This window comes from Sphaerisporangium sp. NBC_01403 (assembly GCF_045040145.1).
Classification (GTDB): domain Bacteria; phylum Actinomycetota; class Actinomycetes; order Streptosporangiales; family Streptosporangiaceae; genus Sphaerisporangium; species Sphaerisporangium viridialbum.
The window spans coordinates 4,570,901-4,627,463 of the sequence record NZ_CP109534.1 but is presented as its reverse complement, the minus strand read 5'-3'; the positions used below and the strand labels follow the sequence as shown (position 1 = coordinate 4,627,463).

Here is a 56,563-nt window from a genome sequence, read left to right as displayed (position 1 = left end):
TCGGCCCAGCCTCTGAACCAGATCGGTCCGCCCGCGCTCGCGATGATGCGCTGGCGCAACGCCGCGAAGTGAGCGCCGCCCTCAGAGTCGAAGAGCCGGTCGAGCTTTTCGGCGTCGGATTTCGACGGTGTCCGGGTGGCGGCTTCCAGGCGGCTGACCTGGGTCTGGGTGCATCCGAGGCGGGAGGCCACGGCGGCCTGTGACAGTTGCGCGGCTTCGCGCAGGCGGCGCATCTCGGCGCCGAAGCGCAGACGGGGTGATCCCTGGCCGGGGAAGGGTTCGACGCTCATGGCGTTCCTCCCGAAATAGAGAAAAACGGACCTTTCGGCTTGGGTAGCAATACCAGAACCCAGGTATCGATAAACCAGCGCCTGTCATTACCGGTCATCTTCTGGGGTGCCGATCTGGCCATGTATTCATCGGTCACGAAGGCAATCTAAGCACACGCCTTCTTTCTCCGGCAGGACGAGAAGAGAAAGCGTTTCATCGTCCATAAACCAGGGGCAGGACAAGTGATGCGTGATCGAAAGGGTGGTCTCCGGCGCTCCGGCGGTCTTCACTCGGAGGCCGGGTGGGGGGTGATCGCATGAGGTCGGACGAGCAGGTCGTCCAGCACGGAGGCGAGGTGCCGGCGCGTGGGTGGCGCGGAGACTTCCCCGGGGAAGAGGCGTCCGTACCGGCGGCGCGGGCCTGGGTGCGAGGGCTGCTGGGCCTGCGGATCGCCACTCCGGCGCTGGACGACGTCCTGCTCCTGCTGAGCGAGGTGGTCACCAACGCGGTGGCCCACTCGGCGTCCGGGTGGACGGCGGACGGGCGGGTGACGGTGCGGGTGGCCCTGGTCTCGCAGGTGGTCCATGTTGAGGTGACCGACGCCGGTTCGGCCACGAGCGCCCCGGTCGCGCGAGCGGCTGAGACGGACAGCGACGGCGGGCGCGGCCTGTGGATGGTCAACGCGATCGCGACCGCATGGGGATCACATCACGACGGTGATCTGGGCCGGACCGTGTGGTTCCAGGTAACGGCGTAGCCTCCGCGTGCGTTGTCCTGTCCAGGACATGCTTGACACATCAGTCCCAGGACATTTTGACCGGTGCCGGTGTCGGCCGATCTTTCGTGCGTCGTCTGCGGGTGGCGCGCGTCGGGAGGCCGGGATTGGCCCTGGTCGATTTGTCTGTTATCGAGCAGCTTTATCGGGCGGTCCTGGCGGTCCTCGCCGGCGCGAGTGTGAGCGAGGCTGCCGCCCAAGGTGGGACATCAACGGTGTTGTGGAGGTAGTCACCAACCCCTGTGTCCGAGCGCTATGACACTGTCGGCGGTTCAGGCCGGATGGCGGTGCTGCGGCACGGTGCGTTCAGCACGGGTCGGTCGCGGCAGCTTGCAGATCCACGGTCATCACCCGAGGGTGAACCGGCCAAGGGGTAACTTGCAGTGGCTAAGTTAGCATGTTAATTTACTGCCATGGAACGCAATCTAAGTCTCAACCTGCACGTGCTTACCGCCCGGCTGGACCGGGCGGCCGACCGGATCCTGCGGGCGGAGCACAACGTCTCCTACAGCCGTTTCGTGGCGCTGACTCTGGTGGGAGAGCTGGGGGCCTCGACACAGCGGACCCTTGCCGAATACCTCGGTGTGACCGAGCCGTCGGTAAGCCGCATGACCGCCGTCCTCGCCGCCGACGGGCTTCTCGACGTCCAGCCCGACCCGGCCGGGGGGAACCGCCGGCGACTGAGCCTCACCAATGAGGGAAAGCAGCTGGTGGCCTCGATCCAGCAGGGGCTCGAAGGACGGCTGGCCGCACTCGTCGCACACAGCGGCGTGCCGTACACCGAGTACGCCCAGCACACCGCGCGGCTGCTGGCAACGTTCGAGCGACTGGAGCAGGAGGCGGCCAAGTGAGCCGGAACATCCAGACCCCGCCGTTACGCCAGCACACCGTCTTCTCGGCCGACGGTACGGCGATCAGCTATCAGACGATGGGCGCCGGACCGGGTCTCATCGTGCTCGGCGGCACGCTGAAAACCTCGGAGGACTACCTGCCGCTGGCCTCCACGCTGGCCCGCTCCTTCACGGTGCACATCGTCGACCGGCGAGGACGCGGCGCCAGCGGCCCTCAGGGAACCCAGTACTCGCTGCAGAAGGAAGTGGAAGACCTCCACGCCGTCCAGGCGGAGACCGGGGCGCGGCTGGCGTTCGGACACAGCTACGGCGGGCTCGTCATCCTTGAGACCGCACGCTCGTTCCACCTGTTCGATCGCATCGCGGTCTTTGAGCCCGGACTGCCCTATGCCCCTGTGCCCACCGGCTGGATGGCCCCGTTCCGGGAGCGGCTGGCCGCAGGCGACCACTATGACGCGTTCATCCACTTCGTCAAGGGTTCGGGCGGTGCGCCGGCCTTCATGACCAAACTGCCGCACTGGTATCTGCGCATGGCGTTTCGTGTGGGATTCCGCGGGCCGACCTGGCAGCGAATGCGGCCCCTTCTGGGGGCCTGTCTGGCCGAGCACGAGCAGCTCGCAGCCCAACAGGGCAGGCTCCCCGAGTTCGCGGACGTCACCGCCCCGGTGCTGCTCCTGGTGGGCGGCCGCTCGTCGCGCGAGCACCAGGAGGGGTTCGCCGTGCACCGCGACACCCTTCCCCACGCCACACTCGAAACCATGGACGGCCTCAACCATTTGAGCCCATCGGAACGGAAATCAGGCCCGGTTGTGGCCGAGCGGGCTCTGGCGTTCTTCCTGTGATGGTTCAGCGAAGCGGTCTCGTGGTTGTTCCGGAGTCGGCGTTGCCCCCGACGACACCCCCTGGTCCGTCGCACCACACTCAACCTGTCCGCCGTAACAGAGCGGCCCACCCCGCAAGACCGGTCATGTTTCCTAAAGCGGCGTGGCTCGTACGACCACACCGCTTTCGATTTCCTCGGTTTCACGTTCCGTGGCCGCGGAGCACGGCGGAAGGACGGGGCGATGTTCACGAACTTCCTGTCCTGGTAGCGGGCTGTGATGGACGCGCGCCGGTTCTGCGGCAATGACAGCAGGCGGAGCAGCCGGGCGGGCAGGCGAACAGTGTGCTTTGTGGTCTGTCGGTGGAGGTCACTAGGGTCCCCACCATGCGAAGCAGCTATCTATCCTGGGCCGCTGCAGTGGAGCTGTTCGAGCGGCGCGGCCTTCCCAGAGAGACCTACAGGAACCTGTACGAAGAGGAGTACATCCTGTACCCCGGTAGCGCCTCGATCACTGGGGAGCTCTCCCTCAACGGCGACCCGCGCTCTCCGTGGCGCGACGGCACACCGGAGATGGCGACGGGCTACATCGTGGACGGTGACCTGACCGTCGACGGCAACATCGTCAATGACGACGACGGAGCCGCCGCGCTGGTCGTCCTGGGGAATCTGCGCGCCGCCAACATCAGCTTGGAGGGGGACGCCAAGCTCCTAGTGCAAGGCGACGTCGAGGTCGAGGCCTTCATGGGCAACTGGACCGACAAACTCGTGATGATCCATGGTGATCTGCGCGCGGCGGTGACGATCTTCTGGAACGGGTTTTGCCCCGATCTGATCGCCGGCGGCCTCCGCGGCAGGGCACTCGCCCCCCGCTACCTGGACTTCGCCGACCTGGACATCGGCCGGTTGGAGGACCCTGCCCCCGACACCCCGCTCGCCGACCTCATGGTCCCGGAGGTCCTCGTGGGCGACGATCCCCAGCCGGACGATTTCACCGAGATCGGCATTCGCTCCGGACCGCTGCGCGCGCGTCTGCGTGGGGGTCTTCCCCTCATCCGGCACGGACGCACCGTCCCGACGCTGTCGCCCTGATCCGCACCCCTGTTGGAGGTCCGCGTGCCCCGGCCCAGGCTGCCTGGAGCGGCCCCTGGCCGCTGTCAGGGGCGTAGTAGTGCCTTGACGTGCGCGGCAAGGCAAAGGAAGAGGTGGGCGGGGCCGGTGGTTGCCGGCCCCGCCTGTTGGGTTACTGGACGGTGATCTTGTCTACTTCGATGGTGATGCCCTTCACCTCAGGGGTCGAGGTGGCCGTGGTGATCGAGCCGACTCCGGAGCTGACGCCCTTCACCTTCATGGTGTAGGTCAGCTTGCCGCCGGGCGCGCCGGGCGTGCTGCTGATGCGGTAGTCCTCGGTCGGAGGCCCGGAGATCTGGCCGCCGGCCGTGCCTTCGGAGTTCTCCGCTCCCACGGTCAGCCCGAACGAGGCTCCGGGGTCACCGGGCAGGTTGGACGGGTCGTAGGCGTAGGTGATGTCCTCGGTGCCGTTGAGGCCGATCCACTGCTGGAACACCTTCAGCCCGGTCTCGCCCCACAGGTGGACGCGCCACTCGAGGACGAGCCAGGTGGAGACGCCGTCGGTGAGCGTGCCCGCGTAGATGCCGGGCGCGCCCGTGCCGTCCAGGTCGGTCCAGTAGCTGGCGAGCACGTTGTTGGGCGGTGTCGGGTTGGGCAGGTTCTGCGGCAGGAACGAGACGTCCGCCGTCCCGGACGTACCGCCCACGACGCTGTAGCCGTCGGAGACGATCCCGATGCGGGTGTAGCTCTTGCCCGCGTAGGTGAAGGCGGGGACGTTGAAGTTGACGGACTCCTCGTCGCCGATCGGGGTCGGCGCGATGCCGAACGCGTCCAGCGGGAGGTAGCCCGCGGGGCCGGTGCCCGGGGCGATGGACGGCTTGTCCGGCTGGCGCGCGGCCAGCGTGGTCTTGGTCGTCGCGATCTGGGTGCCCACCTTGGTGGCCCCGGTCACGCTGTTGAGCCGCAGCTTGGCGTCCAGCGTGCTGAGCGCGGTGACCTCGGCGTCCTTCATGGTGGTGTTCTCGACCGTGACCGTGCAGGTGGACTCGCCGGTGTTCTTGGCGATGGTGCTCGGCGCGCAGGTCTGGTCGATCGGTACGGCGCCCTCCTGGCGGTAGAACGCCACCGGCAGGTGCAGGTTACGGGTGCCGCCGGTCTGCTTCAGGTTGACCTGGCCGAAGTACTGGCCGTCGGGCAGGTCCGGAGCGGTGATGATGATGGTGAGGTTGACGCTCTTGCCCGGCTTGACGGTGAACAGCGGCGGCAGCACCGTCACGCTCGCTCCGCTCGGAGCGGTGCCCGAGGCGGTGTAGACGAGCGTCTTGTCGGTGACGTTGGTGACCTTGCGCTTGGCGGTGATGATGCCCGGCATGACCGGCGCGTTCACCGACGGCACGTTCAGGTCGATCCGGTTGAGCGGGTCGGCCGCCGAGGCCGCGTAGTTCGCCGCGGTCTCGTCGAGCGTCAGGCCCGGGTCGCCGGCCTTGGTGAGGTCGATGCGGCCGCCGCCGTAGTCGAACGGGTCGGCGGGGGTGACCCGGTCCTGCTTGGTGACCGCGGTCTTGGCCGTGGTCTCAAGGGCGGACTTGACCTGGCCGGGCGTCCAGTCCGGGTGCAGCGCGAACAGCAGGGCGCCGGCCCCGGCCACGTGCGGGGAGGACATCGACGTACCGGCGATCACCTGGTAGAGGTTGCCCGGGGGGCCCTCAAGGGGCGACTCGGGCGTCGGGGTCTGCCCGGCGAGGATGTGCAGGCCGGGCGCGGTGACGTCCGGCTTGAGGAAGTCGCCGCCCGGTCCCCGCGAGGAGAACGTGGTCATGGCGTCGCCCTGCCAGGTCGTCTTGGTGCCCTGGGTGAACTGCGCCTTCGCGCCTGGGTTGGCGGTGAGGAAGTTCAGCAGCGTCGTGCTGTCCGGCTGGTCGATGTGGACGGTCGGCAGCCAGTGGTTGTCGGTCATCACGTCGAGCGGGGTGGCGTTGTACAGGATCATGCCCGCCGCGCCGCCCTGCTTGACGTTGAAGCCCTTGAGCACGCGGTTGGGGCCACGCTGGCAGGCGACGATCTTGCCGGCGAACAGGCCCGGCGGGGGCGTGTTCTCGCACAGCGCGTTGGAGTACGGCGGAGCGGCGGCCGAGACGATCGGGAGCGGCGAGGAGACCCCCGCCGTGATCGAGGCGCCGGACACGGTGGCCGTGGCCCCGCCCGTCCCGGTGAGCGTCACGGTCGACCGGAAGGTACGGGTCTGCGTGGACGCGGCGACGGTCGTCACCCACGGGCTGCGGTGGTCGGTGGTGTTCGCGCCGGGGCCGGAGTTACCCGCAGAGGCGGACACGAAGACGCCCGCCGCGTACGCGTCCAGGAACGCAAGCTCGACCGGGTCGCTGTACGGGTCGCTGCCGCCCGAGATCGAGAAGTTGATGGCGCGGACGCCGTCGAGGATCGCGCGGCCGACGGCGGCGGCGGAGTCGGAGGGGAAACAGCCCTCGGCGCCGCAGACCTTGTAGACCGACACGGCCGCGGCCGGGGCGATGCCGTGGATGGGGCCGCGGCTGATGCCGAGCGGGTTGGCGTCCGCCACGGGACCGCCGGCCGAGGTGGTGGCGGTGTGGGTGCCGTGCCCGTTGGAGTCGCGGGCGCTGTTCGGGTACACCTCGCCGCCGAAGACGGCGTTGTAGGTGGCCAGGAACGGCTGGCCGCCGATCAGCTTGTGGTTGCAGACGAACGGGTCGTTCGCGGGGGTCAGCGGGTTGTCCCCGAAGTTGCAGACCCGGGGCGTGCCGTCCTTGGTCGGCGGGGCGGGGGGCAGGTTGCCCGGGTCCGCGAAGGACGGGTGCTCGGGCCAGACGCCGGAGTCGAGGCTGCCGTAGACGACGCCCTTGCCGGAGGAGGAGCTGCCGCCCAGCTTGTTGTAGATCGTGGGCGCGCCGATGAAGTCGGAGCTGGAATCCGTGAGGGGCTGCTGGAGCTTGTCCTCCTGCACGGCCGCCACGCCGGGCAGCTTCAGCAGCTCGGCCGCCTTGTTGGCGGGCACGGTCAGCGCGATGCCTCCGTAGACCGTGCGGAGCCTCTGCCCGGGCTTGGCGCCGGGGATCCGCTTGCTCAGCTCGCCGAGGAAGCTGGCCTCGATGCCCTCGATGTGCTGCTCGTACTGCTTGGCGGGTGCGCTCTTGATGTCGAGGCTCTTGCCGGTGACCTGCGGGCTGGTGCCCGGGAGCCCCTTCAGGCCGCCCTTGTACGCCGCCAGCGAGTCGTAGTCGAGCTTGACGACCACGCTGACCGGATTGCTCGTCGTCGCCTTGAACAGGGACGTGTCACTCTTCGCCAGCTTGCCGCTCGGAGACTTCGCCCCCTGGACGCGGTCGGCCGCGGTGAGCGGGGTCGCCTTCCACTTGCTGGTCGAACCTGTCGCGGGAGAGGGGGTCGGTTCCGCTGACGCCGGGCCGGCCGGGCACATCACGCCGACGATCGCGAGACTCGCGCCGACGGCCGCGATGCGGCGCGCACGGGATAAGAGGGTGGGCAGGGGCTTGCTGAGCACGACACCTCCTGGAGAACCACTGGGACCGCCGCCCAGCGGGCATGGAGGAGCCGCGTCGCCCGTGAGAGAGCACGGGAAGGACCCCACCCTCCCCGTTGGGCGACAAGTGGTCGGCCGCCCGTCTCCGGGTGACCAAACACAGACGGAGTCTAGATGCGGACTACATTCACGCCTAGATCACGCCAGCTACAGATGTGCAGCAATATCTGACCAAATATGGACACGATCCGGTTAATTGGTGTGATAGACGCAGTTAGCAGAACGTTCCAAAGCACAGGGACGTACAATCATCGGCGTGAAGCTGAAACTGGATCTCCACGACATCTACAACAGGGGCGGCGAGATCGACCGGGCGCTGCGCGGGATCATCCAGGAGGCGGTGCAGAAGAAGGCCACCGAGGTCGAGATCATCCCTGGCAAGGGCTCTGGCCAGCTCAAGAAGAAGGTGCTGCGCTTCCTCGACCAGAAGGAAATCAAGGCCCTCTACCACCGCATCGACAAGGACGCCAAGAACCACGGCCGCCTGTTCGTGTACTTCCGCTGGAAGTAGGCCGGTGGGGCGTCGCCCGCGGTCAAGAACGCGTCAAGTATGCTGGCGGTGGTCATGATCTTTGACGGCGTGAGGAGACGCGGTGACGGGGAACGCCGACTTCGTGGAGATCACCTCCAAGACCGAGCTGCGTGAGCTGCTCGGCGAGCCGATGCCGAGGGCCGTCGCCAAGGAGCGCGTGGCGCTGCACGAGCGCGACAGGGAGTGGCTCGCGGCCTCCCCGTTCTGCCTGATCGCGACGGCCGGCGCGGACGGCACCTGCGACGTCTCGCCCAAGGGCGATCCGCCCGGATTCACCCACGTCATCGACGACGTCACGATCGCGATCCCCGATCGCCCGGGCAACCGCCGGGTGGACGGCTTCGTCAACGTCCTGGAGAACCCCCACGTCGGCCTGGTCTACGTCGTTCCCGGGCGCACCGAGACGCTGCGCGTCAACGGCAGGGCGCGGCTGGTGCGCGAGGCGCCGTTCTTCGACCAGATGATCGTCAAGGGGCACCGGCCCTCGCTGGCCCTCGTCGTGGAGGTCGAGCAGATCTTCTTCCACTGCGGCAAGTCGTTCCTGCGGTCCTCGCTGTGGAAGCCCGAGACGTGGAACCCCGAGGCGCTGCCGACGCACGCGCGCATAGTCAAGAGCGTCCAGCCGACCGAGGAGACCCTGGAGCAGCTCGAGCGCTACTACGGCCCGGAGTACGCCACCCGCCTCTACGGCTCCTGACGGGCGCGCGCCAAATCCTGACGTTCCTGACGGGCGTGCGCTGAATCGGTCCTGAGGCTCCTGACGGGCGTGCGCTGAATCGGTCCTGAGGTTCCTGACGGCCGCGCGCTGAATCGGTCCTGAACCACTTCTGAACGGCCGCACCCCTACTCGAATCGCCTTCTCCCGTGCGCACTTTCGGCTCTTCTGACAACCCCGTGCCGCGTCCGCGCGCGATCGCATCGCGCTGCGCCAATCGCCTTCGAGCATGCTGACGTGCCGCCCGTCAGGCAAAGGGGTCCTCCTCACCGAGATGCCGTCCGGTGGGCGCGGGAGCGGAAAGACTACCACCGCGACGACCCCCGCAGACGATTTAAATAATGAGCGCAATATCGAATAAATAGCGGTTGACAGCCTTTAAGGGGGTCTGGGTAACCTTCAATTGGTAACGCGATCTACACAAAGTAGGTCGGCCTAGAGAAGGAGAACCATTATGGCACTTCGTGACACCGTGAAGTCCCTCGCCGGCCAGGAGGACGGTGCCGCCGAGCGTAATGTCGGTGAGGCTGAGGACGCTTTCGACGCCCCCATGATGATCATGAACCAGATCCACGAGGCCTAAGCCTCATGGTGGTTCGGGGTCCGGGAGGCGCGGCCTCCCGGATCCCCTTTCTCAAAGGGAATGATTCAATTGGGTCATAAACTTGTCGAGCTCCTTCGCGCCGAGGGAATCTTCGGCGACCTGTGGGCGAAGGACCACAGAGTCGTTCGCGGCGCGGCGAACCCGGCCGACTACATTTCGACGGGCCTCATCACGGAGAAGCTGGAGGCGAGCCTTCTCCGCTGGCCGTACTTCTCGGTGCTCCGTGACGGCCAGGTGCCGCAGGTCGGCACCTTCACGCGCACGCGGAACGTCATCGGCCACCCCCGCGACGGGTTCGCCGACCTGGCGAAGATCCGCCGCCTCATGGACGCCGGCGCGACGCTGAAGCTCAACCAGCTCTCGGACTGGCACCGGCCGACACGGGAGATCGTCCGGGCGATCGAGGAAACGGCCCCCGTGAGCGTGTCCACCTACGTCTTCTGGACGCCGGAGGAGAAGCGGGGGATGCTTCCCCACCGTGACGCCTCCCACGTGGTGGTGGTCCAGCTCGAAGGCCGCAAGGAGTGGCACCTCTACGCGCAGAGGGGCCAGGTCAGGTCGGACGCGGGGCTCGACGTGGACAACGCCGAGCCGAGCCACAGGTTCGTGCTGGAGCCGGGGGACGTCCTGTACCTGCCCCACGGCTGGCCGCACGACGCCGTGGCGCACGGCGGGCCGTCGATGCACCTGACGTTCACGCTCACGGAGCCGACCCCGGAGGACCTGCTGGAGGCCCTCCGGCAGCACATCGAGGACGCCAACCCCGACCTGGTCGGGCGGTTCCACGCGCGGACCCTGGAGCAGCGCTCCTCCGACGTGCAGGCGGCGCTCGTCCGAGGGCTGGACGAGCTCGACGCCGAGACCTGGACACGGCTCGCGCTTTCGACGATGAGGAGGAAGACAGGATGAGCGACCTGGCGGTGGAACAACGCGAAGAGACCGTCCTGCCGACCCGGCTGGAACACCTGGTGGGCGACGTCGACGACTTCTTCGGAAATCACTGGGGGAACCAGCCCACGGTCTTCCGCGCCTCCGCGGACCTGTCGGGCCTCATCTCCGAGCAGGAGATCTGGGACGAGGTCGACTGCGGACTGCTGATCCGGCCCTACTTCACCGCCTTCAACGAGGGGGTGCGGTCGGCGCTCACGGACATGACGAAGAAGCGGAGCATCGTCGGCCACGAGGTTCCCGGTTACATCAACAAGGAACAGATCCTGAAGGACTTCGCGGCCGGGGGGACGTTCAAGTTCAACCAGCCGGAGCACTGGCATCCCCGCATCCGCGCGCTGGTAGAGAGCCTGGAGCCGGAGTTCCGCGCCGAGCTGGAGGCGTACGTCTTCCTGAGCCCTCCCGGCAAGACCGCGATCCAGGCGCACATGGACGGCTCGCACGTGCTGGTGCTTCAGGTCGCCGGTGTCAAGGACTGGCATGTCGGGCTGCTCGACGAGACCTCGATCAGCGGATCGGACCGGTATCACCAGCCCGATATCCCGAAGGACAGGCGCATCGACGTCACCCTCACGCCGGGAGACGTTCTCTACATGCCGCACGGCGCCCCGCACTACGCCACGGCCCGCGTCGGCAACTCGATTCACATCGCTATCACCATCGAGGAGCCGACGACCGGTGACCTGGCCGACGTGTATCTCGCGCAGTTCATGAGCGAGCCGCTGTTCGACAATTTGATGATCGACCACCACCGGCTGAGCCCCAATGCGAAGGTGGACCTTCTCCGTGAACTGCTCGGGGCCCATCTCTCCACCGCCGACCCGATCAGAACGCTGGAATCGACAATCAAAATGAGAAAGGCGCACCAGCGCTAGGAAACAGGGATGTAGAAGCGGTGGAACCGGTCGACCTCGCCAATTGGATCGAATATCTCGGCAGCGAGCCCCGTATGAGGAGCGTGGTGGCGGTAGGGGGTGCCTATTTCGCCCTTATCGTGGAGGTGCCCGAGGGCCGCCGGGCCGTCACCAACGCCATCGTCTATGAACGCGGGCTCACCGGGTGGGCTCCCCAGCGGGTGATCCGGGGCGCCGGCCGTGTGGTCCCCGTCCGGAAGTCCGAGATCGTGTTCGCCAGAGCGGCGGGCCGGGCTCAGAGCATCTCGTACCTGGACCTGGCCCGGCCGGACATGCCCGAGACCGAGATCCGCCGCGTGCCCGGCCGCGTCGGCTCGCTGCTGTGGCGGCCGGACGAGGAGGCGCTGCTGCTGACCTTCCAGCCGCCCGCCGGCACTTCCACCGAGATGCCCGGCGCGCTGCGCACCACGAAGGCCAACTTCTCGCTCGCGGACACCGGGGAGCCGTGGCGGGTCGCCACGCTCTCCCTCGACGGCTCGCTGCGCGAGGAGCGGTGCCCGCCGGCGCTCACGGGCGAGATCACCTGGGCCGAGGGCGGCCGGATGGCCGGGGGCATCGCCCGCGAGGAGCGCGGCGGCGTCCAGAGATACGGGCTCGCCGTCTGGGGGCCGGGGGAGGGGCCGGTCGAAGAGGTGTGGCTGGAAGGGTGCGACCTGTCCGGTCCGCTCACCTCGCCCGGCGGGCGCTCGGTGGCGCTGGTCGCCTCCAGCGGCGGCTTCGGCCCCGACCACCTGGAGCACCACCCGTACGTCCTCGACGCCGCGAACCTGAGCCTCCGGCCCGTTCCCACCGACCGCGAGGTCTGGGCGGTCCCGCAGTGCTGGCTCTCGGAGAGCAGGCTCCTGGCGACCGCCGAGCGAGACAGCGCGCGGACGCTCCAGGTCTGCGACCTGTCCGGCGGCACCTGGTCGGAGAGGGACACCGGGACCTCCGTGCTTTCGGTGTCGGCGGCCGGGGAGGACCGCATCGTCGCGATCCACTCGGGGATCGACACCCCTCCGTATCTCACGGCCGGCGACCTGGACGGGCCGTACGAGGAGCGCGTGGAGTCCTCCGCGCCCGTGACCGGGCTGACCGGCCCCCTGGAGCGGCACCGGGTCGTGCTGGACGAGGTTCCCATGGGGTACGCGCTGTGCCTTCCCCCGCCGGGCGTACCGGTGCGGGGGCTGGTCGCGATGTTCCACGGCGGCCCCACCATGAGCTGGTGCGACTGGTCGTGGAGGTGGAACCCCTGGCCCTTCACGCGGCTCGGCTTCGCGGTGGCCCTGCTGGAGCCGCCCATGTCCAGCGGCTACGGCACCGCCAACATGGCCGCGGGCTGGCGCGCCTGGCGGTCGGGCATCGGGGCCGGCGCGGTCGCGCTGGTCGAGGAGGTCAGGACGCGGCACGGCCTCGACGGCGTCCCCCTCATCGCGATGGGAGGCAGCTTCGGCGGCTACCTCGCCCTGCACGCCGCCTGCGAGCTGGACGTCCGCCTCGCCGTCGCGCACGCGAGCCCGGCGGGCCTGTCGTCCGTGGCCTACGGCTCCGCGGTCCTGTGGTCGTGGGTGCGCGAGTACGGCCACCCCCTGGACGAGGCCCGCCTCTACGACGAGGAGTCGGTCAGCCCCCGGCTGGTGCGGCCGGGGACGCGCGTCCTGCTGTCGCACGGGATGGCCGACCACCTCGTCCCGTACACCGAGTCGGTGCGCGCCCACCGGATCCTGGTGCGCGAGGGCGTCGACAGCGAGCTTGTGCTGTTCCGCGACGAGGGCCATGCTCTCCGGCAGCCCGGAGTCGTCGCCGACTGGTACCGCTGGACCGCGCGAGCGTGTCTGGAGGCCGCCGCGACGACTCCGGGCCAGGACAGGTTCAGTTCCGTCGACATGGGGAGCGATTGATATGCCGGGAACCCTGGAGCTTCGGCCCGTCGTGGAGGCCGACCTCCACGCCTTCGACGCGGCCTTCCAGAGCGAGGAGGGCGCGAGCACGTACCAGTGGTTCGGATTCACCCCGACCGTCGGCCAGTACGAGGCGCTGCGCGCGCGGCGGCTGCTCGGGGGGCCGGACAACATGCTCTCCGTCATCGTGGACGGCGAGCTGGCCGGCCGGGTCGAGTGGCTGGAGCGGCGCTGGGGGCGCAGGGACACCTCGCTGTGCTGGGAGATCGCCATCGGCCTGCTGCCGGGCCGGCGCGGGCGGGGCATCGGCACCCGGGCACAGCGCGAGCTGGTGCGCTACCTGTTCACCCACACCCGGGTCGAGCGCGTGCAGGCCACCACCGACCCGGAGAACCGCGCCGAGGTCAGGTGCCTGGAGAAGGTCGGGTTCCGGCTCGAAGGCACCGTACGCCGCGCGCAGTGGCGCGGCGGGCGCTGGCACGACCAGCTTCTGTTCTCCGTCCTGCGAGACGAGTTCGACCTGACGGCGCCGGACACCCCGGCCGATCGAGAAGGCGGGCCCAATGGCTGATTCCACACTGAGCCTCGCCCGCGCCTGGCGGGCCACGCGGGGACACACCGACGCGCGCAGGCTGGTCGCCGTGCACGTCGTCGACTGCGTGGGCAACGGCGTGCAGTTCTCCACCCTGGTCCTCTACCTGAACCGGCAGTCGGGGCTGAGCGTCTGGCACATCGGGCTCGGGCTGGCCGTCGGCGGCGCGTTCGGCCTGGTGTCCAACCTCGTCGCCGGGCGGCTGTCGGACAGGTGGGGAGGGCGGCGCCTGCTCGCCGGACTGCTCATCGGCCTCGGCGCGGTCTTCTGCCTGCTGCCGCTGGTGCGGAGCCTGGGAGCGTTCATCCTGTTCGCCACCGTCTACTCGCTGCTCCACTTCTCGTGCGGAGCCCCGTTCATATCGCTGATCGGAGACGCGTTCGGGGCGCAGGACCGCGCGCGGGGCCGTGCCATGATCCGGTCGTTCGGCAACGCCGGCATGGCCCTCGGCGCCGGGGCGTCGGCGATCCTGCTCGCCGCCGCACCCGGCTCCTTCCTGGCCGCCTCGCCGTTCGTCAACGCGGGCAGCTTCCTGCTCGCCGGGCTGATGGTGGCGCGCCTGCGCGGCGGAGCGGTCAAGCGCCGGCCGGACGCCGCGCCGAGGACCTCCGGCTGGCACGCCGCCTTCGAGCGCGGCATGCCGTCGATGATCGTCACGACGTCCGTGCTGGGCCTGCACTCCTCGCTGCTCGCGGTCGGGATCCCCCTGTGGATCTCGGTCACCGGGGTCGTCCCGCCATGGAGCATCCCGGTGCTGATCGGCCTGAACACCGTGCTCGTCGTGGCCTTCCAGGTCGCGGCCGCCGAGCGTTCCGGGGTGTCCTTCCCCACGGCGGTGCGGGGGTCGCGCGTGGCGGGAGTCGTGGGCGCGGCCGGCTGCGCGGTCATGGCGGTGTCGCTGTGGCCGGGCTCCACGGCTGTGGCCGCCGTCATCCTCGTCGCGGGCTTCGGGCTGCTGACCGTCACCGAGCTGCTGCAGAACGGCGCGGCGTTCTATCTGGGCCTGAACCTCGGCCCCGACGACCGCCGGGGCGAGTACGCCTCGGCGTTCCACCTCACGCAGATCATCGAAGGGGTCCTCGGCCCGCTGGTGATCGGCGCGGTGTTCGCCGGAGGGGACGGGGCGGCGTGGCTGGTCTTCACGGCGGCGCTGCTCGCCGCCGCGGCCCTCTACCGGCGGGTGGCGGGGAAGGTGGCGCACCTGGATCCCGCGCCCAGGGAGCTCGCCGGGGTGGGCGGAGATGCTGCATAGCGCCGCCGACGAGAGCGTGCCCGGGCCGTTCACGCGGGAGGGCCTGGCCGGGGACCTGGGCGCGCTCGGGCTCACGCGCGGTGACGTCGTCGTCGTCCACGCCTCCATCAGGGCGATCGGATGGGTCGTCGGCGGCGGCGTCGGGCTCCAGCAGGCCCTGCGGGACGCCGTGGGGGAGGAGGGCACGCTGGTCGTCCCCTCGTTCACCACGTACCTGAGCGACCCCGGCACGTGGGTGAACCGGCCCGTCCCGCCGCGGTGGTGGGAGACCGTGCGCGCGACGCTCCCGCCGTTCGACCCGCACCTGCACCCCGCCCAGCCGGGCCTCGGCCGGTTCCCCGAGATCGTCAGAACGGCCGGGGGCGCGCGAAGGTCGTCGCACCCGCTGTACTCCTTCGTCGCCGACGGCCCGCACGCCGAACGCGTCGTCGCCGGCCACCCGCTGTCGTACGGCCTGGGCGCCGCCGGTCCCCTCGGGCGGCTGTACGACCTCGGGGCCAAGGCGCTGCTCCTCGGGGTCGGCTGGGACAAGTGCACGATGCTGCACCTCAGCGAGCATCTGACGCCATTCAGGGGGCGTAGGACGCATCGGGTGGCCGTCCCCGCCGGCCGGGCGGACGGCCTGACCACCTGGCGTGAGACGCGGCAGCTCGTCATGTACGAGGGCGACTTCGACCGGGCCGGGGAGTACATCGGCTCGCGGGGCGCGGGCCGTACGGGGGCCGTGGGGAACGCGCGGTCGGTGCTCTGCCCGGTACGCCCGCTGGTCGACGCGGCGAACGACTACTTCCTGCGGCACAGGGACCTGACCCGGGCCCTCGCCCCGCCGTACCTCCGCGACGTCCGCGAGTCGGACCCGGCGGCGTACTAGGCGTTCCCGGCTCGGCCGGGGCTTCGCGGCGGGATCGCCGTGCCGTGGATCAGGGGGCGTGACGGTGGAGGTCACATTTCGGAGAGGATCTTCGCTTTCGCCTGCTCGAACTCGGCGGGGGACAGGGTGCCCGCGTCGAGCAGCTCGCGGAGTTTCTGGAGCCGGACGATCGGATCCTGGGCGTCCGTGGGCCCGCCGGTTGCCCCTGCTGGGGGAGGAACCTGCCCGGGGGTGAACATCTGCCAGGAATCGGGCGTCTCGCCACGGGTGAACACCTGGCCCCTCGTCACGATGACCCGGCCGCCCATGCGGGTGGCCGGGTCCAACGCGTCATTAATACGGTCGATCGGGGCGGGCCCGAAGCCCTTGAAGGTGCCCAGGAAGAAGCTCAGCAGGCCGCCGATGATGGCGCCGGGGAGGATCCAGGCCCACTTCTCCGTGCCCGGCGGGCATTCGCGCGCGGAGACGTAGTTGCCGCCCGACGCGCAGCTACCGCCACGGATCAGCTGATACAGCGCGTAGAACGCGAACCCCAGGCAGACCAGGGAGATCAGCGAACCGATGCAGACACGAATTCGGTACATCACAGCGCGAACCGTACATGAGTGGACCGAACTTCCGCGCCTACCAGGCCGAAGGCTTTCCCTTCTGGTTGAGCCACACGTCGAAGAAGTTCGTCAGATTCATGCCCGACACCTCTTGCGCCTGACGGACGAAGTCGGCGGTGCTCGCGTTGCCGTACCGGTGCTCGGTGGCCCAGTCCTTGAGCAGGCGGAAGAACGCCGTGTCGCCGATCTTGCCGCGCAGCGCGTGCAGGGTCATGGCGCCCCGGTTGTAGGGCACGTTGCCGAACATGTCCACCGGGCCGGGGTCGGTCGTGACGGTCTGCCAGAACGACGAGGTCGCGGCGCGCCCGTAGTTGCTCGACGAGCTGAACGTCTGCTGCGCGGTGGCGCCGCCGTTGTGCTCGGTCCAGAGCCACTGGGCGTACGTCGCGAAGCCCTCGTTGAGCCAGATGTCGGACCACCGGCTGAGCGACACGCTGTCGCCGTACCACTGGTGGGCGATCTCGTGGGCCATCGTGCCGAGGCTCGGGGAGCTGGAGAAGATGGGCTTGGTCTGGCTCTCCAGGGCGTAGCCGACGTTGGGCGCGCGATCGACGATCGCCCCCGCCGAGGCGAACGGGTACGGCCCGAAGATCGTGCTGAAGTACTCGATGATGTCCGGGATCCTGGCGACGGTGGCCGCCGACTGGGTGGCCAGCTGGGGGTCCACGGCGGTGTAGATGGGGATGCCGCTCGGCGTCGCCGACCGGGTCACCTGGAAGTTCCCGATCGTCATCGTCGCGAGATAGGTCGCCATCGGCTCGGTCGAGTCCCAGACGAACGTCGTCCGGCCGTTCTTGGTCGTCTGCGAGAGCAGCTGGCCGTTGCCGACCGCGGTGATCCCCTCGGGCACGGTCACGTGGAAGGTGAACGTCGCCTTGTCCGTGGGGTGGTCGCTGCCGGGGTACCACGCCGTGGAGCCCTGCGGCTCGCCCGGCACGAACACGCCGTCATCGGTGGGGACCCAGCCCTCGATGGACTCGTCCGGGTCGGTGATGACCGGCGGCGTCCCCGCGTACTTCACGACGACCGTGAAGGGCTTGCCCTCCTTGAGCTTGGGGCGCGGCGTCACGACGAGCTCCTGCCCGTCCCGCCGGAAGTCCGCCTGGTGCCCGTTCACCGTCAGGGAGGTGATCTCGGGGCCGCGGAAGTCGAGGTCGAACTGGTCCAGGTCCTCGGTCGCGACCGCGGTGATCGTCGTCACGGCGTCGATGCGGCGGCCGGCCGTCTCGTAGGAGAAGGTGATGTCGTAGTGCTGGACATCGAAGCCGCCGTTGCCCTGGCCGGGGAAGTACGAGTCGCCGATGCTCGGCGCGCCGGCCGAGTAGCGCGGCTTGCCGGGCTCCCCTGGGGCGGCGAGTGCGGGGTGTGCCAGCGGGACGCTGACCAGGAGGCTCAGCGCGGCGGCGGTGACGGCCGTACCGCCCAGACGGCGAAATCTCATGCGATCCCTTTCAGCGGTTCAAGCCGTGGAAGCTGAAGCGGATCGTACAAAGGGGCGACAAATAGGTCAAGATCGGGCTATTTCACCCACTTACGGATATTGACGTTTATGCGGCTTCGTGGCGACAATGTGGCCCAGTATCCGTGCGTGACACCGGTCGGCACACCGGCGAGCGCGACGGCTCATCCCCAATACGACGTGGTCGGCGCACGCGTACGGTACCCGGAAGGATCGACGCTGCGCTCTTCACGCCGCACACGGCTCTGGCGGGTCACCCCTGCGCATCTCGGGAGGGTGGCACGGTGGGCAGGCCGGTTGCTCCTCCTCGCCGTCGTCGGCGGCATCGCGATGGCCGGCCTGGCGCCGCCCGCGTCCGCCCACGGGCAGCTCGCGCTGTCGAACCCCGCGAAGGACAGCACGGTCTCCGAGCCGATGGAGGCGCTGGAGCTCTACTTCACCGAGCAGCCCACCGCGAACGCGTACTTCACGGTGACGGCCCCGAGCGGTGTCCGGGTCGACCGGCACTGGACGTACGGGGAGTCCAAGCGCCTCGACGAGCCGGTCCAGGAGTACCAGCTCGTCGACGGCACGTGGGAGCCACGCCTGTTCCACACCGGGTACGCGGCGAAGGTGCCGGTGGCGTACTGGCCGGAGCAGGGCACGTACGTCGCCCGCTACCTGACGGTGGCCTCGGACGGGGAGGAGGTCAAGGGGGAGGTCCGGTTCACGTACAAGGGCAAGATGTCGGCACCGCCCAAGGGCTGGAAGACCCCCACAGACCAGCCCGAACCCGCCCTGCTCGCCGCAGCCGGCGGCGAGAGCACCGTGCCCCAGACCGGCACCCAGACCACCGTGCCCCAGACCGGGACGGTCCCCGAGACGGGCGCGACGACCGTCCCGCAGGTCGGCCCCGTCCCCGGCACGGCCACCACCGCGCCGCAGGCCGGGCCCACCGCCGGGCCCACCGCCGGTCCCGAGACCGGGGGGACGAGCGCCGTGCCCAGGGCCGGATCCGAGACCGACTCCGGCAGCGGCGTGATGGTCTGGCTGGTGCCCGCCGTCCTCGTTGTCGGAGCGGGCGTCATGGTCGTCCGCGCGGCACGCCGACCGGCACCGGCCGGCGCCTCGGCCGGGCGGCCGCCATCCGGCGACGCCGCGTCCCGCAGGCCTCCCTCCGGCCCCAAGGCGAGCAAGCCGTCGGCCCAGCGCGCGGCCAAACCAGGCAAGAAACCCCCCGCGAAGGCCAAGCGCCGCTGAACCGCGAGAGGCCCCACGCGAAGGCCACCAAGCGCCGCTGCAATCGCTCCACCCTTCACCGCCCCTCAGGAGAACCGCCGATGACGTCCACCATCGCCCGCCGCCGTCCGTTGCTCGCCGTCCTGGTGTTCGCCATCGCGTTGCTGATGGCCACCTCGGCGTGCGGCGCCTCGAGTGCCGCCGCGCCCGGCGCCTCGGCGGTCAAGGAGATCGCGGTGACCATCGCCGGCCGTAAGGTGACGCCGCCGCCCGGACGGGTCGACGTCACCAAGGGCCAGACGGTACGGATCACGGTGACCAGCGACGTGGCCGACGTCGCGCACGTGCACGGCTTCGACAAGGCGGCGAACCTCCAGCCCGGCACCCCCGCGAAGATCGAGTTCGTCGCGGACCAGAGCGGGCTGTTCGAGGTCGAGACCCACGGGACGGGGCTGCAGCTGTGCCAGCTCCTGGTGCGCTAGGCGGCGGGGTGCTCCTGGCTCACGGCATCGGCGGCCGCCAGGACCTGCCGATCCCGTTCTCGGCGGCGATGACCGGCGCGATCCTCGCGCTGCTGGTGTCGTTCGCGGCACTCGGCGCGCTGTGGACCGAGCCGAGGCTGGGCGGCGTCCTCGCGCGCGCCCGGCCGCTGTCCGCCCTGTTCCAGCGGGCGGTGTCCTCCACGGCCTGGCCATGGGTCTGGCGGCTCGCGGGGCTCGCCGCCGCCGCGTACTTCTGCGTAGGCCTGCTCTTCGGCCCCGACCGGGTCGAGAACCCCACCGCAGGGGTGTTCTACGTCCTGTTCTGGGTGGGCCTGGTGCCGCTGTCGCTGCTGTTCGGCCCGGTATGGCGCAACCTCAACCCGCTGCGCACCTTGCACCTGCTGGCCTGTCAGGTGCTCGGACGCGACCCCCGGGCCGGGCTGCGACAGCTCCCGCCCGGTCTCGGCTACTGGCCCGCGGCGGCCGGCATCTTCGCCTTCGTGTGGCTGGAGCTGGTCGCCCCCGAGCGCGCCACCCTTCCCGTCATCACGATCTGGCTCGCGGCGTACACGGTGCTCATGCTCGCGGGGGCGGTGGTCTTCGGGGCGGACTGGTTCGACCGGGGGGACGCGTTCGAGGCGTACAGCACTCTGGTGGGCAGCCTCGCCCCGGTGGTGAGGCGTCGCGACGGGGTCGTGGCCTGGCGCAACTCCCTCGACGGGATGGCCGGGCTACGACCCGCCCCAGGGCTGACGGTGCTGGTGGTGGTGCTCCTCGGCTCCACCATGTACGACAGCCTCTCCAACGCGCCGGTCTGGGTGCGGTTCGTACAGGAGAGCGCGCTGCCGGCGCCGGTCATGGGAACCGCCGGGCTGGTCGCCGTCATCGGGCTGGTGCTCGCGGCCTACCTCGGTACGACTGCGCTGGCCGGCCGCTGGGGTGACGCGAAGCCGGGCGCGACGGCGGGCGAGCTGGCCCACGCCATCGTGCCGATCGCCGTCGGGTACGTGGTCGCCCACTACTACACGCTCTTCCTCCTTGAGGGGCAGCGCACCATCGCCCTGCTCTCGGACCCGCTCGACACCGGGGCGAACTGGCTCGGCACCGCCGACTGGACGATCAGCGCGGCCGGCACCACCCCCGCCGGAATCGCGATGCTCCAGGTGACGGTCATCATCATCGGCCACGTACTCGGCACCGTCCTCGCCCACGACCGCGCCCTCGCCCTCTTCCCCCGCCGCACCGCCGTCCTCGGCCAGATCCCCCTGCTCCTCCTCATGGTCGTCTACACGGTCGTAGGCCTGCTCCTCCTCTTCGCCGCCTGACCTGCGCACCCCGCGTGCAAAGAGCACGGCATCCCGCGCTGAAGACTCCCCAAAGGCAGGTGTGTCCCCCCGGCAATCGGTGATGACCGCCCCGTCCGGGGTGGATGACACATCGGGAGGGATCATGGGCCGGCAGGTACGCCACAGGATCGAAGTCGTGCCGCACCAGGTGAACCGCCTGTCCATCGGGGTCGGCATGCCGTTCGACGAATTCCGCGCCCGCTACGAGCGGGCCGTCCCGAAATTCGAGGCCGAACGCTTCGAGCGGCTCGCCGAGAACGACGTCGACTGGGACGCGATCCTCCAGGCGACGGCCGAGAACGCCCCGCACAACTTCATCCTCTACTGGAGCGGGGACTTCACCCACATCATGCGGCTCGCGGGGGACAGGTGGCGCTCAGTGGAGTACCTGATGGGCAACCATGTGATCGCCCAGCGCATGTACCACCACAACCCCGCAATCCTGCTGTACGCCCCCCTGCGCACGGCCATCTACGAGGACGCCGACGGCGAGACCTGGTTCACGGTGGAACAACCCACCACCCAGTTCTCCAGCTTCGGCGACCCGGCTATCACCGAGGTCAGCAAGGAACTAGACCGGGAACTAGCCTCCCTCCTCGAATACCTACACGTCCCGGTCCCCGCCACTCTCACCTCACCCGCGGGGTGACGAGTACCTCTCTGCCTTCAGACGCAGAAAGCACCCCATCGCGTCGCGACCCCTCGCAGGGACACGAGCCAGGCTCTCGGCACCAGGGCGTTGTTCTAAGGAACCTCTAAAGCTGGCCAAAACTACACTTGAGGCCGCGATGTTTGTGTTGTCGCCACGGCGCCGGTTCTCGTCCGGTGCGCTCAGTGGAAGAAAGGCATCACGATGATGAAACGCACACGTCTGGTGGTGGCCGCGGCAACGCTCACCGCGCTGGCCGCGGCCGGTACGGCATCGGCGGCGGCATCCGATTCGGCCCCGACACCCGGGGCCGCGCAGTCCGGTTCCGCGACGGTCAATCCGGAAGGGACGTCCAAGGCGGCCGCGGATGCCGACTTCGCCTCACTCGCGGCGAAACTCGGGGTGACGATCGACCGGCTCGATGCCGCGCTGGTCGCGGCCAAGACGTCGCTGGCCACCTCGACCGGTGTTACACCGGATGCCTTCGTCGCGGCGGTCGCGACCAACCTGGGGCTGCCGGTCTCGCAGGTCCAGGACGCTGTGGGGCCGCTGGTCGCCAAGCCCGCGCCGGGTGATGACCACGGCGAGCAGGACAGCAAGGACAAGAAGGGCGTGGACGGCCCGCAGAACTCGCTAGACGGGAAGTCCAAGGCGGCCGCGGATGCCGACTTCGCCGCGCTCGCGGCGAAGCTCGGGGTGACGATCGACCGGCTCGATGCCGCGCTGGTCGCGGCCAAGACGTCGCTGGCCACCTCGACCGGTGTTACACCGGATGCCTTCGTCGCGGCGGTCGCGACCAACCTGGGGCTGCCGGTCTCGCAGGTCCAGGACGCTGTGGGGCCGCTGGTCGCCAAGCCCGCGCCGGGTGACGACCACGGCAAGCAGGACAGCAAGGACAAGAAGGGCGTGGACGGCCCGCAAGACTCACCGTTCACCACAGACGCCGCGGCGGCGTCTGTGGCCGCGGCGCTCGGCGTCGATCAAGCCAAGGCCAAGGCCGCTCTGACCGCTGTGGTGGCGTTGGGATCGGCTTCCGGCGGAGTCGATCCGACGTCCAAGGCCTTCGGCGACATCGCCGCCTCGCTCGGGGTCAGCTCCGACCGGCTCACCGGCGCGTTGGCGGATCTGAAGCGGTCGCTGGCCTACGGCTGACAGCCGCCGCATCTCACAGCACAGCTTCAGGATCGACGATGAGGATGGGCGACCATGCGGATACTTGTGGTGGACGACGACCCGGCTGTGCGGCGGTCCTTGGAGCATGCGTTGCGCCGGGACGGCTACGACGTGTCGTTCGCCGCTGATGGGGCGTCCGCCCTCGCCGAGCACGGCGAATTCCGCCCGGACGCGGTGGTGCTCGACGTCCTCATGCCCGAACCGAACGGGCTGGAGGTGTGCCGGACGCTGCGTTCGGGCGGGCTCAACACGCCGATCCTGATGCTCACGGCCCGGGACCTGGTCACCGACCGGGTCGCCGGGCTCGACGCGGGGGCCGACGACTACCTGGTCAAGCCCTTCGCCTTGGACGAGCTGCGGGCCCGACTCAGAGCCCTGCTCCGGCGCAGCGGCGCCAGGGCCGAGGTGCTGCGCTTCACCGACGTCGACCTGGACTTGAGCGGCTGCAGGGCCGAGCGTGCCGGTCGGCGCCTGGAGCTGACCAAGACGGAGCTGTCGCTGCTGGAGCTGTTCCTGCGCAATCCCGGCCGGGTACTGAGCCGGACCCAGATCTTCGAGTCCGTCTGGGGCTACGACTTCGGCCCGGAGTCGAACGCGCTGTGGGTCTACATCAGCTACCTGCGGAGCAAGCTCGAGGCGGACGGCGGCACCAGACTGATCCAGACGGTACGCGGCCTGGGTTATGTCCTGCGCGAGGAGCCATGAACCTGCGCACCCGGTTGGCCATCGCCGGCGGTTCAGTGGTCGCGGGCGCGCTGGTGCTCGTGTCGGCGGTCCTGTATCCGGCTGTGGAGGCCAACCTCCGCGGCCAGATCGACAGCTCACTGGTCGTGGCGGTCGGCCAGGCACCGGCCGTGGCCATGGCCATCAAGGCCAAGTACAGCATGTCCATCACGCAGCCGGACTTCCCGGCTGTTCCGCTCGGGATCGGGAACACCCAGCTCCAGATCGTGCCAGGCCCGGTCCTGATCGGGCCGTCGACGCAGTTCATCGACCTCACCGCCCGCGACGTCGCAGTCGCGAACGGCACCGCCACCGCCTACTTCCATGACGCGGTGTACAACGGCGTCGGCTACCGCGTCTACACCGCCCGATTTGGAGCAGACGGGGCGCTCGTGCGCACAGCCATCCCGGAATCCGATCCCGTACCCACCCTACGCCAACTCGCCTGGCTGCTCGCCGGCTCGACGGTGGCCGCCGGACTCCTGGCGGCACTGGCCTCACGCCTGACAGCACGCCGCGTCCTACGCCCGGTAGGCCGGCTCACCGAGACGGTCGAACTGATCCGCACGACGGGCGACCTGACCATCCCGATCCCCGCCGACAGCCGGGATGAGATCGGCCGGCTCGGCTCCGCGTTCGCCGCGATGACCGCTGCCCTGGACGAGTCGGTCGGCGCCCAACGCCGCCTGGTGGCTGATGCCTCGCACGAACTCCGAACACCACTAACGAGCCTGACCGTGAACCTCGAACTGCTGGCGGAAAACCTGGCCGACGCGCAGGCCCCACTCCTCGCCGCCGAAGCGCTCGGCCAGGCCGGCGAACTCAAAACACTGGTCAACGACCTGGTCGACCTGGCCCGCTACGGCCAGCCCGCGTTCCACACCGAAGACGTCCGCCTCGACCTCGTCGCCGAGCGCGTCGCAGCCCGCGCGGCGCGTCGGGCACCAAAGATCGGATTCGAGCTGACCTGCGCGCCCACTCTCGTCCACGGAGACCCCGACGCCCTGGAACGCGCCGTCGCGAACCTTGTCGACAACGCCGTGAAATGGAGCCCGTCCGGCGGCCAGGTCCGGATCAGCGTCAAGGAGGGCACCCTCGACGTCGCGGACGCCGGCCCAGGGATCCCCGACAGCGACCTCGAATTCGTCTTCGACCGCTTTTACCGCTCACCCGAAGCCCGCGCGCACCCTGGCTCCGGACTAGGCCTGGCCATCGTCCGACAGGTCGCCGAAGCTCATGGCGGAACGGCAGAAGCCGTGCCGTGTCAAAGCGGCGCGATACTGCGGCTGGTGCTGCCGGTGTGTATCGAACACGCGGAGCCCTAGAGCGACGGAGGGCGGGGGCGCTTCGTGCTGCGTGGGATCAGACGGAGCGCGAGTACTGCCGCCCTAGGTCGGTGAGCTCGAACAGCCGTCCGGCGTGCTCGCCGAGTAAGTCCGCGACCGGCTCGGGCTTCAGGGCGATCGCCGCCACGCCTGCGGGGCTCAAGGGCACTTCCTCGACGATGTACTCGCCCCGCGAGGGGTCGTCGAATTCCGGTCCACTTCGCCGCGCCGGATCCCATTGGTCGGTGCGCGCGAGGAAGAAGTACTGTCGCTCGCCGTCCTGGACGTGCACGTGCACCAGCGAATGGATCTCGGCATGCCCGCCGAGTTCTTCGTCGACCTCGCGCAGTAGCGCGGCCTCAAGGCTGGTGTCGGCCGGCTCGACACCGCCGCCGGGCAGCACCCAGTACGGTGCCATGCCCGGCCGCACCCGCTTGATCGTCAGTAGGTTCCCGCCCGGAGTGATGAGGATGGCCCGTACACGTTCCTCCATGGGAGGGTCCTTCCGGTCAGTGCAGGAGTCGGTCAGTGCAGGAGCCGGCCGCCATCGACGTGCAAGGACTGGCCGGTGATGAAGGACGCCGATGGCCCTGCTAGAAACGCTACCGCGCCGGCCGCATCTTCCGGTTGGCCGCGCCGGGCAAGACACTGACGCGCGATCTGTCGATCTGGTGCGGTGCGGTGGTGCGTGGGGAGCCGTGTCTCCCGCTCCACCTGGATGGGGCCAGGGACCACGGCGTTGACCGTGATGGCGTGCGGGCCGGGTTCGCGGGCCAGTGGATAGTTCAGCCCGGAGAAGGGCCTCAAACAAGTGCGCAGCGAACGTCAGGGTGTTCCCGCAGAGTTAGCTCAGCCTTGTAGGGGCGGCTGGTCTCCTCGTGGGGTACCAGCGCCCAGTCCATCGGCGTGCAGGGCAAGTTTGTGTCCACATCGCGGCGCTTACCTGCTGCGTCGCCTTGACGGCTTGGTACGTGAATGCGAAAAGAGCCCGCCCTCCCGAAGGAAGACGGGGCTCAATTCGTGGTGCTACAGGTCGGTACCCGAGTGAACGCCAGGGTGTCCTCATTGCCCCTACGAGGGGTCGCAACCCACCCGACTGGTCTTCAGCCTGGACAGTGAGAGCGTGCTCATCACCGCTGGGAGGGGTCGCAACGTCTCAGGGTTGGGGAGGGCTTCCCGGCGTGACGTTCGGGTTCTGGTCCGCCGTGTGGTCCCGGCCGGGGGTGGGCCCGGCCGGGACTTGGCTCATCTCATAGGAGGGAACAGGGTCAGCCCACGACGGAGCGGAGTGGGATGCCTGCGGTGTTCAGGTCGTGGACCAGGTCGCGGAGGAACGGGTGTTCGTCGGCCGCGAGACCCTCCGGGTTCGGGATCGTGATGTAGCCCGAGCCGTCGGCCACCGCCGAGCTGCCCGTGCCGGTGTACTTCGCGACCACGGACTCGGTCCGCGCCAGGTCGGCCTCGGCGACCTGGATGGTGATGGGACGCCACTCGCCGCCGATGTTGGCCGGCTCCTCGGTGTTCTCCGCCTGCGCGCGAAGGGCGTCCGCGCTGCTCTGCGGCGTCGCCAGCCGCTGCTGCGGCTGCGGGGACGCGGACGCCGCGGGAGCGAGCAGAGCGTTCGCGACCAGGTGGATGCCGTTCTCGTTGTAGGCGCGGAACAGCGGGTTGTAGGCGAAGAGCACGGCGTGGCCGTTGCCGGTCGGCTCGTCGACCAGCGCGGCCGTGCCCTTGAGGGTGTCGGCCTTCACGGTGTAGCCGTTGGACCAGAACGTGTCGCCGGCCGGGTAGGTGAGGACGTTGACGCCCGTCTGGCTCGGGGTCAGGATCGGGTCGCCGTTGTTGAACTGGAAGTCCTCCGCCGGGCGGCCGAGCGCCACTGCGCTGGTGTTGGCCACGTCCACCCGGAAGTGCGAGCCGATGACCTGGTAGCCGGTCGGCTTCGCCTTCTCCGTGGTGGAGGTCAGGCCCGCGGCGCGCGCGACCCTGGTGCCCTCGTTGCGCAGACCGAGGTACGTGCCGCCCCCGGCCACCCACGCCTTGAGGTTCGCGAGGCCCTGCGCGGTCAGGCCGCCGGTCGAGTTGCTGCCGTCCGGGACCACCAGCGCGGTGCGCCCGGTGAACGCCGCGGTGTTGTCGTTGATGTCCGCGGTGGTCACCGGCTTGAGGTTGAGGCCCCAGCGGCTGCCCAGCACGTACCGAGCCTCGCCGTACGACCCGGAGGTCGTCGAGATGCCGGTGCCGGCGAACAGGCCGGCGTCGGGCAGGCGCAGCGCGGTGCCGGAGGCCGGCTTGGAGGTGCCGTTGACGGTCACGCCGAGCGAGCGCGCCAGCTTGTCCAGCGCGTCCTTGGACATCGCGCGGGCAGACAGGCTGACCACACCCGTCTTGAGGTCACGGGTGAGGGCCACGCCCGAGCCGAGGAGCTTGAACGTGAGCTCCGACGCGGCGGCGGAGTCCAGCGCGTAGGAGTACGAGCCGTTCCCCGACGCCGAGGAGTCGATGCCGCCTTCGAGGCGCTTCACCCGCTCGGCCTTCGGCGACAGCGCGTCCCCGGTGTAGACGGTGTCGACACCCATCAGCAGCGGGTTGCTCCAGGAGGAGACGTCGTAGAAGTAGGGGAAGGGAACGTAGGGGTCCTCACCGATCAGCGCCTGGATCCAGTGCTTCTGCGGCTGGTTCATCGGGATCCAGTACGCCCCGGCCGGAACCTTGAGGTTCTTGGCGGACCGGCCGCCGAAGATCCGGGCGTTGGGCACGGTGATCGCTTTTTCGACCTCGTAGACCTCGACGTCCATGTCCCGCAGCCGCTCGACCAGACGGCGCACGTCGCCGAGCTGACGGTCGGGCATCAGGAAGTACGACCGGATCTTGATGTCGGGCACCGGGAACTGGACGGTGTTGGTCGGCTGCACGACCTGGTTGGGCTCGAGCGCGCCGGACTCGCCCTCGGCGAGCGCCGTCTGCCAGATCTTGTAGTAGCCGTTCAGGATCTCGTTCTTGTTGGCCGTCGCCCAGCCGGTGGTGGCCCACTGCGTGTTGAACTGCTGCTGCACGCGGTCCTCGATCGCCGAGGAGCTGCCCTTCTCGAAGGTCATCCCCGCGGCGCCGAAACCGGTGGCGGGCACCGTGTCGCCGTACCCCATGTAGAACATGTCGTACGTGGCGTAGTTGAAGTAGCACTCCACGGTGACCGCGCCGCCACAGGCGCCGTTGTAGCCGAAGCCCGCCGCGTTGGCCGCGCCGATGCGGTTGATCCAGTCCACGGGCTGGTCGGCGATCTCGTGGTGGATCGGGTCGGCGTTCGGCGGGAAGAAGTACTGGCGCCCGCCCATCTCGTGGGCGTCGACGAAGACCTGCGGCGGGTACTCGCGCAGCATCGCGATCTTGCCGTCGGTCTCCGGCTGGCTGCGGGCGAACCAGTCGCGGTTCAGGTCGAAGCCGAACTCGTTCTGACGGCGGTTCGCGTCGCGGCCGTCCGGGTTCTGGGTCGGCACGATGATGGTGACGGTGTTCTCGTTGCGCTTCGCCACGTCACAGGACAGCCCGCTGGCCAGCTCGTACAGCGTCTTGAGCGCCGCGTCGGCGCCGCTCTTCTCGCCGCCGTGGACGTTGCCGGCGACCCAGACGATGGCAGGGGTGTCCGCGGCGATGCGCGCGGCCTTGTCAGGACGGAGCGAGCGCGGGTCGCGCAGTTCCTGGATCTGCTTGGCGATCTTGTCCAGCTGGCCCTTGACCATGTGCTTCTCGCTGGACACGATGGCGTAGGGCAGGTCCTGGCCGGTGACGCTCCGCGCCATCGTGCCGGTGACCACCCGGCCGGACGCGCTCCCGACCGCCTGGACGTACTTCTGGATCTCTTCAGTGGTGACCAAACGGGACTGGCCCTTGCCCAGGGGGAAGCCGAGGAAGGACTCGGGGCTCGGCACGGAGCCGATGTGGGCATTCGGGTCGGAGCTACATTGCGTGGGCTTCCCGTGTGAATGGGTGTCCCGGTCCGCGTTCGCGGACGGGCTCAACGGCAGCATGAGCGTGGTCAAAGCCAGGACCGCGACACCCGCCACCTTCCCGTACACAGGTCTGCACCTGGCGGTGCTTGGCAGCATGACGACTCCTCAGGGGGCAAGGGACGATCCACCCCCGCGGGGCGGGAGCAGGGCCGTCCTTGGAAGAGCGACGCCACTGTGGCGCCGGATAAAGATGATCAGGATGGTATAAAGAGGTAATAAACGGGTCAAGACGTCACGAAGTGTCTAAAGTGTCACGTTTGTCGCATGTGACGACTGGCTACGGGTGACCCCGAAGCCAACGGAGGGGCTGCTCCCCGGCACCGTGACCCCGCGATCCGGCCTGCCCGGAAATGCCCTGGCGCCGCCCACGGCGGGCCGACCGGCAGGTGCCCGGCCCCCGATCCCGGCATATGTAAATATCGCGTTACAAATCCGGTTGGCCGTGAAATTTCCGCGAGGAGGGGCGTTGGTGCGGAAGATGGCAGCAGAAATCGATCCACGAGGGTGTTCTGCGAGCGCACAACCGTGAGCCCGGCCGTGACAGTGGACGACAGGCGGTAGCCGGCGGCCAGTGCCACAGCGGCGGTCGTGCACGTTGGCGACAGGCGGGCGATCCTCGGGCCGGCCGCGTTCTCCCCCAGGGCGTCAGTGCCTGATCCTCGGCCTCATGCGCGGCTTCTTTGTCATTCAATGCCGCCGGTGGTGTCGTCCGATGACGATGGAATCCGGGGCTCACCGTCCAATCTTCGCGGCGGCGCCATCGGCCGTACCGAAATCCGTTGATCATGCCGGGGTGAAACCGTCGGCGATTGGTGCCGAACAGATCTGTGCGAAATCATAAAGAATTGGGGATTCAACCTCGTCTCTTATCGGCTACGGCCGGGTCCGTGATGCGGGCCGGAGCCCCGGGTAACGGTCGGCCAGAACGGGGCGATACCGCGCGTGGAATCACGGGAAAATGATTTCGCCGTTCCCGTTCCCGAGAGTCAGGGGATCAACGGGAAGGCCGCCCGTTCACCCGGGCCAAGACTCGACCGGCATCATGAACGGCGCCTCGATATGCCGCCCCGGCTTTGCCGATGAAAAAGCCGTCAAGCGCGGCTTGGCGAGCACGGGTTACAGGACCGTGCGGTATTCCATGTGGTCCTCGAAGGCCGAGGGGGAGGGCTTTTTGGGCTCCGGGTCCGGCGGGGTGTCGGTGGGCAGGCTGGTGAGGATGGCGACGAGTTCCGCGCGGGTGTGGATGCCGAGCTTGCGGTAGATCCGGGCGAGGTGGGTGTCCACCGTCCGCTTGCTGATCGACAGGATGGTCGCCACCTCGAGGTTGCTCATGCCCTGAAGGACCAGGTCGGTGACGCGGCGCTCGCCCGTCGTCAACGGATGGGCGTTCTCCCGCCGGACGATCGAGGGGCGGGTGGCGGTGCCGGCCAGGTGCTTGTCGGCCAGCGAGGCGAGCCGGACCGCGCCGCAGTCGACGGCGAGGTCCAGCCCGGCGGTCAGGGTCTCGCGCGCCCTGTGGTCGTCGCCGGACTGGCGCAACGCGATGCCCAGGCGGATCAGGGCCCGGGTGTACTCCAGCCTGGCGCCCCTGTTGCGTAGCAGGTCCACCGCCTCGTGCAGCATGTCGAGCCGGGCGGTGCCCTCGTACGCTACGCTCCCGGCGCTGAGGGCGCGGCCGATGGTCGTCGGCGCGCCCCAGGCGCGGGCCAGCTCAAGCTCCCTCTCCGCGGCCGCCCGCGCCGCCGCCCGCTCGCCGAACAGCATGTACGCGAGGATCGCGTTGGTCCCCCAGGGGACGCAGGCCGGGTTGGTGATGCCGGAGGAGGTCAGGCGCCGCCCGCAGTCCAGCAGGATCCGCAGGCCGTCCTGTGGCCTGCCCTGGGCGATGTACAGGCGCCCGAGCGCGTCCATGATGTGGCCGGAGATCAGGGGATGGCAGTCCCCGTAGGGGTCGACGGACCGGAGCAGGGACTCGGCGACGTCCAGCGCGCCCAGCTCGACGAGCGCCCGGGCCGCGTTGGCGGTGGCCGCCATGGAGAACCCCTCGGTGTGCGAGAGCTCCGAGAGACGGGACGCCTCTGTGGCGTCGCGCAGCGAGGCCTCCAGGCTGCCGAGCTGGTAGCGCACCTCGGAGCGGACGACCAGCGACATGACCAGCCGGGTGTCGGAGGCGACGCCGCGCGCCTCGGTGACCACGCGTTCCGACCAGTACGAGGCCTCGTCGATGCGGTCGCCCCAGATGAGGGGGAGCACCGCCCCCAGCGGGACGACGCCCTTGCCGTCGAAGCAGCGCCTGGTCAGGGCGAGCGTCCTGGTCAGGTTGCGTCCCTTCACGCCCGTGACCAGGGCGAGCGCGCTCAGGAACTCCCTCGCCTGGGGGGTGGCCATCAGGTGCATCGACCGGGCGAGCTTGCGCAGCACGCCGGTCGACCGTCCCCAGAGCATGGCCTGCGCGCTGAGGATGAACATCAGGTCGGTCCCGAACGCCGGCGGCGTCTCGGCGGCGACCTGGAGGGCCTCGGCGAAGACGCCGCCCGCCTCGGCCGAGTTCGCGGTGACGAGGATGTTGGCGAAGGGCGCGAGCGCCGAGATCTTCTGCGGGGCCGTCCGGACGCGCCCGAAGACGGTGCGCAGGTGGCGCAGGCACGCGGGCAGGTCGCGCTGCATCTCGACGGCGCCCAGCTCGGCGGTGATCTCCAGGTCGACGGCCGGCTGGTCGGACTCGGCGAGCGCGCGGTGCAGGTAGCGGGCGGCGGGCTCCCAGGCGTGCTCGGCCACGGCGTCCCGCGCCGCCTCGCGCAGGATTGTTACGGTCCACGGGTCCCCGGTGGGACCGGTGGACATAAGGTGGCCGGCGGAGCGGTTGACCGGGGCGCCGAAGCGGTACAGCAGTGACGCGGCCCTGCGGTGGAGGTCGTCGCGGACCGCGGGGTCCATCCCGGCCAGGATGGTCTGCTGGATGTGCTCGTGGACGAACCGGTCGGGAGGTGAGCCGACGAGGAGCCCCGCCCTGCGCAGCGTCTCGCCGGCCTCCTTGGCCGCGAGCTGGCCGAACCCCGAGAGCATGGCCGCGGTCTCCAGCCCGTCGTCTGGGGCGAGGATCGCGAGGCTCCGCAGCAGGTCCACGCTGGCGGGGTCATGGGCCAGAAGCCATCCGAGCGCGGTTTCCGTCAGGGAGGCCGCGCCCATTTCGAGCACCCGCGACAGCTCGGTCTTCTCCGGGCTCACCCTGGCCGAGATCAGCTGGCCGGCGAGCTGGTGCAGGAGCAGCGGGTTTCCCTGGGTGAGCTGGTGGGCGGCCTCCGCCACCTCGGTGTCGACCGCTGCGCTCATGGCCGACTTCAGCAGATCACCGGTGCAGTTGTGGCAGAGCGGCGCGGGCCGGAGCAGCCGCGCGTACGGCAGGGCCGTGATGTCGCGGATGATGTCGTGGCCCCGGCGGGACTGCGAGTCGGCGGTGAGGATCATCACGATGGGCAGCGAGTCGAGCCGCCTGGCGATGTACGAGCACCACTGGGCCGATTGGGCGTCGGCATGGTCGGCGTCGTCGATGGCGATGATCAGCGGCTGGGTGCCGGTGATGGAGCGGGTCGCCCGGTACAGGCTCTGCAGCAGGTCGGGGGCGACGAGGGCGCCCTGGCCCTCGTACATGTGCCCGAGCGGTCCGGGGGAGGGCTCCGCGGGGGGCGGGCCAGGGAGGGGGTCGAAGAGCTGGCGGACCACCCCGAAGGGGAAGTCGTGCTCGGCGGGGTGGCCGCGCGCCGTCAGGACGGCCCCGGCGTGTGACATCTCGGCCAGTGCCGCGTGGAGCAGGGTGGTCTTTCCGATGCCCCTGGGGCCGAGGATGACCAGAACGGAGGGCTTTCCCGCGTACGCCGCGGAAAGCGCCTCCTGTATCACACGTAACTCGATGTCGCGGTGCAGCACCTGCTGCCCTGACAACATCCATCCCCCCAGAGCCCGGGTGCTTACGTGTACACCCAGGATCATGCCGCGTATGACTACTCCCTTGTCAATACCTAATGTGCCACCAAAGTGACCTATCGCCTTAAATTAACCCGTTTGTCGGGATACGCAACACGCTGGGTGCCGTCCTGGGCCACCCGGGCGGCGCTTACCCGGACGCGTAGGCGAACCCGCGACGGAGGGCGTCGTACGCATTTGACTGATACGCATCCGTACGTCGCGCTTATAGGGACGTCCGAATACGTATGCCGGAATTACGTCTTTACATCGGTCCTGGCCCGATGCGACTCTGCGATCAAATGGAATTGAGCCCATACGGGGAGCGCCATGGATCGCCCACGCCTCAAAGCACACTTCGCGGCCCAGGTGGTCGAGGGATCGAAGGTGTTCCTTCTGGCCGAAGGTCAGCACTACCTCATCAAGGGAGCCGAGTGCGTCAAGGTGCTCCCCTACCTCGACGGACGCCACACGATAGCCGATATCGCGGCGGCACTGGGCACAGAATTATCACTTACCCAAGTCATCATCGCCATCCGTAAATTCGACGCTTTGGGGCACCTGGCGGACGGGCGGCCCGATTGGCCGGACAGCACGCTCGCGTATTGGGACGCGCAGGGAATCGACCCCAAGACCGTCCAGAAGGCCCTCGCGGACACCGAATTCACGGTGGTGGCGGGCGACGGCGCCGACCCGGACGCGGTGATCGCGCAACTGCGCGAGCACGGGCTGCGCGTCCGCCTCGCGCAGGTCGACGAGGAGGCCGAGGCGCCCGGCGGAGCCCTGTCCCTGATCGTCGTCAACGACTACCTCGACCCGGCGCTCGAACGGCTCAACGCCGCCTACCTCGCCGCCGAGCACCCGTGGGCGCTGGTGAAGCCGACCGGGCTGACGCTGTGGGCCGGGCCCGTGATCCAGCCGGGACGCACCGGCTGCTGGGCGTGCCTGTCCCAGCGGATCACCGGCAACCGCCAGGTGGAGCGTTACCTGGCCGGCAAGCACGGCAACGGCACTCCGTACCACCCCGCGCTGGAGGCGATCCCGGCGGGATCGTCCCTGGTCGGCGGGCTGCTCGCGGTGGAGCTCGCCCGCATCGCCGCCACGGGCGCGCCGTCGCGGCTCGAAGGCAAGATGACCACGATCGACCTGCGCACGCTGGCCGCCACCGAGCACACCGTGGTCCGGCTGCCGCAGTGCCCCGCCTGCGGCGACCCGACGCTGGTCACCGAGCGCAGCCCGAAGGTGGTGCTGTCGTCGCGCGACGCGCGCCACATCACCGACGGCGGATACCGCATCGAACCGCCCGCGGCGACGTACGAGCGGCTGCAGCGGCACATCAGCCCGCTCATCGGGGCCGTCACCCGGCTGCACACCTTCGCCGAGTACGACAACGGCGTCACCTACAGCTTCACCGCCGGCCACAACTTCGCCATGGTCGGCGACAACATGGACCTGCTCCGCCGCAACCTTCGCGGGCAGAGCGGCGGCAAGGGCCGCACCGAGATCCAGGCCAAGGTCAGTGCCCTGTGCGAGGCCATCGAGCGGTACTCGGGCGTGTGGCGTGGCGAGGAGCCCGTACGCAAGGCCGCCTACGCCGACCTCGACCCGGCCGTCGCCGTCCACGTGGAGTCCCTGCTGCACTTCTCCCCGTCGCAGTACGCCGGGCGCGACGAATGGAACAAGGACCCGAGCCACCGGCTGCATCTGGTGCCGGAGAAGTTCCGCACCGAGCTGCCGATCGACTGGTCGCCCGCGTGGTCGCTCACCGACGAGCGCGAGCGGCTCATCCCCTCCGGGTACGCGTGGTACGGCCACCCCGACCTGGAACGCCACTTCTACTGCGTGGGCGACTCCAACGGCAACGCGTCGGGCAACTCGATGGAGGAGGCGATCCTCCAGGGGTTCTGCGAGCTCGTCGAGCGCGACGCGGTGGCCCTGTGGTGGTACAACCGGGCACGGCGCCCCGCCTTCGACCTCGACTCGCTGCGCGACCCCTACGTCGACACGCTGCGCGAGTTCTACGAGCGGATGGGCCGCAGCATCTGGCTCCTCGACATCACCACCGACCTGGGCATCCCCGCCTTCGTCGGGGTCTCCCACCGGATCGGCCACCCGGTCGAGGACGTCATCGTCGGCTTCGGCGCCCACCTCGACCCGCGGATCGCGGCGATCAGGACGCTGACCGAGGTCAACCAGTTCCTCCCCTCGGTCGAACGGCGCGACGAGCAGGGCAACACCCTGTACCTGGACAACGACATCGCCACCCTGGCCTGGTGGAAGGAGACCAAGCTGGCGAACGAGCCGTGGCTGGTGCCCGACCCGTCGCAGCGCCCGCGCACGCCGGCCGACTACGCCAGGGTCGACGGCGAGGACCTCGCCAGGGACGTCGAGACGTGCGTGGCGCGCGCGAAGGCGTGCGGCATCGAGGTCATCGTGGTCGACCAGACCCGCCCCGACCTGGACCTCAACGTCGTGCGGATGATCGCGCCCGGCATGCGGCACTTCTGGCGGCGGCTCGGCTCCGGACGCCTGTACGACGTGCCGGCCGAGCTCGGCTGGGTGCCACAGGCGAGCACCGAAGACCAGCTCAATCCCACGAGCGTCTTCTTCTGAACCCGGAGGAGCAGTTGTGACCCAGACAAAGGTACGGCTCCGCCGCGACGCGGAACTGGCGGAGTCCGACGGCTCCCTGCGGGTGTCCGCGCCCGTGGGCGCCTTCGGGCTGCGCGACCTTCCTCCCGGCACGGTGGCGGCCCTCGGCGCGCTCGCCGCCGGGGACATGACCGAGGCCGGCCTCACCGCGGCGGTGGTCGAGGGCGACGGGGAGGCAGGGCTGCTCCGCTGGAACATGCTGCTGCGCCGCCTGGCCAGGGGCGGGCTGCTGGAGTACAGCGTGGACGGCGCCAGGCTGCGGCCGGTCGGCTCCGGGCCGCTGGAGCCCGCCGCCGCGCCGGCCCCGGACACCAGGGTGAAGCTGTCGAGGTTCGCCGTCGCGACCGCCGAGGGCGGCGCGCTTGTGGTGCGCTCCCCGCGCCACGCGAGCGTCGTCGAGCTGGCTCCCGCGACGGCCGGGATCCTCGGCGCGCTCGCCGGCTGGACCACCCCGGCCGAGCTGGCCGAGGCCCTGCCCGGCCTGCCGGTCGATCAGCTGCTGCGGTACTTCGACGCCGCCGGGCTGCTGACCCGCACCTCCGAGGACGAGGACCAGTCGCACGCGCAGTGGACCCCGCGCGACCTCTGGCAGCACGCCCACAGCCGGGGACCCCGCGTCACCGGCCGGTACGGCGGGACGTACCCGCTCGGGCCGGACTTCGGCCCGCTGCCCGCCGCTCCCGCGGCGTTCGACGGCCCGCGGATCCAGCTCGTGCCGCCCGACATGGAGCTCGCGGCCAAGTCCGATCCGACCCTGACGGAAACCCTCGAACGGCGACGCTCGGTGCGCGAGCACGACCCCGCGTCCCCGATCACGGTCGCCCAGCTCGGGGAGCTGCTGTACCGGTCGATGCGGCGGCGCGACGGGTTCACGGCGCCCGACGGGCAGGAGCTCGTCGACCGGCCCTACCCCTCCGGCGGTTCCATCCACGAGCTGGAGGTCTACCCGCTGGTGGTGTCGTGCCAGGGGATCGAGCCCGGCCTGTGGCACTACGACACGGCCGGGCACGCCCTGGAGCGGGTCGCGGAGCCCGGCCCGGCCACCCAGGTCCTGGTGCGGCGGGCCAGGGCGTCCGCCCTGCTGGAGGCCGACCCGCAGGTGCTGCTCGTGGTCACCGCCCGCTTCGGCCGGGTGATGTGGAAGTACGAGACGATCGCCTACTCCCTGGTGCTCAAGCACGTCGGCGTGCTGTACCAGACGCTCTACCTCGTGGGCACCGCCATGAACCTGGCGGTGTGCGGCCTCGGCGGCGGGGACGCGGGCGACTTCGCCGCCGCCAGCGGGCTCGACTACCTCACCGAGGGCAGCGTGGGCGAGCTGGTCCTCGGCAGCAAGCGGTGATGGACGATGAAATTCCGGTACAAGGCGCTCCAGCGGATGCGGGAGCCCGACGAGCTCGACTCCCCGACCCTGCTGGCCTCTCCGCGCGGATGGATCGCCACGTTCGTCGTGCTCATCATCGTCGCCGCGGTGACCGCGTGGGCCTTCGTCGGCCGGATGCCGATCACGGTGTCCGCCACCGGCCTGCTCACCCACCCCGGCGGGACTGCGCAGCTGCAGAGCCCGTACGCGGGGATGGTCCGGTCGATGTTCGTCCACCCGGACGACACGGTGCAGCGCGGCCAGGCGGTCGCGGAGGTCGTCCAGCTCGACGACACCTCGCGCCTGATCAAGAGCCCGTTCACCGGGCACGTGGTGGCCGCCACGGCCGACGACGGGCACATGGTCACGCCGGGCGAGGACCTCATGACCATCGAGCGCACAGACGCGCCCAACGACCGGCTGGTGGCGATGCTGTTCGTGCCGGCCGACCGCACGCTGGGCGTCGTCCCGGGCAGGGAGGTCGACCTCGCGGTCTCCTCGGCCCCGCCGGGGGCCTTCGGGCTGCTGCGCGGCCGGGTCGCGTCGGTGAGCACGTACCCGCTGATGCTTGAGGGGGTGGCCGACCTGGTCGGCGGCGAGGCGGCCGCGCGCGGCTACCTCACGGGCGCCCCGCCCCGCCTGGTGATCGTCGACCTGGAGCGGGACCCGGTCACGACCTCGGGATACGCCTGGTCCACCAAGTCGGGACCGCCGATGCGGCTCCAGTCGCAGGTCAACGTCACGGGCTCGATCAACCTGGGCGGTCAGACGCTGTTCGACCTGCTCCTCGGCCGCTGAGCGGCACCCGTCACGGCGCAAGGAGAAGAGACGAATGAGCCAAGCCACCGCGAGCCCACCCCTCGCCCCGGAGGGGGGTGGGCCCCGGCGCCCGGCCGCCGCCAAGGATTCCAAGAAGCCCAAGGAGTCCAAGGGGGGCTGGGGGAGGTGGCGGAGCAGCACTCCGACGGTGATCCAGATGGAGGCGGTCGAGTGCGGCGCCGCCTCCCTGTCGATGATCCTCGGCTACTACGGGAAGTTCGTCCCGCTGGAGGAGCTGCGGTCGGCCTGCGGCGTCTCCCGTGACGGCGCCAAGGCCTCCAGCGTCATCGCAGCGGCGCGGCGCTACGGCCTGATCGCCAGGGGCTTCCAGATGGAGGCCGCGGACCTGGCCGCCACCGCCAAGCCGGTGATCATCTTCTGGGCGTTCCAGCACTTCATGGTCGTGGAGGGGGTGCGCACCAGGTTCGGCAAGAAGGTCGTCGCGGTCAACGACCCGGCCAGCGGCCCCCGCCTGATCGACTGGGAGGACTTCGACTCCGGCTTCACCGGCGTGGTGCTGTCGTTCGAGCCCGGCCCCGACTTCGAGCCCGGCGGGCGTCCCACCCGGGTGGGCCAGGCCCTGCTGTCGCGGCGGATGCCGTCCGGCCGGGCGCTGCCGCTGATCCTGCTGGCCAGCCTGATCCTGGTGGTCCCCGGCATCGTCGGGCCGGCCTTCAGCCGTCTGTTCATCGACCGGATCCTGTCCGGGCGCGACCCCGACTTCCTGTACCCCCTGCTGCTCGGGATGGCGGTGACCGCGGTCTCGGTGTTCGTGCTGACCTCCGTGCAGCGGCACTACCTGCTGCGGCTGGAGATCAGGTTCGGGCTGGTCAGCTCGGCCCGCTTCTTCCGGCATCTGCTGCGGCTGCCGGTGGAGTTCTACCTGCAGCGCCGCCCGGCCGAGGTGGCCAAGCGGGTGCAGGCCAACGACATGGTCGCCGAGGTCCTCTCCCGCGACCTGGCGATCACCGTCATCAACCTGGTGCTCGTGCTGTTCTACGCGGTGATCCTGATCAGGTACGACCTGACCCTGGGCCTGCTCGGGGTCGCCATGGCGATGCTGAACATCCTCGTGCTCCGGCGGGTCTCAAGGGCCCGTACGGACGCGGTGGCGGCGCTGCGCGCGGACATCGGCAACCTGACGTCCACGACCTTCAACACCCTGCAGCTCATCGAGACCGTCAAGGCCACCGGCGCCGAGCCGAACGCCTTCCAGCGCTGGTCGGGGTTCCTCGCCAAGGCCGTCACCGCCAAGCAGCGGCTCGGCGTGGCGACCGCCACGCTCACCGTGGTGCCTCCGCTGCTGGCCGGGATCAACAGCGGGCTCATCCTGCTCATCGGCGGGCTGCGCGTGGTCGACGGGGTGATCAGCGTCGGCATGCTGGTGGCCTTCCAGACGCTGCTCAACTCCCTGTCCCGGCCGGTGACACAGCTCACCAACCTGGGCGGGCAGCTCCAGAACATCTCCGCGGACATCAACCGCCTGTACGACGTCGAGCGCTATCCGGTCGCGCAGTGCTTCGAGCCGAGACCCGGCCAGGCCATGGACGGCCGCCTGGACGGCTGCATGGAGTTCTCGCACGTGTCCTTCGGCTACAACCCGATCGCCCCCCCGGTGGTCAAGGACCTGTCGTTCTCGATCGTGCCGGGCCGCCGGGTGGCGATCGTCGGCCATTCGGGCAGCGGCAAGTCGACCGTCGGCAAGCTGGCCGCCGGCCTGTACGTGCCCGCGGCCGGCCAGGTGCTGCTGGACGGCCGCCCGAGGTCGGAGCTCTCCCGCCTGGCCCTGGCGTCGTCCATCGCCTACGTCGACCAGGACATCTCGCTGTTCGAGGGGACCGTGCGCGACAACCTGACGCTGTGGAGCGACGACATCAGCGACGAGGTGGCGATCGCGGCGCTGCGCGACGCGGCCATCTTCGACGTGATCGCCGCCCGGCCCGGCGGTCTGAACAGCGGCGTCCGCGAGGGCGGGCGCAACTTCAGCGGCGGCCAGCGCCAGCGGCTGGAACTGGCGAGGGCCCTGTCGATCCAGCCGACCCTGCTGGTGCTGGACGAGGCGACCAGCGCGCTGGACCCGGAGACCGAGCGGATCATCGCCGACAACCTGCGCCGCCGAGGCTGCGGCTGCCTCATCATCGCGCACCGCCTGTCCACCATCAGGGACGCGGACGAGATCCTCGTGCTCGACAAGGGCGAGGTGGTCGAGCGTGGCCGCCACGAGGAGCTGCTCGCCGCCGGCGGCCACTACGCCAGGCTCATCGAGAACGCACACAGCAACGGCGACAGGGGTTGACCATGACCGGATTCGCGCCGTTCTTCGCCGAGGCCGCGACGCCCGTGGACTACTCGGCCGACCGCCTGCTCGTGGTGTCCGACCTGCGCGAGGTGCTCCTGGTCGAGGAGGGGGCCGTCGACCTGTTCGCGGTGCGGCTGGAGGACGGCCGGCCCGTGGGCCGGTGGAACTTCCTGTGCAGGATCAGCGAGGGCTCGCTGCTGCTCGGCGCTCCCAAGGGCCCCAAGCACAGCATCGTGGGCCGTCCCGTGCCGGGCACCCGGGTGTCCCGGATGCCGCTGGGCCGGCTGCGGGGGCTGTCCGCCACCGGCCCGGCGGCATCCGGCCCCCTGCCTCCCGCCGAGCACGAGGTGGCCGTCAAGCAGTTCGTCAGGGGCCTGGAGGCGGGCATCGTCTCGCTGGCCCAGGCCATGCGCAGCAGCCTGCCCCCGCGCGAGTTCGTCGCGCTGGCGCCGGGCGAGCCCACCGACCTCGCCGACGGCGCGGCGACCCGGTCGGTCGACGGCCTGTGCTGGGTCGGCGTCGAGGACGGCGTGGTGGAGATGCCCGAGGGCGTCGCCGGCCGGCTCACCGCGGGCGCGCACATCTGCGTGACCGAGCGGGACTGGCTGGTCGCCATGGGACCCGCCAGGCTGCGCGCCAGGTCGACGTGGGAGCTGCTGGCCGACGAGACGATCTGGGCCAGGTGGGTGGAGTACGCGACCCGCTTTCTGTACACCGTGGACCGCCGGGTCGAACGGCAGGGCGCGCGAGAGCTGGAGATGCTCGCCCGCAGGAACGAGCGGGAGAAGGACGTCCTGCGCACGGCCCGGCGGGGCTTCGACACGCTGGTGCGCGACACCGAGGCCAGGGTGCGCCTGGCCGACGTCACCACCGACTCGCCCGCGCTGGCCGCGGCCAGGCTCGTCGCCTCCCACGGGGGGTTCCGCGTCACCGCGCCCCCGCCGGGCGGCTCCCACGGCAGGCAGATCGACCCGCTGCAGACCATCGCGCTCGCCTCCGGCGTGCGCACCCGGTCCGTACGGCTGGAGGAGGGGTGGTGGAAGCAGGACCTCGGCCCGATGGTCGGCTTCCACAAGGGCGACGAGACGCCCGTGGCGCTGCTGCCGATCGGCTCGCACTACGTGCTCGCGCAGCCGGGCCAGAGCCGGGTCACCCCCGTCACCCCCGCGGTGGCCGCGACGCTGTCCAACCGCGCCGAGGTGCTCTACCAGCCGCTGCCGCGCGAGGTCCACACGGTGGCCGGGCTGCTGCGGTTCGGGCTGGCGCGCAACCGCCGCGACTTCTGGGTGCTGGCTTCCCTCGGGACGCTCGTGGCGATCATCGGCCTGCTGGTGCCCTCCATGACCGGGCTCGTCCTCGGCACGTTCGTCGCGCGGGCCGACCGCGACCTCATCGTGCAGGGGTCGCTGCTGGTCATCGGGGGCGCGTTCGTGGCCGGCGCGCTCACCATCGTGCAGAACATCGCGGCGCTGCGCATCGAGGGACGTTCGTCGGCCCGGTTGCAGGCCGGGGCCTGGACCAGGTTGCTGTCGCTTCCCGCCACGTTCTTCGCCCAGTACTCCACCGGTCAGCTCGGCACGACCGTGCTCGGGGTGAGCGCGGCGCAGGAGATGCTCTCCGGCGTCGTGACCACCGCGACGCTCGGGCTCTTCGGGGGGCTCGCCAACCTCGTGCTCGTGTTCTTCTACGACGGCAGGATGGCCGTGATCGCCACCCTGCTCGTGCTGGTCAGCGTCCTTGTGTGCGCGGTCGCCGGATACTTCGAGGTGCGCCTGCAACGCCGCCTGTACGAGCAGGAGCAGCGGCTCTCCTCGCGGGTGTTCCAGCTCCTCACCGCCGTGCCGAAACTGCGGGTGGCGGCGGCCGAGGACCAGGCGTTCAGCGTGTGGAACCGCGACTTCCTGCAGACCCGCAGCACGTCCGCGTCGGCGCGGCGGCTGCAGAACCTGGTGACGACGTTCAGCGCCGGGTTCCCGCTGGTCTGCTCGGTCCTCATCTTCGCCGTGGTGGCGGGGCCGCTGCACGGCGAGCTGCCGATCACCGTCTTCCTGGCGTTCTTCGCCGCGTTCAACCTGCTCATCGCCTCGGTGCTGCAGTTCACCGGCGCCGTGATCACCGCGATGAGCGTCGTCCCGATGCTGGAGAAGCTGCGCCCGATCCTCGCCACCGAGCCCGAGGAGCTCACCGGCAAGGCCGACCCCGGCGACCTGTCCGGCCGCATCGCCTTCTCCCGGGTGTCCTTCAGGTACGGCGAGGACGGCCCGCTCGTGCTGAGCGACGTCGACCTGTCGGTGGACCCCGGCGAGTTCGTCGCGATCGTGGGCCCCACGGGCAGCGGCAAGTCCACCATCCTGCGGCTCCTGCTCGGCTTCGAGCAGCCGGTCGCGGGCACCGTGCTCTACGACGGCCAGGACCTCGGGGAGCTCGACATCGGCGCGGTCCGGCGGCAGTGCGGCGTCGTCCTGCAGAACGGCGCCCTGCTCGCCGGGGACATCCGGCAGAACATCATCGGCAGCACCAACCACACGGTCGACGACGCGTGGGAGGCGGCGACCATGGCCGGCGTCTCCGACGACATCACGGCCATGCCGATGGGCATGCACACGGTGCTGTCGGAGGGGACCAACACCCTGTCGGGCGGCCAGCGCCAGCGGATCATGATCGCCCGGGCGCTGGTCTCCCGGCCCCGTATCGTCTTCTTCGACGAGGCCACCAGCGCCCTGGACAACCCCACGCAGAACGTCGTCGCCGAGAGCACCCGCCAGCTCAACGCCACCCGCGTCGTGATCGCCCACCGGCTGTCCACCATCAAGGACGCCGACAAGATCGTGGTGCTCGACGGCGGCCGGATCGTCCAGCAGGGTCAGTACGACGAGCTGGTCGCCGACACCGAGGGGCTGTTCGCCCGTCTGGCCAGACGGCAGATGTGACATAACGGCTCGATAACCGTTCACTACTTCCTCTTGAGCCTGGGCAACTCGGTTGAGTTGCGTCGCCGCCACCGTGGAAGATGACAGTGGAACGACGGCCTCAGCGGCCCGCCCCCGCGCCTCGAGGTCCGGCTCGCGGATATGCGTCCGCGGGCAGACCCGAGAGGGAGGACAACGCGAGATGGATTTTCTCCTGCTGATCCACGGCGACGAGATGCTGTGGGACGCGTTCAGCGAGGCCGAGCGTGAGCGCATGGCTCAGGGGCACCGTGAGTTCGGCCGCGCGATGGTCGAGTCGGGCGTCATCGTCAAGTACGGCGCCGGCCTGACCAGATCCCGCACGGCCAAGCTGGTCAGACCGGACGGGCCCGCCGTTCCCGGTCCGTACGCCGTCGGGCGCGAGCAGATCGGCGGGCTCTGGATCATCCAGGTCGACTCCGCCGAGGAGGCCGAGATGTGGGCGCGGAAGATGCCCTACGCGCCGGGCGACATCGTGGAGGTCCGGCCCATCGACCCCACGTGAGCGCCGCTCCCTTCCGCACCAGGAAAGGCCGGTGCGTCCGCGTCGAACGCGGGCGACCGGCCACCACCTGACGGTCTCCTAGTAGCGAGGCCTGCGGCTGAGCACGATGCCTCCGGCCAGGAAGACGATGCCGGCGACTCCGTAGATCACGGCCGTCGTCGTGGACGGCGGTCTCTGGCTGGCGTTGGCGATCGCCAGCCCAAGGCCCACGATCGCGCTGATGTAGCAGAAGATCGCGATGAAGATCTTCCAGAACGGGCTCATCTGTTCCTCCAAGGTGATCCGGCCGGGCCGCCCGGTGCGGTTCCGGCGACGACGAAGCCGAGCAGCATGACCCAGGCGTCCGGGTCGGCGCGGAACCGGTTCCACCGGTCGGTCGCCAGGGCGAGCTGGGCCATCGACAGCGCGCCCGACGCCACCAGCGGCACCAGCCGCTCCGGCCCGAGGTGCGGCGCGAAGGCCTCCGTCGGGTGGTCGTCGTTGGTTGTGGCGAACGGTCTCAGCACGACGTCGCCGAAGCCCGCCCCGCGCAGCAGCCGGGTGAGCTTCCTGCCGATCTGGCGGTCCCCTCCGGCGCCGCGCTGGGCGGCCGCCATCGTGCCGTGCACCGAGGCCAGCTCGGGGTACATGGGGTCGGCCAGCCCCCACAGCATGCTGTCGACCTCGACGACGACCAGCAGGCCGCCGGGGCGCAGCACGCGCAGCGCCTCGGCGACCACCGGCGCGGGGTCGGCCACGTGCTGCAGTACGTATCTCAGCAGGACGCCGCCGACGCTTCCCGTACGCAGGGGCAGCCGGGCGGCGTCGCCCAGGAGCAGCGGCGCTCCCGCGCCGGCGGCGTGCGCCAGCACCTTCTCGTCGATGTCGGCGGCCACGATGGGCAGATCGGGCTCGGCGGCGCGCAGCCTGCGGGTGACGGCTCCTGACCCGGCGCCCAGCTCCAGCAGCGGACCCGCCCCCGCGAGCCCGAGGTCGCGCATGATGCGCAGCTCCTCGTCGAAGGAGAGGGCCGCCTGGGTCTCCAGCCGGGCCAGCTCACCGTCGAGCCCGCCCCACGTCGTGTTGGCCGCGTCGTAGGAACCCGCCCTGCGTACCGAGGCCTCCGGCGCCGTCATCTCTGCCTCGGGATCATCATCATGCCGTGCCGGGGCCGCAGGGTGACCAGGGCCTCGGGTTCCACGGGGAAGCCCTCGACCAGCTCAAGGCGCACCGTACGCAGGATCACGGCGAGCACGAGGGTCGCCTCCACCAGCGCGAAATGCTGCCCTACGCAGATGCGCGGGCCTCCGCCGAAGGGCAGGTACTGGTGGCTGAGATGCCCCGCGGCCCGCCCGGCGGCGAACCGCTCCGGCCGGTACGCCTCGGGATCGTCCCAGTACCTTGGGTCGCGGTGCAGCACCCACGGGCTGACGCAGACCAGGGTGCCGGCGGGCACGTCGTAGCCGCCGATGACGTCGGCCTCGACCGATCGGCGCGAGATGAGCCACACGGGCGGGTAGAGGCGCATGGCCTCCTGGATGGCCCGGCGGCACGCGTCCAGCCTCGGCAGGTCCTCGGCGGTCGGCAGCCGCTCGCCCAGCACCTCGTCGATCTCGGCGTACACCGCCTCGGCCACGTCCGGATGGCGGTCGAGCAGGTACAGCGTCCAGGTCAGCGACTTGGCCGTGGTCTCGTGCCCGGCCATGATGATCGTCAGCACCTGGTCGCGCAGGTCGGTGTCCGACATCGCGTGCCCGGAGGCGAGCATCGAGGTGAGCAGGTCGTGCCCGCCGCCCCCGCCCGTACGCCGGGCCGCGATGATGACGCGGGTCACCCGGTCGAGGAACGCACGCGCCTGGTGGAAGCCTGCGTATCGTACGGCCGTATCCGCGGGGTCGATCGCGTCGCCGGGTACGTAGTGGCCGATGAAGCGGTTGACCGCGTCCACCGCGCGGCCGAACCCGTCCCCGGCGCCGCCGATGTCGGTGCCGAGCATGGCCTTCACGATGACCGTCAGCGTGAGCGACGTGAGGTCGTGGTCGACGCGTACGGCCTGGCCCTGCCGGCCGTCGGTCCAGCGGTGCAGCATCTGGACGGCCGCGTCGGTGATGGTCTGGTCGAACTTCTCGACCTCGCCGGGCCGGAAGGCCGGCGCGCACATGCGCCGCTGCGCTGCCCACTCCTCGCCGCTGCTGGTCAGCAGCCCGTTGCCGAGGAGCGGGCGGAGCATGTCGTCGTCCGGCGTGTGGTCCTTGGTGTAGTTGGACCCGTTCTCCTTCAGCACGTACCTGGCCAGATCGGGGCGGTTGAGCATGTACACCAGCTCGCCGTCCGCGTCGTGCCTCGTGACGTCGCCGTAGGCCGCCATCGCGGTGACGAACTCGAGCGGCGCCTCGCGCATCGCGCGCAGGCTCTGGGTGCCGCCGGGTCCAGGAGGTAGTCGGGGGGATACGTACGTACCGGACATCTGCGCTCCGAATCACTTACGTGAAATGCGATTCCGAATACGTATTACCGAATGCTTAATACGTACGATAGGAGTCGTATTATTCATGCTGATCCATTTGGAGCGTACCCCAGCGGGCAAGGCCTCTCAATACTTATCTTCGGCGCTCGGAAATTAAGTCTGGGCAGCTTGAATTCGACATGTAAGACTCCATTCAGGACGGCGCACCGCGCCGAAGAGGTAAATGGTTCCAGGAGGACTCAATGGCCCTGAATCCCGCAGAGCGCACCGAATTCGTCAACTCCTACACCCGCGTCCTCATCACCGCCTGGTCGAGCGAGGAGTTCTCGGCCAAGCTCGACAGCAACCCCCGCGAGGCGCTCGCCGAAGCCGGGCTGGAGCTGCCCGCGGGCGCCCAGATCACCCTCGTCCGCACCGTGCCCGAGGGGCACCACGACACCAACCTCGACGTCCAGGTCGGCCTGTGGGAGCGGGGCCTCGAGACCGGGGTCTTCGAGTTCCACGTCCCGGAGACGCCGCAGATCGACATGGCCGAGCTGAGCGAGGGCGACCTCGACTCCATCTCGGCCGGCGTGAGCCCCGACAGCGCCATCGACATCAACTGCTGCTGCTGCCCTTGCTGCTGCTGCACCTGACGAGAAGCCGCCCGGCACACCGGCCGCGCGCGCCGCGCGGCCGTCGCAGGGGACCGCCGCCGAGGCGGTCCCCCGAGAGGAGGAACAGGTCATGGCCAGGGTCGTTGACCAGGCGAACCCTATTCACGTGCGTGGGCTGAAGAAGTCGTACGGAAGCGCATGCGCGGTCCAGGACGTCGACCTGGACGTCTACTCCGGCGAGGTCTTCGCCCTGCTGGGGCCGAACGGCGCGGGTAAGACGACCACGGTCGAGATCCTCGAAGGGGTTCGCCGGCGGACCGGTGGTGACGTGCGCGTCCTCGGCCGAGACCCCGCCGAGGACTCCCCGGAGTGGCGCGCCCGGCTCGGCATCGTCCCGCAGTCCACGGGCGCCTACGCCGACCTGACGGTCCGCGAGGTCGTCGAGCACTTCGCGGCGTTCTACCCGGCGCCGCTCCCCGTCACGCAGGCCATCGGGATGGTGGGGCTCGGCAAGCAGGAGAACAAGCAGGCGCAGTCGCTCTCGGGCGGCCAGCTGCGCCGCCTGGACGTGGCGGTGGGCATCGTCGGGGACCCGGACCTGATCTTCCTCGATGAGCCCACCACCGGCCTCGACCCCGCCGCCCGCCTCGAAGCGTGGGACCTCGTGCGGTACTTCGCCGAGCGCGGCAAGACCACCGTGCTGACCACGCACTACCTCGACGAGGTCGAGGCGCTGGCCCAGCGGGCGGCCGTCATCGTCGCGGGCAAGGTCGTGGAGGTCGGCCCGGTCGCCGAGCTGGGCGGGCGCCTCGACACCCCGGCCATGCTCGGCTTCACCCGCGTCGGCGGCCTGGTGGGCAGGGCCCTTCCGCAGTTGCCCGCCGACGCGCTGGTCGATCCGCCGGACGACGAGGTCGTCACGCTCCACACCCACAATCCGACGCAGGCGCTCGCGGCGATCCTCCCGTGGGCCGCGGAGGCGGGCGTCCACGAGCTGCCGGGCCTGCGTATCCAGCGCCCCACCCTCGAGGACGTCTATCTCACGCTCATCCGAGAGAATCAGGGGGTCACACCATGATCACTCCTGGCATGGCGGTGGTCGAACAGGGCCCGGCGGCGCGGACCGCCGGGCACAGCTCCAACCTGTGGCGGGCCTCGGTGGCCCGGTCATCGGTGGAGCTGAAGTCGTTCTTCCGCAACAGGCAGTCGCTGTTCTTCACGCTGCTGCTGCCGATCGTGCTGATGCTGGTGCTGGGCTCGATCTTCTCGGGCACCGTGCCCGGCACGCACACGGACTTCAAGCAGATGTTCGTCGCGGGGATCATCGCCTGCGGCATCATGAGCGTCAGCTTCAACGGCCTGGCGATCAGCATCGCGATCGAGCGGGACACCGGCATGATCCGCAGGCTCGCGTCCTCGCCGATGCCGAAGTCCGCGTACTTCATCGGCAAGATCGTCCGCGTGGTGGTGACCGGGCTGCTGGAGTCGGTCGTCCTGCTGGCGGTCGGCCTCGCGCTGTTCCACCTGCCGATGCCGTCGAACGCCGCCCACTGGATCACCTTCCTGTGGGTGCTGCTGCTCGGCGCCATGGCGTGCGCGCTGCTCGCCGTCGCGTTCAGCACGGCCATCCCGAACGCCAGGTCGGCCCCCGCGATCGTCACGCTGCCGTTCCTGATCCTGCAGTTCATCTCGGGCGTCTTCTTCCCCTACAGCCAGCTGCCCGCGTGGATGCAGACGATCGCCGCGTTCTTCCCGCTCAAGTGGATGACGCAGGGCCTGCGCTCGGTGTTCCTGCCGGCCGACTTCGCCAGGGTGGAGCCGGCGGGCACGTGGGAGCTGGGCAGGGTCGCGGCGGTGCTCGCGGCCTGGTGCGTGGCCTCGCTGCTGCTGAGCCTGCTGACCTTCCGCTGGCGCGGCGCGAACGTCAAGTAGCGGCTCGCCCCTCAGATGGCGAGGTAGTAGCCGTCGAGCCGCCGGGGCAGGAGCGAAGGAGCCCAGACGGGCGCGGCCCCCGAGGCGCGCAACCCGGGATAGCGGCGCAGCAGCTCGCGCAGCAGCAGCGCCCCGGCGTGCCTGACCAGAGGAGCACCCAGGCAGAAATGGGTGCCGGTGCCGAAGGCGAGGTGTGGATTGGGCGAGCGGGTCACCACCAGGTCATCCGGCCGGTCGAAGACGGCCGGGTCCCGGTTCGCCGCCGCGACCAGCGCGAGCACCCGGGCACCCGCGGGGATCGTCCCGCCCGCCAGCGCCACGGCCTCGGTCGTCACGCGCGCGGTGAACGGGATCGGCGACTCCAGGCGGAGCAGCTCGTCCACGGCCGTCACCGCCGAATCGTCGCCTCCGCCGAGGAGCTGCTCGACCACCTCTGGACGGGGGAGCAGCCAGTACAGCGCGTTGCCCACCATCTCGGCCAGCGGCTTCCAGCCTCCGACGACGGCCAGCGAGGCGATGCCGAGCTTCTCCGGCCGGGTGAGCCGGTCGTCGGCCGCGAGCCTGCCCCACGGCGAGTCCTCGGTGCCGCCGGCGCGCGCGTCGAGGAACCGCGTGAGGTCACCCATCGCGGTCCGCCCCTCCGCCGCCGCCTGCGGGCCGGCGAGGGGGTCCAGGTTGGCCGAGACGCGGCGCGCCAGGTCGGCGAAGGCCGCGCGGTCGGCGGGCGGCAGGCCGAAGAGCAGGGCCAGCACGCCGGTGGCGAGCGGCTCGCCGATCTCCGCCGTCGCCTCGACGCGGGTGCGGCCCGCCAGCCCCGCCAGGAGCTCGTCCACCTCGCGCGCGATGCCGTCTGCGACGCCGCGGACCGCCGCGGGGCCCATCAGCAGCGCCCCCGGCGAGCGGAGCCGCTGGTGCTCGGGCGGATCGGTGGTCAGCATCGACGGCGGCAGGGCGTCCTCCCTGACCCGCTCCCGCTGGCCCATCGCCGCGGAGAACCTCGGGTCGCGAAGGACGAGCGAGCAGTCGGCGTGGCCGGTCAGCAGCCACATGCGCGAGGTCGCGTCGAAGTGGACCGGGTCGTTGGCCAGCAGCCACCGGTACGCCGGGTACGGATCGATCCGTCCACGCGGCGAGAACGGGTGGGCAAGATCGCCTGGCAGGGTGCGGGGAGCCGCCATCACGTGTCCTCCTGATCATGCCGATGGACAAACTACTACAAGGGGGTGAACGGTGGTGCAGCTCGACGTCGTCGTGATCGGAGCCGGGATCAGCGGTCTGACCGCGGCCCGGCGCCTGCGCGACGAGGGCCTGTCGGTCGCCGTGCTGGAGGCCAGGGACCGGATCGGGGGCCGGATCCAGACCCATCGGCCCTCCCTGCTGGAACTCGGCGCGCAGGTGGTGCACGGGGACCGCAATCCCATCTGGTCGCTGCCCGGCCTGCGACGCCCGCCACCCCTGCCCCGGCGTACGGCCTTCGTCCTCCTCGGCGACGAGGTGCGGCCCATGGCCGTGCTGTCCGAGGCCGGGCCGCCTCCGCCGGTGCTGGAGGAGCGCCTGCTCGACGGCGCGACCGAGGACGTGCCGGTCACCGAGTGGCTCAAGCGCGAAGCCCCCGCTGCCTCCTCGGGGGCCGAGGCCACGGCCGAATGGTTCCGGCAGGGCTGGGCGGCCGACCCGGACATGCTCAGCGCGCTCGGCATCGCCGCCGGCCGCCGCGCGGACCGCGTGGGCCGGGGCGAGTTCGCGATCCCCGGAGGTCTCGACCGGCTGCCCGCGCGGTTCGCCACCGGTCTCGACGTGCGGACGGGCAGCCCGGTGCTGCGCGTCGCCTGGTCTCCCGGCCACGTGGACGTGGTGACCGCCGAAGGCGCCACCACCGCGGGCGCGGCCGTCATCACCGTCCCGCCCCCTCTGGTCGCCGACGGCAGGCTCGCCGTCAACGACCTCCCGGTGCGCAAGCAGGCCGCCGCGTACGAACTGCGGCTCGGCGACGCGTGGTGCGCCGTGGTCACCTACCCCGTCCCCGCCCCCGAGTCGCGTGTCGTATTCGACGCGGGCGGGCGGCTCGGGTTCCTCAGCGCCACGGCGGGCCGTCCAGAGGTGCTCGTCGTGGCCAAGGAACGCGCGGCCAGGGCGGCCCGCGCGGTCGCGCGCTCGTCCGCCGGGCTTGCCGCGCCGCTGGGCGAGGCGATGCCCTGGACCCGGGGGCTGCGGCCCGAGGCGGTCGACGTCGCCGACTGGGGCGCCGACGAGTGGGCGGGCGGCGCCTACACCTATCCCTGCGTGGGGGCGCTCTGGGCGCCCGAGGTCTGGGCCGAGCCGATGGGCGGCACGCTCTTCTTCGCCGGGGAGGCCACCGTGGGCCGCTCAGGCCCGCCCATGGTGCACATGGCCATGGCCAGCGGCGAACGCGCGGCCAGAGAAGTGATCGAGGCGCTGAAGGGATGCCGATGACGCCGATGACACCGCATGGGGGATGGTTCCTGCTGGCACTGGAGGAGGAGCTGACCGAGGAGCTCACGCCGCTCCGGCTCGGGAACCGCAGCCTGATCGCCGTCCGCGAGGGCGAGCGGATCCGCGTCTTCGACGGCGCCTGCCCGCACAGGGGCGCCCATCTCGGATACGGCGGCAAGCTGGACGGCGGCTGCGTGATCTGCCCGTTCCACGGGAAGCGGATCTCGCTCGGCGAGAGCACGCGGCGCTGGTCTGTCGGCGAGCTGCGGACCGAGCGCGCGGGCGCGGCCCTGTTCGTCAAGCTCTCCGACGGCCCGGGCGACGACCGGGGCTTCCAGCAGGCGATCAAGCAGGTGGCCGCCGATCTGACGGTCGTCGGTGCGGTGATCCAGCCCGTGGCCGTGCCCGCCGAGTACGTCGTCGAGAACGCCTTCGACGCCGAGCACTTCCGCTCGGTCCACCTGGTGCCCGCGGTGCGGGGCATGCGGGCCACGCTCGGCGAGCACGGCGAGCTGGTCATCGAGGGCGAGTTCCGCACCAAGGCGCCGCCCTGGGAGAAGGAACGGCGGCTGGACTTCGCGTCCCGGTTCGTGGCCCGCGCGTTCAGCCCGCATCTGGTGGTCACCGAGCTGGGCGGTGAGCAGGCGCCGTACACGATCATCACCGGGGCGATCCCGCGCGAGAAGGGCAGCGTGGGCCGGGTCGCCATCGGGGTGCGGCCCGACCAGGCCGACGCGCTGCCCGCCCTGATCCACGGCGCCCGCTACGCCTTCGACCAGGACCGGGTGGTCTGGGACCACCTGGACGTCGACGCTCCTCAGCGGCTCGACGCCGGGGACGCCCCTGTGATCGCCTTCCGCCAGTTCTGCGCGAGTTTCGGAGCGTTGTCATGACCCTGCATCTGCGCACGCACGGCGACGGTCTCGCCGTCCTGTGGATCCACGGCTACACCATGGACTCGTCGGTGTGGGAACGGCTGTGGGCGCTGCTGCCCGGCTGGCGGCACATCGGCGTCGACCTGCCCGGCCACGGCCGCTCCGGGCCGCTCGCCCCCGGGACGTCCCTGACGATGCTGGCGGCCGAGCTGACCGAGCTGGCGAGGGCCGAGTCGGCGAGCATGGTCGTGGCGGAGTCCATCGGCTCGATGGTCGCCCTGCAGATGGCCATCGACGATCCGCGCACCGTACGAGGGCTGATCATCGGCTCGCCCACCATCGCGGGCGCGCCCCCCGAGCCGGGGACGGGCGACCACTACCGCGCCCTTGCCATGCTCGCGCGCCGGGGCGCGACCGGCGAGGAGCTCGCCGACCTGTGGATGACGTCGCCGCCCGACATCTTCCGCGGCACCGAGCGGCACCCCGCCCTGCGGGCCGGGCTGCGCGCCATCGTGGCCAGGCACACCTGGCGGGAGTTGCGCGACGGCGCGATGTACGGCCTCAGCCGGCACGTGCACACCGCCGAGGACCTCAGCGGCATCCACGCGGCGACCCTGGTCGTGGCCGGCGACGAGGACATGGCGACCTTCAGGGCGAGCGCCGAGCTGCTGCGCGCGACCGTCCCCCGGTGCCGTACGGTCACCGTCCCCGCGGCCGGTCACCTGTGCATGATCGAACGGCCCGAGACGGTGGCGCCGCACATCGGCACCCACCTGCGGCTGGCCGCGATGGAGGAGGCACATGCCGATTCACGAGCACTATGAGCCGGGCGCGCCGTGCTGGGTGGACTACGCGGCGCTCGATCCCGAGGGCGCCCGGGCCTTCTACGGCGAGCTGTTCGGGTGGGGGTTCGACACCGAGGGCGGGTACGAGTTCATCCGCCTGGGCGGGAACGTCGTCGGCGGGTTCGGCCGGGTGCCGCCCGGGCGGGCGCTGCCCGCGTCGTGGAACACCTATCTGGCCACGAAGGACGCCGACGCCGTCGCGGGCCGGGTCAGGGGGCTCGGCGGCACGGTCGTCTTCGGCCCGATCGACGCGGGCCCCAACGGGCGGCTGCTGTTCGCGGTGGACCCCTCGGGGGCGGCCGTGGGGTTCTGGGAGGGCCGGCGGGAGGCCGGCATCGTGGTGGTGGGCGAGCCGGGGACGTGGTGCCGCCACGAGCTGTGGGCCGGCGACGTGGCCGCGGCCGACGCCTTCTACGGCGGCGTGTTCGGCACGCGCGGGCCCGCGCCGGCCGCCGAGGGGCCGGGTAACGGGCTCGCGCCGCAGTGGGTGACGTTCTTCGGGGCGGACGACTGCCCGGCCGCGCTCACCGCGGCCGAGCGCCTCGGCGCCACGATCGCCGCACGGCACGGCCCGGCGACGATCCTTCAGGACCCGTGGGGCGCGCTGTTCGCGCTGACTCCGCTATGAACGGTTGGCCCTGCGGCCGTAGCTCACGAAGAACAGGGCGACCAGGATGGCGCCTGCCACGGCGACCACCCCACCGGCCGTCTTGTTGATCAACAGGGCCACGATGACGGCGACCGCGTAGACCAGGGGGACGACCACTCGGAGGTTCAAGCCCATGATGTGCTCCTTTTGAACTGGATGGAGGCCAAATGCATCATCGGCCATGGGTCAAAGCCGGTCCAGACCAAAACCGAGAATAGGTCGGAACATACGTATTACTCAGCCGGAGGCATACGTATCGGCCCGGCCGGCGATGCGCAATACGTAACTCCGGCCGGCGCTCACGCCTGAAAGTAATCAGTGCTTTGAGGAGAGGGCATTACGGCGCGGCGACCGCGCGGCAGACCCTTTCCTCCGTGCGCGGAGGGTGAGCGCCGGGCCGGGAAACTCAGGACACGCGGCGCAGGTCCATCTGGAAATTCTGCCGCCAGGTCTTCCCGCCGTCGGGGCTGAACTCGCCGACCTCGTGCCAGGTCCTCCGGGTGAACTTCAGCGTGTACCGGATGGTCACGCTGGGCGTCTGGAGGTTCCACTGGAACAGGTTGTCGCCGACGACCGGCACGACCTCGGTGACGTGGCCCCCGGAGAACGCCTCCCAGCGGTACTGCCCGGTGAGGTCGTTGTAGTTGATCACGGCGAGCGCGGTGTCCACGACCCGCCGCGGCTGCGCCTTGTCGCGTCCCTCGCCCTCCACGGAGAGCGCGAGACCGCTCACCTGGCGCCGGACGTGCTCGGTCTGGGTGAACTCCTGCCGCTCACCAGAACTGGTGATGGTCCAGCCGGCTCCGGCCCACCGGCCGACCATGAAGTCGAGCTTCCGCATCGCGGTGAGCTGTGTGGGGACGTCCAGTGTCCTCGCGGCCGTTGCCGTGTCGGCGGCGGCGGCGCCGACCCCACCGCCCGCGGCCAGGGCGAGTAGGCAGAAAAAGGGCAGCAACCTACGACTTAATCGCTTCATGGGGTGATCTTTACATATGCCGCCTCCGCACCGGTGCGCCTTCCCGTGGATCAGTACGCGGACCTGCGCCGCGTTTCCGGCACAGCCGTCAATTCCATCCCTTTTGCGGTATTAGTCGTCATAGTTTGCGGTATGTCCTGGCATCCTCGGCGGCGTCCAGTACTCCTTCCAGGGAGGCCCCGATACCGGCCGCCACGGCCGCCGCTATGGCGCCCTCGACGAAGGGGACGTCGGCGATCACCACCTGACCGGGTTGCTCGAAAAGGAGGGCCGTCAGCACCGAGCTGCCGAGGTCGGGGATGAGCACGACCCCGGCTCCCCGGCCGACCTCCTCGATGGCCGCCGCCACCTTGTCCGGGCTGGTGCCGAGCCCGCCGTCGTCGGTGCCCCCCGCGGGCGCCACCCGTACGTCGGGTCCGGCGATCCCCACGGCGAGCGCGACCGCCTCCCTCGCCAGCGCGTCGCTGTGCGAGACGAGGACGATGCCCACGAGACCGTCCCGGGTGGTCATCCGGCGGCCACCGCGTGCAGGGCGGCGAGGACCAGGGCGGTGGAGGCCGCGCCCGGGTCCTGGTGGCCGATGCTGCGCTCGCCCAGGTAGCTGGCGCGTCCCTTGCGGGCCTGGAGGGGGATCGTCGCCTGGGCGCCCTCCTCCGCCGCCGCGCGGGCGGCGTCGAGAGCCTCCTCGGCCTTCGTCCCGTTCTGTACGGCCGCGGAGAGGGCGCGTGACGCGGGGGCGAGGGCGTCCACCATGGTCTTGTCGCCCTCGGCCGCGCCGCCGAGCCTCCGCACGCCCGCGAGGGCCGCCTCGAAGCCGGACGCCAGCTCGGCGAGCGTGACGTCGGCGCCGGAGCCGAGGGCCTTGCCCAGCTCGCGGAAGGCCGTCCCGTAAAGGGGTCCCGAGGCGCCGCCGACCTTGCGGATCAGCGTCGTGCCGGTGAGGCTGAGGACGGCTCCCGGGGTGCCGCCCGGCGCGGCGGCCAGGGCCTCCCGGACGGCGGTGAAGCCGCGGTCCAGGTTGGAGCCGTGGTCGGCGTCACCGATGGCGGCGTCGAGCCGCGTCAGGTGGTCGCGGTTCGCGCCGACGGCCCGCGCGACCTCCTCGATCCAGGCGGTGAAGAACTGGGCGTCCATGGGGCTCGCGACTCCTCGAAGCGGGTGCGGGTGGTGCTGTCACCGGCCCCAGCGGAGGCCGGGGGTCTCCACGGGGGCGTCCCAGAGGCGGGTGAGCTCGTCGGTCAGCCTGCACACGCTCACCGAGAAGCCCTGCATGTCGAGGCTGGTGACGTAGTTGCCCACCAGGGCGCGGGCGGGCTCGGCGCCCTTGTCGCGCAGGTAGGCGGCGACCTCGGCGAAGACGACGTACAGCTCGATGAGCGGGGTGCCGCCCATGCCGTTGACCAGCACCAGCGTGTCGCCGGAGAGCGGCATGTCGGCGTTGACGGCGTCCATGGCGACGCGGGCCAGCTCGCGGGCCGGGGCGATGGGCGCGCGGGTGCGGCCGGGCTCGCCGTGGATGCCGATGCCCAGCTCGATCTCGTCGCCGGCCAGCTCGAAGGTCGGCTTCCCGGCCGCTGGGACGGTGCAGGGGGACAGGGCCACGCCGAACGAGCGGCTGCGCGCGTTGACCTCCTCGCCCACCTTGGCCACCTCGGCGAGGGACGCGCCCTCCTCGGCCAGGGCTCCGGCGATCTTCTCCACGAAGACCGTCGCGCCGGTGCCGCGGCGGCCGGCGGTGTAGAGGGAGTCCTTGACGGCCACGTCGTCGTTGACGAGCACGACGGCGACCTCGATGCCCTCCTCGGCGCACAGCTCCGCCGCCATCTCGAAGTTCAGCACGTCGCCGGTGTAGTTCTTGACGATGTGCAGCACCCCGGCGCCGCCGTCGACGCCCTTGGTGGCCTCGATGACCTGGTCGGGGACCGGTGAGGTGAAGATCTCTCCCGGACAGGCCGCGTCGAGCATGCCGTGCCCGACGAAGCCCCCGTGCAGCGGTTCGTGACCGGAGCCGCCCCCCGACACCAGCCCGACCTTGCCCCGCGTGGGCGCGGACCGGCGGTACACGATCTTGTTCTCCAGGTCCACGCGGAGGCCGGGGTGGGCCTCGGCGATTCCGGCGAGCGCGTCGGCGACGACGGAGTCCGCGCTGTTGATGAGCTTCTTCATGAGGCGGTCCTCGGCTGCGATCGGTGGTTCCCCGGCCAGACTCTCCCCGTTCGCGGGTCCTGGCAAGCGCCGCCCGCTCCCGTCTGCGGATGTAATCGACTCTTGATGCGCGAAAAGCTTGAATTTCGCGCATGAACGCGCAAGCCTGAAGGCGCGTTCGAGGTGGTCCAGGAAGGAGACCTCATCCGCGTGCTGGCGTGAGCCCTGGCGAATCGGAGTGTGGGCCGCGCCACTCCGCCGTCCATGGCGAGGCCGGTCCGGAGAGTGGGGAACAGCGCGCATTTCGCCACTTTGTCCCGAACATAATCGTTCGCGAGGAGTGTCCATGCGTCTTCCACGGAGTCCCCGTATCTTCCGTACGTTATCCGTCGTCGCCTTCGCCGTTCTCTGCCTGACCGGCGTCCAAGCCC

At 70.3% G+C, this 56,563-nt stretch carries 52 protein-coding genes (2 of these 52 cut by a window edge); 34 read left to right on the top strand and 18 right to left on the bottom strand.

Annotated elements, in window-relative coordinates; translation table 11 throughout:
* Together OG589_RS20825 and OG589_RS20820 are read right to left on the bottom strand one after the other, a co-directional pair.
* A protein-coding gene (locus tag OG589_RS20825) for a Scr1 family TA system antitoxin-like transcriptional regulator (protein WP_405151455.1) crosses the window boundary here: on the bottom strand, positions 1-290 show its beginning. It extends 538 nt beyond the left edge of the window; only the first 290 of its 828 coding nucleotides appear in the window; the start codon lies at positions 288-290; the stop codon falls past the left edge of the window.
* Positions 287-427, bottom strand: a complete 141-nt coding sequence (locus tag OG589_RS20820) for a hypothetical protein (protein ID WP_405151453.1) — start codon at positions 425-427, stop codon at positions 287-289. The genes OG589_RS20825 and OG589_RS20820 overlap by 4 nt, the downstream gene beginning before the upstream one ends.
* 159 nt (positions 428-586) lie before the next feature.
* Here OG589_RS20820 and OG589_RS20815 point away from each other — a divergent pair, with 159 nt between their 5' ends.
* The 4 genes from OG589_RS20815 (at position 587) to OG589_RS20800 (ending at position 3,808) form a co-directional block, all read left to right on the top strand.
* A complete protein-coding gene (locus tag OG589_RS20815; RefSeq protein ID WP_405151451.1) occupies positions 587-1,027 on the top strand; it encodes an ATP-binding protein in 441 nt (146 codons plus the stop codon).
* Positions 1,028-1,458: 431 nt separating this feature from the next.
* Positions 1,459-1,896: a MarR family winged helix-turn-helix transcriptional regulator gene (locus OG589_RS20810; protein ID WP_405151450.1), complete on the top strand. Its 438-nt coding sequence runs from the start codon at positions 1,459-1,461 to the stop codon at positions 1,894-1,896.
* Positions 1,893-2,738, top strand: a complete 846-nt coding sequence (locus tag OG589_RS20805) for an alpha/beta fold hydrolase (RefSeq protein ID WP_405151448.1) — start codon at positions 1,893-1,895, stop codon at positions 2,736-2,738. The genes OG589_RS20810 and OG589_RS20805 overlap by 4 nt, the downstream gene beginning before the upstream one ends.
* Positions 2,739-3,103: 365 nt before the next feature.
* Positions 3,104-3,808: a hypothetical protein gene (locus OG589_RS20800; protein ID WP_405151446.1), complete on the top strand. Its 705-nt coding sequence runs from the start codon at positions 3,104-3,106 to the stop codon at positions 3,806-3,808.
* Between the two features lie 151 nt (positions 3,809-3,959).
* Here the strand turns inward: OG589_RS20800 and OG589_RS20795 are convergent, their stop codons facing one another.
* The gene (locus tag OG589_RS20795) at positions 3,960-7,325 is read right to left on the bottom strand and encodes a S8 family serine peptidase (RefSeq protein ID WP_405151445.1); all 3,366 of its coding nucleotides are present in this window, start codon (positions 7,323-7,325) and stop codon (positions 3,960-3,962) included.
* 295 nt (positions 7,326-7,620) lie between these two features.
* Here OG589_RS20795 and OG589_RS20790 point away from each other — a divergent pair, with 295 nt between their 5' ends.
* The 9 genes from OG589_RS20790 (at position 7,621) to OG589_RS20750 (ending at position 15,672) form a co-directional block, all read left to right on the top strand.
* Positions 7,621-7,875 (top strand): Smr/MutS family protein, encoded by a 255-nt coding sequence (locus OG589_RS20790; protein WP_248964602.1) that lies wholly within the window; start codon positions 7,621-7,623, stop codon positions 7,873-7,875.
* A gap of 82 nt (positions 7,876-7,957) precedes the next feature.
* Complete coding sequence (locus OG589_RS20785; protein ID WP_405151443.1) at positions 7,958-8,593, top strand: pyridoxamine 5'-phosphate oxidase family protein; 636 nt, start codon at positions 7,958-7,960, stop codon at positions 8,591-8,593.
* A 472-nt stretch (positions 8,594-9,065) separates the two neighbouring features.
* On the top strand, positions 9,066-9,194 hold the full coding sequence (locus OG589_RS20780; RefSeq protein ID WP_392836383.1) for a hypothetical protein: 129 nt from the start codon (positions 9,066-9,068) through the stop codon (positions 9,192-9,194).
* Positions 9,195-9,263: 69 nt separating this feature from the next.
* Entirely contained in the window at positions 9,264-10,124 is an 861-nt protein-coding gene (locus OG589_RS20775) for a JmjC domain-containing protein (protein ID WP_405151441.1), read from the top strand.
* The gene (locus OG589_RS20770; protein ID WP_405151439.1) at positions 10,121-11,038 is read left to right on the top strand and encodes a JmjC domain-containing protein; all 918 of its coding nucleotides are present in this window, start codon (positions 10,121-10,123) and stop codon (positions 11,036-11,038) included. Before OG589_RS20775 ends, OG589_RS20770 begins: the two co-directional genes overlap by 4 nt.
* Positions 11,039-11,124: 86 nt before the next feature.
* Positions 11,125-12,957, top strand: a complete 1,833-nt coding sequence (locus tag OG589_RS20765; protein WP_405151438.1) for an alpha/beta hydrolase family protein — start codon at positions 11,125-11,127, stop codon at positions 12,955-12,957.
* Between the two features lies 1 nt (position 12,958).
* Positions 12,959-13,528 carry a GNAT family N-acetyltransferase gene (locus OG589_RS20760; RefSeq protein WP_405151436.1) on the top strand — a complete coding sequence of 190 codons (570 nt, stop codon included), beginning with the start codon at positions 12,959-12,961 and terminating at the stop codon, positions 13,526-13,528.
* Complete coding sequence (locus OG589_RS20755; protein ID WP_405151434.1) at positions 13,521-14,801, top strand: MFS transporter; 1,281 nt, start codon at positions 13,521-13,523, stop codon at positions 14,799-14,801. Before OG589_RS20760 ends, OG589_RS20755 begins: the two co-directional genes overlap by 8 nt.
* Positions 14,791-15,672: an aminoglycoside N(3)-acetyltransferase gene (locus OG589_RS20750; RefSeq protein WP_405151432.1), complete on the top strand. Its 882-nt coding sequence runs from the start codon at positions 14,791-14,793 to the stop codon at positions 15,670-15,672. The genes OG589_RS20755 and OG589_RS20750 overlap by 11 nt, the downstream gene beginning before the upstream one ends.
* A 71-nt stretch (positions 15,673-15,743) precedes the next feature.
* Here OG589_RS20750 and OG589_RS20745 read toward each other — a convergent pair whose 3' ends face one another.
* Positions 15,744-16,256 (bottom strand): SHOCT domain-containing protein, encoded by a 513-nt coding sequence (locus tag OG589_RS20745; protein WP_405151431.1) that lies wholly within the window; start codon positions 16,254-16,256, stop codon positions 15,744-15,746.
* A 40-nt stretch (positions 16,257-16,296) separates the two neighbouring features.
* Positions 16,297-17,721 carry a M1 family metallopeptidase gene (locus OG589_RS20740; protein WP_405151429.1) on the bottom strand — a complete coding sequence of 475 codons (1,425 nt, stop codon included), beginning with the start codon at positions 17,719-17,721 and terminating at the stop codon, positions 16,297-16,299.
* Positions 17,722-18,015: 294 nt separating this feature from the next.
* Between OG589_RS20740 and OG589_RS20735 the strand changes: the two genes are divergently transcribed.
* From OG589_RS20735 to OG589_RS20705, 7 genes are all read left to right on the top strand, one after another.
* Positions 18,016-18,978, top strand: a complete 963-nt coding sequence (locus OG589_RS20735) for a copper resistance protein CopC (protein WP_405151428.1) — start codon at positions 18,016-18,018, stop codon at positions 18,976-18,978.
* Between the two features lie 80 nt (positions 18,979-19,058).
* Positions 19,059-19,439 carry a hypothetical protein gene (locus OG589_RS20730; RefSeq protein WP_405151427.1) on the top strand — a complete coding sequence of 127 codons (381 nt, stop codon included), beginning with the start codon at positions 19,059-19,061 and terminating at the stop codon, positions 19,437-19,439.
* A gap of 8 nt (positions 19,440-19,447) precedes the next feature.
* Complete coding sequence (locus OG589_RS20725; RefSeq protein ID WP_405151425.1) at positions 19,448-20,764, top strand: hypothetical protein; 1,317 nt, start codon at positions 19,448-19,450, stop codon at positions 20,762-20,764.
* Positions 20,765-20,888: 124 nt separating this feature from the next.
* Positions 20,889-21,434 (top strand): DUF302 domain-containing protein, encoded by a 546-nt coding sequence (locus OG589_RS20720; protein ID WP_405151423.1) that lies wholly within the window; start codon positions 20,889-20,891, stop codon positions 21,432-21,434.
* A gap of 204 nt (positions 21,435-21,638) precedes the next feature.
* A complete protein-coding gene (locus tag OG589_RS20715; protein ID WP_405151421.1) occupies positions 21,639-22,586 on the top strand; it encodes a hypothetical protein in 948 nt (315 codons plus the stop codon).
* Positions 22,587-22,640: 54 nt separating this feature from the next.
* Entirely contained in the window at positions 22,641-23,312 is a 672-nt protein-coding gene (locus OG589_RS20710; protein ID WP_405151419.1) for a response regulator transcription factor, read from the top strand.
* The gene (locus OG589_RS20705) at positions 23,309-24,655 is read left to right on the top strand and encodes a sensor histidine kinase (RefSeq protein ID WP_405151417.1); all 1,347 of its coding nucleotides are present in this window, start codon (positions 23,309-23,311) and stop codon (positions 24,653-24,655) included. The genes OG589_RS20710 and OG589_RS20705 overlap by 4 nt, the downstream gene beginning before the upstream one ends.
* A gap of 37 nt (positions 24,656-24,692) precedes the next feature.
* On the opposite strand, the gene OG589_RS20700 is transcribed toward OG589_RS20705, so the two are convergent.
* The 4 genes from OG589_RS20700 to OG589_RS20685 form a co-directional block, all read right to left on the bottom strand.
* Positions 24,693-25,148, bottom strand: coding sequence for an NUDIX domain-containing protein (locus OG589_RS20700; protein ID WP_405151415.1), 456 nt, complete (start codon positions 25,146-25,148; stop codon positions 24,693-24,695).
* Positions 25,149-25,180: 32 nt separating this feature from the next.
* A complete protein-coding gene (locus OG589_RS20695; RefSeq protein WP_405151413.1) occupies positions 25,181-25,462 on the bottom strand; it encodes an SDR family oxidoreductase in 282 nt (93 codons plus the stop codon).
* 461 nt (positions 25,463-25,923) lie between these two features.
* The gene (locus OG589_RS20690) at positions 25,924-28,584 is read right to left on the bottom strand and encodes a M14 family zinc carboxypeptidase (protein ID WP_405151412.1); all 2,661 of its coding nucleotides are present in this window, start codon (positions 28,582-28,584) and stop codon (positions 25,924-25,926) included.
* A gap of 1,197 nt (positions 28,585-29,781) precedes the next feature.
* Positions 29,782-32,610 carry an AAA family ATPase gene (locus tag OG589_RS20685; RefSeq protein WP_405151411.1) on the bottom strand — a complete coding sequence of 943 codons (2,829 nt, stop codon included), beginning with the start codon at positions 32,608-32,610 and terminating at the stop codon, positions 29,782-29,784.
* A gap of 348 nt (positions 32,611-32,958) precedes the next feature.
* Here OG589_RS20685 and OG589_RS20680 point away from each other — a divergent pair, with 348 nt between their 5' ends.
* From OG589_RS20680 to OG589_RS20655, 6 genes are all read left to right on the top strand, one after another.
* Complete coding sequence (locus OG589_RS20680; protein ID WP_405151409.1) at positions 32,959-35,241, top strand: TOMM precursor leader peptide-binding protein; 2,283 nt, start codon at positions 32,959-32,961, stop codon at positions 35,239-35,241.
* A 16-nt stretch (positions 35,242-35,257) separates the two neighbouring features.
* Positions 35,258-36,622 (top strand): SagB family peptide dehydrogenase, encoded by a 1,365-nt coding sequence (locus OG589_RS20675; protein ID WP_405151407.1) that lies wholly within the window; start codon positions 35,258-35,260, stop codon positions 36,620-36,622.
* A gap of 6 nt (positions 36,623-36,628) precedes the next feature.
* Entirely contained in the window at positions 36,629-37,441 is an 813-nt protein-coding gene (locus OG589_RS20670) for an HlyD family efflux transporter periplasmic adaptor subunit (protein ID WP_405151405.1), read from the top strand.
* Positions 37,442-37,475: 34 nt separating this feature from the next.
* Positions 37,476-39,758: an NHLP family bacteriocin export ABC transporter peptidase/permease/ATPase subunit gene (locus tag OG589_RS20665; protein ID WP_405151403.1), complete on the top strand. Its 2,283-nt coding sequence runs from the start codon at positions 37,476-37,478 to the stop codon at positions 39,756-39,758.
* 2 nt (positions 39,759-39,760) lie between these two features.
* On the top strand, positions 39,761-42,691 hold the full coding sequence (locus OG589_RS20660; RefSeq protein ID WP_405151401.1) for an NHLP bacteriocin export ABC transporter permease/ATPase subunit: 2,931 nt from the start codon (positions 39,761-39,763) through the stop codon (positions 42,689-42,691).
* Positions 42,692-42,872: 181 nt separating this feature from the next.
* Positions 42,873-43,214: a YciI family protein gene (locus OG589_RS20655; protein WP_405151399.1), complete on the top strand. Its 342-nt coding sequence runs from the start codon at positions 42,873-42,875 to the stop codon at positions 43,212-43,214.
* Between the two features lie 78 nt (positions 43,215-43,292).
* Here the strand turns inward: OG589_RS20655 and OG589_RS20650 are convergent, their stop codons facing one another.
* Genes OG589_RS20650 through OG589_RS20640 form a run of 3 tightly spaced genes read right to left on the bottom strand, consistent with a single transcriptional unit; the run spans position 43,293 to position 45,660 of the window.
* The gene (locus OG589_RS20650) at positions 43,293-43,478 is read right to left on the bottom strand and encodes a hypothetical protein (protein ID WP_405151397.1); all 186 of its coding nucleotides are present in this window, start codon (positions 43,476-43,478) and stop codon (positions 43,293-43,295) included.
* Positions 43,475-44,329, bottom strand: coding sequence for a class I SAM-dependent methyltransferase (locus OG589_RS20645; RefSeq protein WP_405151395.1), 855 nt, complete (start codon positions 44,327-44,329; stop codon positions 43,475-43,477). The genes OG589_RS20650 and OG589_RS20645 overlap by 4 nt, the downstream gene beginning before the upstream one ends.
* On the bottom strand, positions 44,326-45,660 hold the full coding sequence (locus OG589_RS20640) for a cytochrome P450 (protein ID WP_405151393.1): 1,335 nt from the start codon (positions 45,658-45,660) through the stop codon (positions 44,326-44,328). Before OG589_RS20640 ends, OG589_RS20645 begins: the two co-directional genes overlap by 4 nt.
* A gap of 242 nt (positions 45,661-45,902) precedes the next feature.
* Between OG589_RS20640 and OG589_RS20635 the strand changes: the two genes are divergently transcribed.
* The 3 genes from OG589_RS20635 (at position 45,903) to OG589_RS20625 (ending at position 48,188) form a co-directional block, all read left to right on the top strand.
* A complete protein-coding gene (locus tag OG589_RS20635) occupies positions 45,903-46,295 on the top strand; it encodes a hypothetical protein (protein WP_405151391.1) in 393 nt (130 codons plus the stop codon).
* A gap of 91 nt (positions 46,296-46,386) precedes the next feature.
* Positions 46,387-47,334, top strand: coding sequence for an ABC transporter ATP-binding protein (locus OG589_RS20630; RefSeq protein WP_405151389.1), 948 nt, complete (start codon positions 46,387-46,389; stop codon positions 47,332-47,334).
* Positions 47,331-48,188 (top strand): ABC transporter permease, encoded by an 858-nt coding sequence (locus tag OG589_RS20625; protein ID WP_405151387.1) that lies wholly within the window; start codon positions 47,331-47,333, stop codon positions 48,186-48,188. The genes OG589_RS20630 and OG589_RS20625 overlap by 4 nt, the downstream gene beginning before the upstream one ends.
* Before the next feature lie 11 nt (positions 48,189-48,199).
* Here OG589_RS20625 and OG589_RS20620 read toward each other — a convergent pair whose 3' ends face one another.
* Positions 48,200-49,366 carry a cytochrome P450 gene (locus OG589_RS20620; protein WP_405151385.1) on the bottom strand — a complete coding sequence of 389 codons (1,167 nt, stop codon included), beginning with the start codon at positions 49,364-49,366 and terminating at the stop codon, positions 48,200-48,202.
* Positions 49,367-49,418: 52 nt separating this feature from the next.
* On the opposite strand from OG589_RS20620, the gene OG589_RS20615 reads away from it, so the two are divergent.
* The 4 genes from OG589_RS20615 to OG589_RS20600 are packed head-to-tail and all read left to right on the top strand — an operon-like array spanning position 49,419 to position 52,990.
* Positions 49,419-50,642 carry a flavin monoamine oxidase family protein gene (locus tag OG589_RS20615; RefSeq protein WP_405151383.1) on the top strand — a complete coding sequence of 408 codons (1,224 nt, stop codon included), beginning with the start codon at positions 49,419-49,421 and terminating at the stop codon, positions 50,640-50,642.
* Positions 50,639-51,535, top strand: a complete 897-nt coding sequence (locus OG589_RS20610) for a Rieske 2Fe-2S domain-containing protein (protein ID WP_405151381.1) — start codon at positions 50,639-50,641, stop codon at positions 51,533-51,535. Before OG589_RS20615 ends, OG589_RS20610 begins: the two co-directional genes overlap by 4 nt.
* A complete protein-coding gene (locus OG589_RS20605) occupies positions 51,532-52,341 on the top strand; it encodes an alpha/beta fold hydrolase (protein ID WP_405151379.1) in 810 nt (269 codons plus the stop codon). Before OG589_RS20610 ends, OG589_RS20605 begins: the two co-directional genes overlap by 4 nt.
* Positions 52,319-52,990, top strand: a complete 672-nt coding sequence (locus OG589_RS20600; RefSeq protein WP_405151377.1) for a VOC family protein — start codon at positions 52,319-52,321, stop codon at positions 52,988-52,990. The genes OG589_RS20605 and OG589_RS20600 overlap by 23 nt, the downstream gene beginning before the upstream one ends.
* On the opposite strand, the gene OG589_RS20595 is transcribed toward OG589_RS20600, so the two are convergent.
* The 5 genes from OG589_RS20595 to dhaK form a co-directional block, all read right to left on the bottom strand.
* Entirely contained in the window at positions 52,985-53,146 is a 162-nt protein-coding gene (locus OG589_RS20595; RefSeq protein ID WP_405151375.1) for a hypothetical protein, read from the bottom strand. The two genes, OG589_RS20600 and OG589_RS20595, sit on opposite strands and share 6 nt — an antisense overlap.
* 271 nt (positions 53,147-53,417) lie before the next feature.
* Positions 53,418-53,966, bottom strand: coding sequence for a hypothetical protein (locus OG589_RS20590; RefSeq protein ID WP_405151374.1), 549 nt, complete (start codon positions 53,964-53,966; stop codon positions 53,418-53,420).
* A 139-nt stretch (positions 53,967-54,105) separates the two neighbouring features.
* Positions 54,106-54,498, bottom strand: a complete 393-nt coding sequence (gene dhaM / locus OG589_RS20585) for a dihydroxyacetone kinase phosphoryl donor subunit DhaM (RefSeq protein ID WP_405151372.1) — start codon at positions 54,496-54,498, stop codon at positions 54,106-54,108.
* On the bottom strand, positions 54,495-55,121 hold the full coding sequence (gene dhaL / locus OG589_RS20580) for a dihydroxyacetone kinase subunit DhaL (protein WP_405151371.1): 627 nt from the start codon (positions 55,119-55,121) through the stop codon (positions 54,495-54,497). The genes dhaM and dhaL overlap by 4 nt, the downstream gene beginning before the upstream one ends.
* Positions 55,122-55,160: 39 nt before the next feature.
* Positions 55,161-56,153 carry a dihydroxyacetone kinase subunit DhaK gene (dhaK, locus tag OG589_RS20575; RefSeq protein ID WP_405151369.1) on the bottom strand — a complete coding sequence of 331 codons (993 nt, stop codon included), beginning with the start codon at positions 56,151-56,153 and terminating at the stop codon, positions 55,161-55,163.
* Between the two features lie 325 nt (positions 56,154-56,478).
* Between dhaK and OG589_RS20570 the strand changes: the two genes are divergently transcribed.
* Positions 56,479-56,563, top strand: partial view of an endo alpha-1,4 polygalactosaminidase gene (locus OG589_RS20570; RefSeq protein WP_405151368.1) — the beginning only. It continues 785 nt past the right edge of the window; the window shows 85 of its 870 coding nt (coding positions 1-85); the start codon lies at positions 56,479-56,481; its stop codon lies beyond the right edge, outside the window.

Bases quoted from the DNA above. Each gene is read 5' to 3' on its own strand.
- OG589_RS20815 (WP_405151451.1), top strand. From the start codon at position 587: ATGAGGTCGGACGAGCAGGTCGTCCAGCACGGAGGCGAGGTGCCGGCG.
- OG589_RS20810 (WP_405151450.1), top strand. From the start codon at position 1,459: ATGGAACGCAATCTAAGTCTCAACCTGCACGTGCTTACCGCCCGGCTG.
- OG589_RS20800 (WP_405151446.1), top strand. From the start codon at position 3,104: ATGCGAAGCAGCTATCTATCCTGGGCCGCTGCAGTGGAGCTGTTCGAG.
- OG589_RS20780 (WP_392836383.1), top strand. From the start codon at position 9,066: ATGGCACTTCGTGACACCGTGAAGTCCCTCGCCGGCCAGGAGGACGGT.
- OG589_RS20770 (WP_405151439.1), top strand. From the start codon at position 10,121: ATGAGCGACCTGGCGGTGGAACAACGCGAAGAGACCGTCCTGCCGACC.
- OG589_RS20760 (WP_405151436.1), top strand. From the start codon at position 12,959: ATGCCGGGAACCCTGGAGCTTCGGCCCGTCGTGGAGGCCGACCTCCAC.
- OG589_RS20755 (WP_405151434.1), top strand. From the start codon at position 13,521: ATGGCTGATTCCACACTGAGCCTCGCCCGCGCCTGGCGGGCCACGCGG.
- OG589_RS20750 (WP_405151432.1), top strand. From the start codon at position 14,791: ATGCTGCATAGCGCCGCCGACGAGAGCGTGCCCGGGCCGTTCACGCGG.
- OG589_RS20745 (WP_405151431.1), bottom strand. From the start codon at position 16,256: ATGTACCGAATTCGTGTCTGCATCGGTTCGCTGATCTCCCTGGTCTGC.
- OG589_RS20740 (WP_405151429.1), bottom strand. From the start codon at position 17,721: ATGAGATTTCGCCGTCTGGGCGGTACGGCCGTCACCGCCGCCGCGCTG.
- OG589_RS20730 (WP_405151427.1), top strand. From the start codon at position 19,059: ATGACGTCCACCATCGCCCGCCGCCGTCCGTTGCTCGCCGTCCTGGTG.
- OG589_RS20720 (WP_405151423.1), top strand. From the start codon at position 20,889: ATGGGCCGGCAGGTACGCCACAGGATCGAAGTCGTGCCGCACCAGGTG.
- OG589_RS20715 (WP_405151421.1), top strand. From the start codon at position 21,639: ATGATGAAACGCACACGTCTGGTGGTGGCCGCGGCAACGCTCACCGCG.
- OG589_RS20710 (WP_405151419.1), top strand. From the start codon at position 22,641: ATGCGGATACTTGTGGTGGACGACGACCCGGCTGTGCGGCGGTCCTTG.
- OG589_RS20705 (WP_405151417.1), top strand. From the start codon at position 23,309: ATGAACCTGCGCACCCGGTTGGCCATCGCCGGCGGTTCAGTGGTCGCG.
- OG589_RS20700 (WP_405151415.1), bottom strand. From the start codon at position 25,148: ATGGAGGAACGTGTACGGGCCATCCTCATCACTCCGGGCGGGAACCTA.
- OG589_RS20685 (WP_405151411.1), bottom strand. From the start codon at position 32,610: ATGTTGTCAGGGCAGCAGGTGCTGCACCGCGACATCGAGTTACGTGTG.
- OG589_RS20680 (WP_405151409.1), top strand. From the start codon at position 32,959: ATGGATCGCCCACGCCTCAAAGCACACTTCGCGGCCCAGGTGGTCGAG.
- OG589_RS20670 (WP_405151405.1), top strand. From the start codon at position 36,629: ATGAAATTCCGGTACAAGGCGCTCCAGCGGATGCGGGAGCCCGACGAG.
- OG589_RS20665 (WP_405151403.1), top strand. From the start codon at position 37,476: ATGAGCCAAGCCACCGCGAGCCCACCCCTCGCCCCGGAGGGGGGTGGG.
- OG589_RS20660 (WP_405151401.1), top strand. From the start codon at position 39,761: ATGACCGGATTCGCGCCGTTCTTCGCCGAGGCCGCGACGCCCGTGGAC.
- OG589_RS20655 (WP_405151399.1), top strand. From the start codon at position 42,873: ATGGATTTTCTCCTGCTGATCCACGGCGACGAGATGCTGTGGGACGCG.
- OG589_RS20650 (WP_405151397.1), bottom strand. From the start codon at position 43,478: ATGAGCCCGTTCTGGAAGATCTTCATCGCGATCTTCTGCTACATCAGC.
- OG589_RS20645 (WP_405151395.1), bottom strand. From the start codon at position 44,329: ATGACGGCGCCGGAGGCCTCGGTACGCAGGGCGGGTTCCTACGACGCG.
- OG589_RS20640 (WP_405151393.1), bottom strand. From the start codon at position 45,660: ATGTCCGGTACGTACGTATCCCCCCGACTACCTCCTGGACCCGGCGGC.
- OG589_RS20635 (WP_405151391.1), top strand. From the start codon at position 45,903: ATGGCCCTGAATCCCGCAGAGCGCACCGAATTCGTCAACTCCTACACC.
- OG589_RS20630 (WP_405151389.1), top strand. From the start codon at position 46,387: ATGGCCAGGGTCGTTGACCAGGCGAACCCTATTCACGTGCGTGGGCTG.
- OG589_RS20625 (WP_405151387.1), top strand. From the start codon at position 47,331: ATGATCACTCCTGGCATGGCGGTGGTCGAACAGGGCCCGGCGGCGCGG.
- OG589_RS20620 (WP_405151385.1), bottom strand. From the start codon at position 49,366: ATGGCGGCTCCCCGCACCCTGCCAGGCGATCTTGCCCACCCGTTCTCG.
- OG589_RS20610 (WP_405151381.1), top strand. From the start codon at position 50,639: ATGACGCCGATGACACCGCATGGGGGATGGTTCCTGCTGGCACTGGAG.
- OG589_RS20605 (WP_405151379.1), top strand. From the start codon at position 51,532: ATGACCCTGCATCTGCGCACGCACGGCGACGGTCTCGCCGTCCTGTGG.
- OG589_RS20600 (WP_405151377.1), top strand. From the start codon at position 52,319: ATGCCGATTCACGAGCACTATGAGCCGGGCGCGCCGTGCTGGGTGGAC.
- OG589_RS20595 (WP_405151375.1), bottom strand. From the start codon at position 53,146: ATGGGCTTGAACCTCCGAGTGGTCGTCCCCCTGGTCTACGCGGTCGCC.
- dhaM (WP_405151372.1), bottom strand. From the start codon at position 54,498: ATGACCACCCGGGACGGTCTCGTGGGCATCGTCCTCGTCTCGCACAGC.
- dhaL (WP_405151371.1), bottom strand. From the start codon at position 55,121: ATGGACGCCCAGTTCTTCACCGCCTGGATCGAGGAGGTCGCGCGGGCC.
- dhaK (WP_405151369.1), bottom strand. From the start codon at position 56,153: ATGAAGAAGCTCATCAACAGCGCGGACTCCGTCGTCGCCGACGCGCTC.